The following is a 56339-nucleotide window of genomic DNA, read 5'->3' on the forward strand; positions in this document are numbered from 1 at the left end:
AAGCCGTTCGCCGTGGTGTCGACGCAGCTGGAAACCGGCGAGCGCACCGTGTTCGTGCGCGGCAACACCGGCCAGGCCGTGCGCGCGTCCAGCAGCATTCCCGGCGTGTTCGAACCGGTGACGATCGGGCAGAAGCATTACGTCGACGGCGGCGTGGTAAGCCCGGTGCCGGTGGACGCCGCGCGCCAGCTCGGCGCGGATTTCGTCATCGCAATCGACATCTCGACCAAGGCCAGCGGCAAGAACCCCGGCAGCCTGCTCGGCACGGTGAACCAGTCGATCACGATCATGGGCCAGAAGCTGGGCCAGCAGGAACTCGCGCGCGCCAACGTGGTGATCCGCCCGCTGGTCAACGACATCGGCCCGGCCGATTTCGAACAACGAAACAACGCGATCCTCGAAGGCGAGCGCGCGGCGCTGGCGGTGATGCCGCAGATCCGCGCGCAACTGGCGAAACTGCGCGCCGACCGCATGGCCGCGGCCAAGCCGCGTGAACCGGTGAAGGCGCCCGAGCCGTGCAAGCCGGGCCGCCTCGGTGGCCTGTTCGGGAAGAAGTGCGGGGACGCCGACAAGGATTGAGGCTTGCCGCGCGTCGCGGTGTCTCAAGCTGCGAAATGGACGTAGCCGGTACTGGGCGGCGACCATTCGCTGCCGTCGACAAGCAGTGCGCGGGCATGATTTCCGGCTGTCACGCGGCCGATGCGCGTGATCGGGGTAGCGGTATCGGTGGCGATTTCCGCGATCGCCTCGCGCGCGGACGGCGGCGCGGCAAAGCACAGCTCGTAGTCGTCGCCGCCGCTCGCCTGCAGCGTCTGGCGCCGTTGCGGATCGAACGCCCCATGCAGGTCGGACGATGCGGGCAAGGCATCGAGTTCGATCTCGCCACCGACCCCGCTGGCCGCGCAGACGTGCTGGAAGTCGGCGAGCAGGCCATCGGAGACGTCGATGCAGGCGTGCGCGATGCCCGCGATGCGGGTGCCCACCGCCACGCGTGGCGTCGGCCGATCCAGGCGCTGGCGCAGCGCCGCGGTCACCGCCGCCCCGCTCCGCCACTGCGCGAGCGCACCCGCCGCCTCGCCCAGAGTGCCGGTCACCCAGACATCGTCGCCGACACGGGCGCCGCTTCGGCGCAAGGCACGATCCGGCGCAACAAAACCGTGCACGGTGATGCTGACGGACAACGGCCCACGGGTGGTGTCGCCGCCGATCAGGGCGACGCTATGCAGCGCGGCGAGATCAAGAAAGCCGTCGAGGAAGGCATCGACCCAGGCGGCATCGCCTGAAGGCAGCGACAGCGACAGCGTGCACCACGCCGGCTCCGCGCCCATCGACGCCAGATCGGACAGGTTGACCGCAAGCGCCTTCCAACCGATGTCGGCCGCCGCGGTGTTGTCGGGGAAATGCACGCCGCGATTGAGCGTGTCGGTCGCGATGACGAGCTGGCGTCCCACAGGCACCTGCACGATCGCCGCATCGTCGCCGATGCCCAGGATCACGTCGTCACGCGTCGCCGCGCGACTGCGGATCAGGTCGATCAGGTCGAACTCCGCGCTCACGAGGCCTCCGGCGCCAGCGCTGCGAGTGTCAGCGGGTACGGCCGGCCTGGAATTCCACCGCGCGCCACTGCGCCGCGGCATGGTCGAGCACGCCGTTGACGTAGGTGTGGCCGTGTTCGGAACCGAAGCGCTTGGCCGTCTCGATCGCCTCGTTGATCACCACGCGGTAGGGCACGTCGCGGCGTTCGCGCAATTCGTACGCGGCGATGCGCAGCACCGCGCGCTCGATCGGATCGACCTGCTCGATGTCGCGGTCGAGGAAGGGCGCCAGCGCGGTGTCCAGGTCCTCGCAGTGCTTGTCCACGCCGTGGACGAGGTCTTCGAAGTACTCCAGGTCGGCGACTTCGTGCGCCTGCTCGTGGGCGAACTGCGCGACCACCTCGCGTGCGCTCGCGCCCGACATCTGCCAGGCGTAGACGGCCTGCAGCGCGCGGCGGCGCGCACGCGAGCGTGCGACGGGATCGATGCCATCGGAACGGCGACGGTTCATGCGAGTTGCTCCAGCAGTTGCGCCATTTCCAGGACCACCAGTGCGGCCTCCTCGCCCTTGTTGCCATGGCTGCCGCCGGCGCGGGCCTGCGCGTCCTCGAAGCGGTCGACCGCGAGCACGCCGTTGGCGACCGGCACGCCATGGTCGAGCGACACGCGCATCAGGCCGTCGGAACAGCCGTCGGCGACCTGCTCGTAGTGGCGGGTATCGCCGCGCACCACGCAGCCCAGGGCGACGATCGCGGCGTGCGAGCGCTTGCTCGCCAGCGTGCGGGCGACGACCGGCAGCTCCCACGCACCCGGCACGCGGATCACGTCCACGGCATCCTCGGCGACGCCATGGTCGGCGAAGGTGCGGCGGGCGCCGGCGACCAGGGCATCGGTGATGCGCGGGTTCCAGCGGCTGGCGATGATCGCGAAGCGGGCGCCGGGGCTGGCGCGCATGTCGCCTTCGTAGTGGGGCATGGGCAGGGGTCTCGAAGGGGGGCGCAGTTTACCGCGTCGCCACGACCGGGGCCGCGACGAGGCCTGGCGGCATCAGTGCGCCCGGCTTCGGTGCGGCCGGCTTCAATGCGGCAATTCCACGTATTCGGCCACTTCCAGGCCGAAACCGGCGAGGCCGATTTGCTTGCGAGGGGTGCCCAATACGCGCAGGCGCCCCAGGCCGAGGTCGGCCAGGATCTGCGCGCCGGCGCCGTTGCGGCGCCATTCCGCGAGCGCATGGCCGCGGCTCGGCCGGGCTTCGTGCGCAGCCGGATCCGCATCGGCCTGCGCGCGGACCCGGGCCAGCAGCGCGTCGGCGTCGGCGTGGTCGCCCAGCAGCACGAGGGCGCCGCGTCCTTCCCGGGCGATCGCGGCGAGCACGTCGCCCACGGCGGGACCGAAGTCGGGCCGGCGCCAGTGCAACGCGTCGGCCAACGGGTTCTGCACGTGCACGCGCACCAGCGTGGGCGTGGCGGCGTCGACGTCGCCGCGCACCAGGGCGAAATGCAACGCGCGGCTGAGCCGGTCGCGGTAGCTCACCAGGCGGAAGTCGCCGTGCTCGGTCTCGATCTCGCGTTCGTCGACGCGCTCGATCGTGTGCTCGGTGGCAAGGCGGTAGCGGATCAGGTCCTCGATCGAGCCCATCTTCAGGCCGTGCTCGCGCGCGAACGCTTCCAGCTCGGGACGGCGCGCCATCGAGCCGTCCGGATTGAGGATCTCGACCAGCACGCCGGCCGGTTCCATGCCGGCCATCAGGGCGAGATCGCTCGCGGCCTCGGTATGGCCGGCACGGTTGAGCACGCCACCGGGCTGCGCCATCAGCGGGAAGATGTGGCCGGGCTGGCTCAGGTCGGCGGCGCCCGCGTCCGGACGCACGGCGGTGCGCACGGTGTGCGCGCGGTCGTAGGCCGAGATGCCGGTGGTGACGCCTTCGGCCGCTTCGATCGAGACGGTGAAGTTGGTGTGGTGTGGCGAGGTGTTGTCGCGCACCATCGGCGGCAGTCCGAGCTGGCGGCAGCGCTCGCGGGTCAGCGACAGGCACACCAGGCCGCGCGCGTGCGTGACCATGAAGTTGATGTCCTGCGGGCGCACCAGTTCGGCGGCCATGATCAGGTCGCCCTCGTTCTCGCGGTCCTCGTCGTCGACGATCACGACCATGCGGCCGGCGCGGATTTCCTCGAGCAGTTCGGGGATGGGACTGAAGCTCATGCGTTGGCTCCCAGCAGGCGCTCGACGTAGCGGGCGACGAGGTCGATTTCCAGGTTCACCGGGTCGCCGACCCGGGTGTGCGCGAAGGCGGTGTGCGACACCGTGTGCGGGATCAGTGCGACCTCGAAGCCTTCGCCGTCGACTGCGTTGACGGTGAGGCTGACGCCATCGACGCAGATCGAGCCCTTCTTCGCGATGTACTTCAGCAGGCTCGCGGGTGCGGCGAAACGCCAGCGCTGCGCGCGCGCGTCCTCGACAACCGCGAGCACGCGGCCGATTCCGTCGACGTGGCCGCTGACCAGGTGGCCGCCCAGGCGATCGGTGGGCCGCATCGCGCGCTCGAGGTTGACCTGTGCGCCGATGGCGAGCTTGCCCAGCGTGGTCAGCGCGAGCGTCTCGTTGGAGGCATCGGCCGCGAACGAGCCGGCGTCGAAGTCGATCACGGTCAGGCACACGCCGTTGACCGCGATGCTCTCGCCGAGCTGCACCGCATCGAACGGGAGGGTGCCGACGGCGACGCGCAGGCGGACATCGCCGCCACGAGGTTCAAGGGCTGCGATGCGGCCGACGCCTTCGATGATGCCGGTGAACATCAGCGCGCCTCCGGTGCGGAGACGGCAAGGGACTGAAACTCGAAGCTGTACATGTGAACGTTTCCCGCGGAGTCAGCTGGCGAACCAGCCTGCGAAAAGCGTCCCCAAGGCATGAGGCACACGCACGGCGACACAGGGCCATGCGGAAGCCGTCTTCTTTCATCCGGACTGTGACCGTCGGCTCCGGCATTCGACCGGATCTGCTGACCCTCCGCTGCACTGGAGGCGCTCGCGGGCTCGTGCGGCCGGCCCGTGGGACCTTTTGCACCTACCGCCGGTGGGGAATTGCACCCCGCCCTGAAGACGTTACGAGTTGTGGTGCCGGCGAGCCGGCGGCGCATTCTATCACCCGGGCTTTGGAGCCCAGGCTCGCGGCCAGTGGAACGCTACGTCGGGCCGGCGTCGGCCGGCGACCGTGAAACGGGCCCGCCATTGGGCCTACGCACGGCCACCGATGCGGCTTAGCGGCTCCGGGGGTGGGAGTCGATCGCGGGCCGCCTGCGCAGGTGCAGGAACAGCGGCCAGCGGATCGTGCGGACGTCCTCCGCTGCGCCCCAGGCAGCCGCGAGCGCCGGAGCGTGGCGCGCCACGGGATCCTCGCCGCGTTCGGCCCCGCAGCGCGCGGTTGCCGACATGCTCGCCAGGTAGCGCAGGAAGTGCGGCAGCGTCCATTCGGCTTCCAGCCACGGCAGCGGCGTCGGCAGCGCCGGGAACGGCCAGTCAAAACCGGCGTACTGCGCGTCGACCAGCTCGCGCTCCGGCGGCCAGTACGGGTCGATCAGCGCACGGAAGTCCGCGACTGCGTCGACCATGCCTTCGGGCGGGACAAAGTCGCCGTAGCCCCACGCGGCGAGCACGCCCCCGGGCGCCAGCACGCGCTCGCATTCGGTGAAGAATCCGCCGCGGTCGAACCAGTGCAGCGCCTGCGCGACCGCGACCAGTTGCACGCTGGCATCGGGCAGGACGGTACGTTCGCCCGGCTCGACCGCGAGGCTCACGTTCGCCGCCCCATGCCGCGCCCAGTGCTGCGCGATCTGCTGCACGCTCGGATCGGTCGCGTGCACGAGGGCGAAGCGTGCGGCCAGCCCGCGCGTGGCCTGGCCGCTGCCGCAACCGGGCTCCCACACGCGCGCGGTGGCCGCGACGTGCGCGGCAATCAGTTCGAACAGCGCATCCGGATATTCGGGGCGGGCGGCCGCGTACGCGCCGGCGACTGCGGAGAAGTGATCGTTGAACGTCGCCTGGGTCATGCACGGAACCTCGTCGTCAAACCCACCCGAGCACTGCGCGCAGCGACGCGCCTGGACTAGGCGCGGCTGCCCACTTCTGGAACACGGCTGCCGTGCAGCCCGTGACGCCGCGTCAGTCCGCTCGCGGCTGCAGCAGCAGGCGCACATCGTTGCCGATGCGCCGCGACTCGACGATTGTCAGGTTCAGGCGCTGGGTCATCGCATCGATGTGCAGGCCGTCGAACAGCGGCCGGGCGCGGTCGCCAAGCAGCACCGGGGCGACGTACAACAGGATTTCGTCGACCAGGTGCGAGGCCAGGAAAGCACCGGCCAGCGTGGCGCCCGCTTCGAGCTGGACCTCGTTGATCTCGCGCGCCGCCAGCAGCTTCAGCACCGCGCCCAGGTCGAACCGGCCCTCATGCACCGGCGCGGCGGCGGTCTGCGCATCAATGCCGCGTGGCGGCTTGGCGTCGGGCGCGTGGATGTAGAGCGTCGGCGCCTCGCCTTCGCGCACGCGGCCGCGCGCGATCGTCGCCAGCCCCGGATCCAGCACCACCCGCAGCGGCGGCACGAAGGCGGTGCCGTCGTCGAAGCGCACGGTGAGGCTCGGGTCGTCCATCAGCACCGTGCCCGCACCGGTCAGGATGGCGCCGGCGCGTGCGCGCCAGCGATGCACGTCCAGGCGCGAGGCCTCGCCGCTGATCCACTTGGATTCGCCGCTGGCGAGCGCGCTGCGGCCATCGAGACTGGTCGCCAGCTTCACCCGCAACCACGGCCGGCCGCGCTCGATGCGCGAGAGCCAGCCGCGGTTGAGCGCACGCGCCTGTGCTTCCATCAATCCTGATTCGACAACGATGCCGGCGGCCTGCAGCTTCTCGAAACCGGCGCCGTCGACCTGCGGGAACGGATCGCGCATCGCCGCCACCACGCGCGCGACTCCGGCGGCGACCAGGGCGTCGGCGCAAGGCCCGGTCTTGCCGACGTGTGCGCACGGTTCGAGCGTGACGTAGGCAGTCGCGCCCCGCGCACGATCGCCCGCGGCCTGCAGCGCGACGACCTCCGCGTGCGGACCGCCGGCCTGGGCGTGGAAGCCCTCGCCCACGACCTCCTCGCCCTGCGCCATGACGCATCCGACCATCGGGTTGGGGCGCGTCGTGTACGCGCCGCGCTCCGCCAACCGCAAGGCGCGGGCCATCATCAGGTGATCGGTGCTGCTGAACATGTCGACCTCGATTCGTGCGATTCGATCAATGCACTTTGCTCATTGCAATTGGACTGGCGTGTTCCGATCCATTGCGTCAATGCAGGACGTAGCTGCCGCGCTCGGCGCCCTCATCCCACGGCCAGGCGGGCACCAGGTCCTTGCCATCGATGCGCAACCGCATGCGCTCGAACTGCATCTGCGGGTACTGCGGTGGAAACCGGAAGTCGTCCGGCAGCAACACGACGTGGCCGTCTTCGCGTTGCCATCGCCCTTGCGCCGCCAGGTCGAGCGCGCCATAGGTGAAGTACCACTGGAAGCGGCCATCTTCTGCGAGCAGCAGTTCCGAGCCGGTTTCCATGATGCCTTCCAGGTAGTAGTGCCCGGTCAGTACGGCTTGATCGCGCGCTGCGGCCGGGACGTGCTGCTCCGGTGCCGCGCCCCAGGCCACCGGCATCGCCAGTACGCAGGCCAGCAGGCAGGTGCGGAGCGCGGTCTTCACCGCTTGCGGCTCTTGGTCGGCGGCGGCTCGTCCTCGATCAGCGGCAGCTGGCCTTCGGTGATGCTGTCGTGCTCGAGCCGGTCGAGCACCTCGCGGAAATCGGCCACGTCCTCGAACGCGCGGTAGACCGACGCAAAGCGCACGTAGGCGACGTGGTCGAGCTTGCGCAGCTCCGCCATCACGTATTCGCCGACGCGGCGCGAATCCAGCTCGCGCTCGGCGGTCATGCGCAGGTGGTGCACGACGGCGCGCACCGCCGTCTCGATCTGCTCTTCCGACACCGGCCGCTTCTGCAGCGCGCGGTCGAAGCCGGAACGCAGCTTGCGCGCGTCGAACGCCTCGCGCCGGCCGTCGCTCTTGATGATCAGCGGCAGCTTCAGCTCGATCGTTTCCAGCGTGCTGAAGCGCTCGCCGCAGGCCTCGCAGACCCGGCGACGGCGGATGGTGGCGCCGTCGTCGGAAACGCGCGAGTCGATCACGCGGGTGTCGATGTGCTGGCAGAACGGACAGTGCATGGGATATCTCGGCCCGCCTAAGGGAGTGAAGTCAGATGTCGTAGTCGAGCGGGAGGAAGAACGCCACGCGGGTTGGCTGTCCGGCGCAGGTCATCGGCGCGTAACGGATCCGGCTGGTCGTCTCCTCGGCGGCCGTGCCGAAGGCGGCATCGCTGGCGCACACCGCGTGCACCGATTCGATGCGGCCATCGGCTTCCAGGCGCACGAGCACATGGGCCGAGCCGGACTTGCGTTCGCGGATTGCCTGGCTCGGGTAATGGCCATAACCCGGGAGCGCCTGCTTCTTCGGCCCCTCGCAGTCGTCCCGGAGCGTGTCCCAATCTTTCACCAGCGCGCCGACCGCGTCGCGCGTCAGCAACTGCAGCGCACCGCGGCTGCACGTTCCCGAGTCGGACTGGTAGCGGACCGCCGAGAGCGCCAGGCCGTTCCGGATGTTGGCCCGGCCCAAGGTCGGACCCGCCGGCCGGCTGCCGCTCGCGCAGCCCGCAAGCAGGATCGCCGCAGCCGCGAAGCCAATTCCGCACAACCGAACCATTCGTTCAGCCATAGACCGGGAACTGCTTGCACTGCTTGGTCACGTTCTCGCGCACGCCGGCGATGACCTTCTCGTCGCTGGGGTGGTCGAGCACGTCGCAGATCCACTCGGCCAGTGCGACGCAGTCGGCTTCCTTGTAGCCGCGGGTGGTCACGGCCGGGGTGCCGATGCGCAGGCCGGAGGTGACGAAGGGCTTCTGCGGATCGTTCGGCACGGCGTTCTTGTTCACCGTGATATGCGCCTTGCCCAGCGCTTCCTCGGCGGCCTTGCCGGTGATGCCCTTGCCGATCATGTCGACCAGCATCAGGTGGTTTTCGGTGCCGCCGGACACGATCTTGTAGCCGCGCGCGATGATCGTCTTCGCCATCGCCTGCGCGTTCTTCACCACCTGCTGCTGGTACGTGGTGAAGTCCGGCTCCAGCGCTTCCTTGAACGCGACGGCCTTGGCCGCGATCACGTGCATCAGCGGGCCGCCCTGGATGCCGGGGAACACGATCGACTGCAGCTTCTTCTCGATCTCCTCGGCCTTGTCGCCCATGCCGGCGCGGCTGGCGACGATGATGCCGCCTCGCGGGCCGCGCAGGGTCTTGTGCGTGGTCGAGGTGACCGCATGTGCGTGCGGCACCGGGTTCGGGTAGACGCCGGCGGCGACCAGCCCGGCGACGTGGGCCATGTCCACGAACAGGTACGCACCGACCTTGTCGGCGATGGCGCGGAAGCGCGCCCAGTCGATCACCTGCGAATAGGCCGAGAAGCCGGCGACGACCATCTTCGGCTTGTGCTCGACGGCGAGGCGCTCGACTTCGTCGTAGTCGATCAGGCCCTGGTCGTTGACGCCGTACTGGATCGCGTTGAGCAGCTTGCCGGAGATGTTGACCTTGGCGCCGTGGGTCAGGTGGCCGCCATGGGCCAGCGACATGCCGAGGATGGTGTCGCCCGGATTCAGCAGCGCGAAATACACCGCCTGGTTGGCCTGCGAGCCCGAATGCGGCTGCACGTTCGCGTAGTCCGCCCCGAACAGCTGCTTGCAGCGGTCGATCGCGAGCTGCTCGGCGATGTCGACGTATTCGCAGCCGCCGTAGTAGCGCTTGCCCGGATAGCCTTCCGCGTACTTGTTGGTGAGCTGGCTGCCCTGCGCCTCCATCACGCGCGGGCTGGCGTAGTTCTCCGACGCGATCAGCTCGACATGGTCTTCCTGGCGGCGGTTCTCGTTGGCGATGGCCTGGGCGAGTTCGGGGTCAAAACCTTCGATACGGGCGTCACGCGGGAACATCGGAACTCCGGCAGCTGTGGGGTGGGTCGAAGCGGCAAGTTTACCGGGCAATTCGGCCGGGCCTTCATTCCAAAGGGGAAGCTGGCGGATCCGGGGCCCAGCAGCCCGTCCTCTTCCCTCGCAACGCGGCGGAAGCCGGCTCGAAGGGATGGATCGGAGCGCGCGGGCGCAGGCCGCGCATCGACCCGGCGGGAATGCCGCACGCGCTGCCCCGATCCAACGCTGCGCGCCAAGTGCTCGTGCGAGGTCGGCGGCACGCCCCGGCAAGGGGCGAAGGAGCAAAGCCCGCTATAATTCCCGGCTATCCCGATTCCCTCCGGCCCTGCCCCGCGCAGGACGCCGCCGTCTGTCTGCGGAGCCCCCGATGCAATACATCTACACCATGAACGGCGTCAGCAAGACCGTGCCGCCGAAGCGCCAGATCATCAAGGACATCTCGCTGTCCTTCTTCCCCGGCGCGAAGATCGGTCTGCTCGGCCTCAACGGCGCCGGCAAGTCGACCGTTCTGAAGATCATGGCCGGCGTCGACCAGGACTTCGTCGGCGAAGCGCGCCCGCAGCCGGGCATCAAGGTCGGCTACCTGGCGCAGGAACCGCAGCTGGATCCGACCCACACCGTCCGCCAGGCCGTGGAAGTGGGCCTGGGCGAGATCATCAACGCGCAGGCCGCGCTCGACGCCGTCTACGCCGCCTATGCCGAGGAAGGCGCGGACTTCGACAAGCTCGCCGCCGAACAGCAGCGCCTGGAATCGATCCTCGCCGCCGGCGACGCGCACACCCTGGAAAACCAGCTGGAAGTCGCCGCCGACGCGCTGCGCCTGCCGCCGTGGGACGCGGTGATCGGCAACTTGTCGGGCGGCGAGAAGCGCCGCGTCGCGCTGTGCCAGCTGCTGCTGCAGAAGCCGGACATGCTGCTGCTCGACGAACCGACCAACCACCTCGACGCCGAATCGGTCGAATGGCTGGAACAGTTCCTCGCCCGCTACACCGGCACCGTGGTCGCGGTGACCCACGACCGCTACTTCCTCGACAACGCGGCCGAGTGGATCCTCGAGCTCGACCGCGGCCGCGGCATTCCGTGGAAGGGCAACTACACCGAGTGGCTGGTGCAGAAGGACGAGCGCCTGAAGCAGGAAGAGAACCAGGAAAAGTCGCGCCAGAAGGCCATCCAGAAGGAACTCGAGTGGGCCCGCCAGAACGCCAAGGGCGGCCGCTCCAAGGGCAAGGCGCGCCTGGCGCGCATCGAGGAACTGCAGTCGGTCGACTACCAGAAGCGCCAGGAGACGAATGAAATCTTCATTCCGCCGGGCGAACGCCTGGGCAACAAGGTCATCGAGTTCAAGAACGTCAGCAAGAAGTTCGGCGACCGCCTGCTGATCGACGACCTGTCGTTCTCGGTGCCGCCGGGTGCGATCGTCGGCATCATCGGTCCCAACGGCGCGGGCAAGTCGACGCTGTTCAAGATGATCATCGGCAAGGAGAAGCCGGACTCCGGCACGATCGAAACCGGCCCGACCGTGAAGCTGGCCTACGTCGACCAGAGTCGCGACGCGCTGACCGGCAACCACAACGTGTTCCAGGAGGTCTCCGGCGGCCTCGACATCCTCAACATCAACGGCATCGAGATCCAGTCGCGCGCCTACATCGGCCGCTTCAACTTCAAGGGCCAGGACCAGCAGAAGATGGTGGGCACGCTGTCCGGCGGTGAACGCGGCCGCCTGCACATGGCCAAAACCCTGCTGCAGGGCGGCAACGTGCTGCTGCTCGACGAACCGTCCAACGACCTGGACATCGAAACCCTGCGCGCGCTCGAAGACGCTCTGCTTGAGTTCCCGGGCAACACCTTCGTGATCTCGCACGACCGCTGGTTCCTGGACCGCATCGCCACCCACATCCTCGCCTTCGAGGGCGACTCGCACGTGGAGTTCTTCCAGGGCAACTACCGCGAGTACGAGGAAGACAAGAAGCGCCGCATGGGCGCCGAAGGCGCCGCACCGCACCGCCTGCGCTTCAAGGCGCTCAAGTAAGGCGATGACGGACGCGCACGCGAAACCGGTCGCGATCGCAGCCGAGGCGGTGCCCGCCCGCACCACCTCGCTGTATCCCGAACCGTTCGCGTCGATGGTCGCCGGGCGCGCCAAGCGCGCCCTTGGCGACGTGTTCGGGCTGAAGAACTTCGGCGTCAACCTGACCCGGCTCGCGCCGGGTTCGCGCTCGGCGCTGCGCCACGCGCATACCCACCAGGACGAATTCGTGTTCGTGCTCGAGGGCTGCGCCACGCTGCTCACCGATGCGGGCGAAACCGAGTTGCGGGCTGGCATGTGCGCCGGGTTCGCCGCGGGCAGTGGCGACGCTCACCAACTGCTCAACCGCGGCGCCAGTGACGTCGTGTATCTGGAAGTTGGCGATCGCAGCCCGGGCGACCAGGTCACCTACCCCGACGACGACCTGGCCGCGTGCCTGGTCGAAGGCCGCTGGCAGTTCCTGCACAAGGACGGCCGGCCGTACTGATTTTTCCGCGCGGCGACGCTGCGGTTCGCAACGACGAGGATCGACGATGAGTTTCATGCAGGCACTGCGCAACCGCTGGCAACAGGCCGATTCGCTGGTCTGCGTCGGCCTCGATCCGGAGCCCGCGAACTTCCCGTCCCGCTTCGCCGGCGATCCAGACGCGGTGTTCAACTTCTGCCGTGCGATCGTCGACGCCACCGCGCAGTACGCGTGCAGCTTCAAGCCGCAGATCGCGCATTTCGCCGCGCTCGGCGCCGAGGAGGCGCTGCAGCGACTGGTCGCGCACATCCACGCCGCCCATCCCGGCATTCCGGTGATCCTGGACAGCAAGCGCGGCGACATCGGCAGCACCGCGCAGCACTACGCCAGCGAAGCGTTCGACCGTTACGCCGCCGACGCGGTCACGGTGAACCCGTACCTCGGCCGCGACTCGGTGCAGCCGTTCCTCGACCGCGCCGATCGCGGCGTGGTGATCTTGTGCCGCACCTCGAACGCGGGCGCGGGCGACCTGCAGGACCTGCTGGTGCACGCTGCCAACGGCGTGGGCCAGCCGCTGTACCAGCACGTGGCGGCCAAGGTCGCGCACGAGTGGAACGCGCACGGCAATTGCGCGCTGGTCGTGGGCGCCACCTGGCCGGAGCAGCTGCGTGAAGTCCGGGCGATCGTCGGCGACGTGCCCTTCCTGGTGCCGGGCGTGGGCGCACAGGGCGGTGATGTGGAAGCCGTCGTGACGAACGCAAAGACCGCCGACGGCGCCGGCCTCATCGTCAGCTCGTCGCGCGCGATCCTGTATGCCGGCAATGGCCACGACTTCGCCATAGCGGCGGCGGATGCCGCTCGCACGCTGCGCGACGAGATCAATCGCTATCGGTGAGCCGCGGAGCGGCGTCAGGTCCTGCTCAGGAGCAGCACCGCGATCATCAGGGCCACCGTGAGCAGCGAATTGGCCAGCATGAAGAGCGCGTAGCCCCAGGCGGCGCGCAGGGCGATCTTCCAGCGCGACTGCCCCTTGAAGAACTGCACCAGCGAAACGACGCCATAGGCCGTCGCCGGCAGCATGACCAGTGACGAGATGCCCGGATACCAGCGCTGCAACGGAAGCGCCAGCACCCAGAGCACCATCGCCTGGGCAGTGAGGAAGGTGGTGATCACCAGCCACTCGGGGTAGTTGAGTTCCCGGTAGCGGCGGAATGCCAGCTTGAAGGCGAAGGCCTCGAACGGCAGCAGGAGCAGCGTCAGCGCGGCGATGTGCAGGTTCATCCAGTCCCGCACGCCCTCGAACACCCGCGCCAGGCGCATCGCATCCGCACCGGCGCCGCCGCCACCCGCGGGCGCCTCGTCGATGGCCGCCTGCAGCGGCGTCCCCACGAGATCGCCGTTCCCCAGCAGCTTGGCCAGGAACACCACCGCGGCCGCCGTGATCATGATCAGCAGGAACGGTTTGATGTGGTTTGCCCGCCGTCCCTCGAGATAGTCGCGGATCAGCTGTCCGGGCCGCAGCATCAGGCTCTTGAGCGTGTAGAGCACGCCGCGGTCCATGTGCAGGACGCTGTGCTCGATCTCGTGACCGAGGAAGTGCCAATCGATGCGGTGCGCCGGGGTCGGCTGGCCGCAGCCCGGGCAGTAATGCTGCGCGGGCGCGTCGGCGCCGCGCCCGCAGTTGGCGCAATGGTTCGCGTGGAGCATTCCGTTCCCCTGATCCGAGCGCCGATTGTAGCCGGGCCGCGGGCGACCACGGCGCCGCGCGCGGCGGGCTCAACGCGCCGCGAGCAGCTTGCGCGCCAGCGCGAACGGGAAGCGTATCCAGATCATGGCGAACACCGCCACGCGCGTGGACATGCGCTGCCGCGAGGCATCGAACTTGCGGTAATAGCGCCACAGGCCGCGGTGCTTGTGCCATTCCACGAACAGCGGCCGCGAGCGCGACGACACGCCGCGGATATGCACGACGCGCACATCGTTGGCGACGGCGACCAGCGCTCCGGCCCCACGCGCGCGCCGGCACAGGTCCAGGTCTTCGGCGTGCAGGCGATAGCCGGTGTCGAAACCTCGCAGCGTTGCGAACAGTCGGCGCCGCAACAGCATCAGCGCACCCGACACCGCCTCGACCGGTTGCAGGGCGCGGCTGTCGTCCACGGCGATGCCAAGCTGCGTGGCGTGGCCCGCGTGAGGCCTGCGCCACAGGGACTGGAGCATCGCGCCGAAGTCCGGATCGCGGCGACGCGCGGCGACGTCGCGCACGCCGGCTTCGTCCACCAGGTCGGCGCCGAGCAGCACGTCGCCACCGTTGGCCAGCGCGTGCGCGCGCAGGCGGGCGAGCGTATCGGTGTCGACCAGGCAGTCGGGATTCACGAAGGCCAGCCACTGCACGGCGCCGGCGTCGGCAAGATCCGTTGCGCCCTGGTTGCAGGCGACGGCAAATCCCGGATTGTCGGGATTGGCGATGAAACGCAGGCGCGGGTCGCGCGTGGCGTGCCGCTGCACGATTTCCATGGTGCCGTCGTCGGACCCGTTGTCGATCACGCGGATCGCAGCAACGTCCTGCGCCGCACGCAGGCGCAGCAGGCAATCATCGATGGTCTCGGCGCTCTGGTAGCTGACGACGATGGCGGCGATGTCGGGCTCGGTCATGCGGGATGCTTCATGCAAACAGATCGCCCTGCGCATCGGGCGGGCCGATGGTGGCTAGCAGGGTTTCCAGCTGCTCGCGCGTGGCGCGCAGCGGATCGTCCATCAGGAAATGGGCGACGCGCGCATGCCACGCCGGCCAGCGCGCCGCGATGGCATCGAGGTCGCCATCGGCCGGAGCCCCTTCGTGCCGGCGCGCGACCAGGGCGGTGTCGCACAGCACGTTGCGCCAGCCCAGCCCGGAGAATCGCAGCGAGAGGTCGATCAGCGCCGCATACCACGACCCGTAACTCGCGGCATCCAGCCCACCGGCACGCAGGCGTGCACTGCCGCGCAGCAGCACCGCGTGGCTCAGCGCCGTCGGCAGCTCCGGCGCGGTGCCCGGCATGGCGGCGGCCGCGCGCGCCATCCGCCCGGGATCCGCCGGTGCCTCGTTGATCTCGCCGATGCGCGGAAACGATGCGGTTTCGCCCGCGTTGCTCCAAGGGGTGGCCGAGGCGATCGCGCCATCGGCCCGCAGGCAGGCGGACATCCGCGTCAGCCAGCCGGGCAGTGGCGTGGCATCACTGGCGAGCACGACGACATCGGCATCGCCGCAGGCGGCCAGCACTTCATCCAGATGCGCCACTTCGCCCACGCTGCGCTGCCGGCGCGTGTAGTGCGCCTGCAGCGCGGTGCGCGCGATCCAGCGCTCGATGATGGCGTGGCCGCGCGGACCCGCCTGCGCGTCGTCGGCGAGCCACACCCGCGTCGCCGGCGGCGTGTGGGCCTCCAGCGCCGCGAGGCAGGCGTCAAGCGAGTCGTCGTCAACCCCTACCGGCACGACGACAACGGGGAGTGCGTTCGCGATGGACTGCACGTGGAGGTTTTCGGGCATGCCCCAGGGTTACTTGCGGGGATCGCGTGGCCTGCGGTGCAGCGGCTCCAGGGCGCGGAAGCGCGAACCGTATTCGTCGGTCAGGTTGCGCGCTTCCTGGGGATTGCGGATGACGGTCGGGGTGAGCAGCACGATCGTCTCGCTGCGGGCCGTGCGCGAAGTCTGCCGGCCGAACAGGCCGCCGATGATCGGAATCCGGCTCAGGCCCGGCAGGCCGTTGCTGCCGCGGGTCACGCCATCGTCGATCAGGCCTGCCAGCAACACGGTGTCGCCGTTCTGGATGGCGGCCTCGGTCTTGAGCTTGCGCGTATCGATGCGCACGTTGCCGTTGGCGTCGGGCTGGCCGGTGGGCGAGCTGACTTCCTGCACGATGTCGAGGAATACCATGCCGTCCTTGCTGATGCGCGGGCGCACCTTGAGGATGATGCCGGTATCGAGGTATTGGACCTGGCTGATGGTGTTGTTGGTGCCCGCCGTCGGATTGACTGTCACCGACGAGATCGGAATGCGGCTGCCGACGTTGAAGGTCGCCTCGGCGTTGTTGCGCACGACCACCGACGGCGACTGCAGGATCTGCACGTCGCTGACCTGGTCTAGCGCGGTGATCACCGCGGCCGCATCGTTGTTGACCAGGGTCCAGACGGCCCCGCTGGTGTTGGTGAGCTTGCCGGCGATCGTCGACCACTTGGGAATCCCGGTGCTGTCCGGCGGCAGGCCGATTTCCTGCTTGGCCGCCTCGAGGTACCAGTTGACGCCGTAGCTCAGCTCGCCCGAGAGCTGCACCGTCGCCACCTGCGCCTCGATGTGCACCTGCATCGGCATCACGTCGAGCCGGGCGATGACGTCCTTGATCGACTTCCACGCCGACGGCGTACTGCGCACCAGCAGCGCGTTGGTTTCTTCCACCGCCGACACGCCCACACGGTCACCGTTGACGTCGAGCGTGACCGAGGCGTTGCCGCTCTGGCGCGCACCCAGCGACATCTCGCCGCCGGACGTGCCGCCGGTCGTGCCCGTGCCCGTATCGCCGGTGCCCTTGATGTCGGCGGTGCTGCCGCCGTTGGCGCTGTCCTGCAGCTGCACCGATTCCAGGCCCGGCATCAGCGAAGGCGCGGTGGTCGAGCCCCCGCCGCCACTGCCGCGGCCGCTGCCGAACACCTCGGACAGGCGGTCTGCCAGGTCCTTCGCCTTGATGTACTTGAGTTCGTAGGAATACAGCTGGATGTCGCCGCCGGCGCTGTCGATGCGCTCCAGCCATTCCTGGATGTCGTCCAGGTAGCTGGCTTGCGGCGTGATCACCAGCACCGCGTTGGCGCCATCCAGGGGCATGAAGCGGAACATGCCCGCCACCGGCGACTTGCTCTGCTCGCCGAACACCTTCTCCAGGTCGGCCACGACCTTGTTGGCCTTGCCCGAGGTCAAGGGGAACACGCCCACCGACATGCCCGAAAGCCAGTCGACGTCGAAGATCTCGATCGTGCGCAGGTAGTTCTCGAGTTCGGCGCGGGTGCCGGCGATGCTGATGACGTTGCGCGAATTGTCGACGTTGACCACGGCGTTCGGGCGCGCGTAGGGCTTGAGCACCTTTTCCATCTCGCTTGCGGAGATGTAGCGCAGCGGCACGGTGCGCACCTCGTAACCGCGCGCGAGCGAGGGCGCACCGGTGCGCGGCGCGACGGCGCCGCTCGAGAGGGCCTGGTCGGCCGGCACGATGTTGTAGCGGCCGCCGCTGTAGATCAGGCGGGCGTTGTTCCAGCCCAGCACCATCTCCAGCAGGTTCAGCGCCTCGGCCGGGCTCACCGGCTTGGGCGTACCCAGGGTGACGGTGCCCTGCACGCCCGGCGCGATCACGTAGTTCTGGCCGAGCATGTCGCCAAGGATCGCCTTGACCACGGCATGCAGCGATTCGCCTTCGAAGTTGAAGGTGGCGCCGCCACCGGTCGCCGGCAGCACCGGCGGCGGAGCCGACGCGGCTTCGCGGTTGATCACCTGGCCGGTGCCACGGCGGATGCGCGGGCGCGGGCCCTGCTCATCCGCCGGCAACGGTTGCGCACCGCCGCCGATCACGGTTTCGCTGCCGGTCGCTGCGCCCGCCGTGGTTGCCGAGGAGGTACCGGCCTGCGCGTGCAGCGTGCGTGGATCGGCATCGCGGCGGATGCTGGCGACGGGTACCGCGGAACAGGCGGCCAGCGCGATCGCGACCGCGGAGGCAATGCCCGCGTTCACCACGGACGTTTGGCCGGACCAGAGCGGGGAATTCGAAGGACGATTCATGCGGGCGACTCTACTTGACCGGCGGTTTTTGTTGCTGTTGCTTCAGGGCTTCCTGCCTCAGCTGCGCGCGACGGGCTTCGATGCGCTTGCGGATGGCTTCCATCTGCGCCTGTTCCGTCATCGGCTGGCTCGGCTCCGCGCGGGTGGGCGTCGCGGCCGCGGCGGGAGGCGAAACAACGGGCGGGCCTTGCGGCCCCGGCGCTTCGGCGGCGGCCGTCTGCGTGGGCAGCGCCTGCGCAGGCGGAGGCGTGACCGGCTGCCCCTGCGGCCGCGGCGCGTCCGTCTTGGTGACGGCGGTCGGCGCTTCCCCGCCCACGCCGTTGTACACGCGCAACTCGAGCCGGCGCTCACCTTCCGGACCGACGAACACGGCGCTGCGCGGATCCAGCGACTGCAGCCGCCAGTTCGGCAGCGCGGCGTCGGTCTCGCCGAGCTTCACCCGCAGCGGCGGCGAGCTGCCTTCGGGGGACTGGATGATCGCCATCTTGAAGGTCGGCGTGATCATCACGCTGGTGAGCACGTAGTCGAAGGTCTTGGCCTGGTCTTCGCCCTGTGGCTGCAGCGAGAACGGATGCGGGCGGCGATCGTCCGCAAACAACGGGCGGTTGGCGATTTCGGCGTATTGGGTGAGTGCCTTCAGGCGCTCGGGCGTGGCCTTGGGCAGCACCGGCAGCGGACGCACCAGCGCGGCATCCTCGGGCAACGGAGCGATGCGGCCGCCCATGCCGAACAAGGCCAGGATCAGCGCTAGCAGGGCCCATGCGGCAAGCGTCGCGAGCAACCACGTGCGCGGGCTGGTGCTCTCAAAGCGCATCGTCGGTTCCTCGCGGCGCATTGGCGCGCGCCGGCTTCGCCGTCGTCGCCGGCGAGGCGCTGGGCGGCAGGTAGCCGAACAGGTCGAAGCTGATGTCGAGTCCGCCCTGCGCGCCGCTTTGCCCCGGATTGAAGAAGATGCGCTGGCCGAGGATGTTGAGGTTGCCGACGAACAGCCGCGGCGAACCGCCCTCGAGCAGGTACAGGACGCTCGCCAGTTCCGGAGTGCCGCAGCGCAGCCGCACCTGGACGGTGACGCGCGCGTATTTTTCGCGCGAGGGTTCCTGCAGCGGCGAGCGGTTGGTGATTTCGCAGGCGCGACGCCCGGGGCTGGCCTGCGCCACCACCGCTTCCAGCCGTTGCACGAGCGCCGCGGTCGCGAGCTCCGGGCTGCGCTCGGGCAGGAACCCCGGCGTACCGGCGAGCGAAGCGCGCGCCTGCTGCAGGCGCTGCTGCACCGCGGGAGCCTGTTTGATTTCGGTGCGCAGGCGCAGTTCACGCTCGCGCGCGCCCTCGATGCGCGCGCCGACTTCGCGCATCGGCACGGTGAACCAGGGATGCACCAGGACCGCGTAGGCAAGCGCCAGCACGCCCGCGAGCAGGCCCAGCGCAAGCCAGCGATCGCGGTTACTGACCGCTACTTGCACCGGGGTTCTCCTTGGTGGCGTTGGCCGGACCGATTTCCGCGGTCAGCGTGAAGCGGTCCTTGCGCGAGGTGGGATCGGTCTGCAGCGCGCCGGCCAGGGCCGGCGAACGCCACAGCTTGGAGTCCTGCAGGCGGCCGATCAGCGCCGGCGCCTCGTTGCTCAGGCCGATCAGGGTGAGGCGGTTGTCCTCGATGGCGAGCTTTTCCAGGTAGGTCCCGTCCGGCAGGCGCCGGCTGAGTTCATCGATCACTTCCACCGCGGTCGGATAGGCCGCACGCGTGCGCTGCAGGAAGGCCTGGCCTTCGATCAGGTCGACCAGTTCGCGCCGTTGCGCGGCCGCGCGTCGCGCGGGACCGGATTCGCGCGCGATCCGCGCATCGAAGGCGTCCGCGGCCGCGCGCCGGTTTTCCAGCACCTGCCACAGGGTCAGGCCGATAGCGAGCACCGCCACCGCGGCGAAGGCGAGGTTCCAGGTCCGCCACGGGTCGCGCGTGCGCTGTCGTTGCGACGGCGGTAGCAGGTTGATCTGCAGCGGCACCCCATCGGGGCCGGCCACGTCGATGCCGGCGAGCAGCGGCGCGAGCGGCCCGATCGCGGCGAGTTGCGGATCCAGCGCTGCGCGCGGAACCGCGATCAGCTCGGCGTCGATCGGACCGTCGGCTTCGCGACGGGCGACCACGCGCGCATCGTAGGCGACGGCGTCGGCGGCAAAAGGCGTCTGGCGCTCGATCTCGAAACCAACGACATCGCGCAGGCGGTCGAGCGCTGCCGCCGGCAGCGACAGGCGACGACGCAGCGAACTGCCGGCCGGCAGCAACAGCCAACGCGGCAGGTCGGACAAGCGCGTACCAAGCACGCGCGCGAGCGGGTCGCCGCCGGGTTCGAGATCGCCCAGCGCGGGCAGGCTGTCCAGGTCCTGGATGTCGCCGCCGCGCTGCAGCCGCAACCGCAGCGCATCGCCTTCGACCAGCAGCAACAGGCGGCCGCGATCCATGCCGAGCAGTTGCCGTACGCGCGGCGGCAGCCAGGACGCGAGCGCGGTCGCCCACCACGAGAGAAAGCCGCCGGTACCGGACCTGAGCGTCGAACCGCTCACCCGGACACCGAAACGGCTCAGACGGTCCTGCAAACGCCCTGCAGGTGTGCTCATCGTGGCGACGCTCCTTCCTCCACTGGCTGATGTATGCAGCAGGCCATTCAATCCCCGACCTGCCAACGCAACGGCGTATAGGCCATGCCGGGCATGGGCCCACCCCCACGCACCACGGCCCGCAACACCGCTTCGCGACGATCCGCCAGACGTGCGCGGCTCTCAATACTATACGTGCCGCTGCTTCCCCCCACGAGCGCACCTCCATCGGGCAAGGTCGGCGGAGGCAATCCGGACGCGGGGTTCCAGCGCTGCCGCAGTGCGACCACCTCGGCGCCATCCATGCCCATCGCATCGAGTACCTCGGCCGAGGCAAACGCCGGATCCGGTCGCGCGCGGCCACTGAACACCGTCAGGTGCGGGGCCATCCGGGCGTACAACGCGGGGGTGAAGCCGAGCACCTGCTCGAGTTCGGCCACGCTTTCGAACTCGGCATCCTTGGCGCCGTAGGGCAAGCCGGCGCTGGCGTAGTCGTTGTCCTCGCCGCCACCGGCGGGCTGCGAGAGGCTGTCGGGATCGCGCCAGTCGATGATCGCGGCGGCCAGTTGCGCCGCGCGCTGCTGGTCGACGTCGAAGCGACGGATGAATTCGGTCAGCAGGGTCGCGTCGGCCTGGTTGAGGTCGATCTTGCCGTTCTCGTCGACGATCTTCAGTTCGACCTCGGCGTTGCCGTAGCGCCAGCGGTGCGGGCGGCCGTCGGGCAGCCACTGCAGGCGTGGATCGCTGGCGGCTACGCGGGTCAGCGAATATTCGAGCCCGGCCCGCGCGGCGTTCTCCGCGACCAGGCCCCGCACCAGCACGCGGCCCTGCAGGTGCTCGGTCCGCGCGATCAGGGCGAACGCGCCAACCAGCGCGGCGAGCAGCATGACCAGCCACATCACCAGCAGCAGGGCCACGCCGCGCTGGCGCTCCATCGGCGTCATCGGGCCACCGGCAGCACGCTGCTGGTCGTGGTGATCGCGGCCGCCGGCAGTGCCACCACCACCGGTGGCCACGCGTCGTCATTGCCATCGACGATGCGGACTTCCACCAGCAGCGGCAGTTGCTCGCCGTTTTCCCATTCGTCCTGCCACTCGCCCAGCCCGCCTTCGGGCGCGTAGCTGCGATAGCGGAAGGTGGCCGACTTCAATCCCTCCACCAGCACTTCGGGCGGACGCTGGTCGTCCTCTTCGACGGTCTGGCCTGCCAGCACCATGGCGAGCGCCAGCGTGATGCGCTCGCCGCCGTCCTCGATGGCGAACTCGTGGAGGTACGGACCGCCGCGCCCAAGATAATCGGGCAGGTCGGCGACGAAACGCATGCGCTCGCTATCGCCGATGAAGCGCTGGGCGGCGCCGGTGGATGCATCGAAACTGAAAGGCACCGGGCGCACCGCTTCCAGGCGGCGGCGCAGGAAGCTTTCCACCGCGCGGATGCGTTCGCTGTGCGCCGCCATCGCCTCGCCACGCTGCGCGGTCTTGGTCGACGCGCCGAGCGTGGCGAATGCAAGCGTGAGTCCGGCCGCCAGCAGCACGGTCGCGATCAGCACTTCGATCAGGGTGAAGCCGGTCGCTCGCGCGGGAGTGCCGCCGCGCTGGCTGCATGCCCCGCGCCCGTGCGGGATCGGACCGGAATCGCGCGTGCGCCGCATGGTCATAGCCCCGTCTGCACGGAGGCTGGCACCAGGCGCAGCGAACGCAGGAGCAGTCGCCGCGATGGGCCGCCGTCGCCCCATTCGATGCCCAGGCGCACTTCTAGCAGGGCCGGTGCGGCCGGATCGGCGGCGGCATTGCCCGGGCGCGCCGGATCGGTCCAGCGCTGGATGTCCAGGGCCCAACGGTAGCGGCCGTCCTCGAATTCGCCGTTCTTCGACCCAGGCTGGAGCGGCTCGCCGACCCCGACTTCCGCCATCAACGACTGTGCGTACAACGCGGCCCGGCCTGCGTCGGCGGAGCCACGCACCTGCCGCGCCGCGCCCGACAGCGTACCCAGCAGCAAGGTCAGCGCGCCCGCGAGCAACGCGAAGGCGACGATCACCTCGATCAGCGTGTAGCCGCGTTGGCGGCCGCGGGCCGGGCCTGCCTTCATCGCTCCACCTCGCCGCGCTTCAGGCGCACCTCGCCGGTCAGCCAGGTCACGTCGATGTTCATCGCCGCGCGCTTCGCGCTCAACTGGACGCGACCGCCGGTCGATGCGCCATCGGGAAAGAACACGATCGCACCCTCGCCGCGCCGTGGCTGCACCTCGCGTGCGCCGACGAAGCGTATGCCCAGCTTTTCCGGGATCTCGCCATGGCGGTTGTTGGGCGCCGTCCACGTGCGCTGCTCCGGATCGATGGTGAAGCGCTGCGGCTGTCCGGTCGCGATCGCCTGCGTGCGCGTGTAGCGCAGTTGTGCACCCAGCTGCCGGGCCTCGCTGCGCAACTGCATGCCGGCAAAACCGCCGGTCAGCACGCCGGCGGCGACCACGCTGATGGCGGCCAGCAGGGCGATCACCAGCAGCATCTCCAGCAAGGAGACTCCGTGTGCGTTGCGCCGCATCTGCCGCCTCATGCGTTGGATCCCGGAGCGATCCGCCTTACTCGAACTTGAAGTCGGCGTCCGTGCTGGTGCCGCCCGGCTTGCCGTCCTTGCCGAGGAACACCAGGTCGAAATCGCCGTTCTCGCCCGGCACGTGGTACTCGTACGGATGGCCGAACGGATCCTTCAGCTCGGTCGCCTTCGCGTACGGGCCGAGCCAGCCGCTGGCATCGCCCGGCGCGGTCACCAGTTCGTCCAGCGAGTTCGGCAGGCGCCCGGTGTCCATGCGGAAGGACTCGATCTTGCCGGCCAGCGTCTGCACCGCGGACTTGCCGAGGTTGTAGTCGCCGCGATCCTTGCCGCCGATCACGCGGCTGCCGACGAAGGTCAATACCGCGCCGATCAGCACGATAACGATGATGATCTCGATGAGGCTCATGCCGCGTTGCTTGGCGGCACTGGCAAAACGGGGATTCGAACGCAGCTTGCTCATGGTGAATTCCACTTTAGGAAGTTTCGGGAGCCGGGCCCGCGGCTGTTGGTTCAATGGTAGGACGAAGCGTATTGCGTTGTTTCACTGCGCGCCGCGGTGGCGGAATCGGCCTCCGCCCGGTCACTGCAGGCCGCGCGGCAGTGCCGCGAATCGCCCGCTTCACCCGATCGCATTGGTGAGGTCGTACAGCGGCAGCAGCACCGACATCACCACGATGCCGATGACGCCCGCCAGCACCACGGTCACCACCGGCACCAGGGCGGCGAGCATGCGGTCCAGGCTCAGCGCGGTTTCCTGCTCGAACGTCTCGGCGGTCTTCACCAGCATCGCATCGAGCGCGCCGGATTCCTCACCGACCGAGATCATCTGCAGCGCCAGCCGCGGGAAGCGCTTGCCGCGCGCCAGCGCCGTGGACAGCGCGACACCGTTCTTCACTTCTTCCGCAGCGGTTTCGACATCCGCGGCCAGCACCCGGTTCCCGAGCACGTTGCGCCCGATGCCCAGCGCGGTCAGCAATGGCACGCCGTTGCGCACCAGCGTGCCCAGCGTGCGCGCCAGGCGCGCGGTTTCGACCTTGGCGACCAGCGCACCGGCGAAGCGGCGCTGCAGCAGCCATGCGTCGAACTTCTCCCTGAACGCGGCTTCCCGGCGCTTGCGGTCGAGCCACCACAGCGCGGCCGCGGGAACGATCAGCAGCAGCACCCACCAGTCGCGCACGAACAGGCCAATGCCCAGCACGATCTTGGTGAACATCGGCAATTCGGCATCCAGGCTTTCGTACATCACCGCGAACTGCGGCACCACATAGCCGAGCAGGAACAGCAGGCTGAGCCCAACCATCACCAACAGGATCGCCGGATAGATGAGGGCGTTGATCAGGCGTCCCTGCAAGGCGCGCGCGCGCTCGAGGTAGTCGGCCAGCCGCGACAGCGTCTCGTGCAGGCTGCCGCCGGCTTCGCCCGCGCGGACCATGTTGATGTAGAGGCGCGAGAAGGTGCCGTGCTGGCGATCCAGCGCCGTCGACAGCGAGCTGCCGCCGCGCACCGCATCGCGGATGTCGGCGACGGTACGCTTGGCGGCCTCGTCCTCGGGCAGTTCGAGAAGGATGCCCAGGGCGCGGTCGAGCGGTTGCCCGGCGCCGAGCAGCGTCGCCAGTTGCTGGGTGAACTGCACCAGGCGCGCGCCGGCGAAGGGCTTGGCCTTGAACAAACCCTTCCAGATCGCAGCCCCGCGGGCCTCGCTGGCGAGCTTGGCTTCGACCGGCAGATGTCCCTGTTCCTGCAGGCGCGCGACCACTTCGGCGCTGCTGGCGGCTTCCATCTGGCCGTCGAGCAGTTCGCCGCGCGCATTCAACGCCTGGTAGTGGTAGAGCGCCATGCGGTCAGGCGTCCTCGGTCACGCGCAGGACTTCCTCGATCGTGGTCTCGCCGGCGAGCGCCTTGACGATGCCGTCCTCGTACATCGTGCGCATCCCGTGCTGGCGCGCGATCTGTTCGATCTCGCCCATGCCGGCGTGGCGCATCACCGCGCGGCGGAGCTCGTCGTTCATGACCAGGAATTCCATGATCGTGGTCCGTCCGAGGTAGCCGGTCGGCGCCAGCGCCGAGGCACGCGGGTGGTACAGGTAGATCTCGCCCTGCGGCTGGTACTTGCGCAGGCCGAACTTCTCGATTTCCTCGGGCGAGGCGGGATAACGCTCGGCATGCGTCGGCTCCAGCCGGCGCACCAGGCGCTGGGCGAGGATGCCGTTGATCGTCGAGGTCAGCAGGTAATCCTCGACGCCCATGTCGAGCAGGCGGGTGATGCCGCCGGCGGCATTGTTGGTGTGCAGGGTCGACAGCACCAGGTGGCCGGTGAGCGCGGACTGGATCGCGATTCGCGCGGTCTCGAGGTCGCGCATTTCGCCGATCATGATGATGTCCGGGTCCTGGCGCACGATCGACCGCAATGCGTGGGCGAAATCCAGCCCGATCTGCGGCTTGGCCTGGATCTGGTTGATGCCCTCGATCTGGTATTCGACCGGGTCCTCGACGGTGATGATCTTGACGTCGGGGGTGTTGAGCTTGCTCAGCGCCGTGTACAGCGTGGTGGTCTTGCCCGAGCCGGTCGGGCCGGTAACGAGCAGGATGCCGTGCGGTTGCTCCAGCACGTGCTGGAACTGCGGCAGGAAGTTGTCGGTGAAACCGAGCTTCTTGAAGTCGAAGACCACGGTCTCGCGATCGAGCAGGCGCATCACCACCGACTCGCCGTGCGAGGTCGGCATGGTGCTCACGCGCAGGTCGAGCTCCTTGCCCTGCACGCGCAGCATGATGCGGCCATCCTGCGGCAGGCGGCGCTCGGCGATGTTGAGCTTGGCCATGATCTTGACGCGCGAGATCACCGCGGCGGTGAGGTTGGCGGGCGGCGATTCGCCTTCCTCGAGCACGCCGTCGATGCGGTAGCGCACCTTGAGGCGGTTCTCGAACGGTTCGATGTGGATGTCGGACGCGCGCAGTTCGACCGCGCGCTGGATGATCAGGTTGACCAGGCGGATGACCGGCGCTTCCGACGCCAGGTCGCGCAGGTGCTCGACGTCCTCGAGGTCGCCCGCGCCTTCGCCTTCGGCGGTCTCGACGATCGCGCCCATCGCGCTGCGGCCCTGGCCGTGCCAGCGCTCGACCAGGTCGTCGATCTCCGAACGCAGCGCCACCAACGGCCGCACCTCGCGTCCGGTGGCCAGGCGCACGGCATCGAGCAGGTAGGCGTCCTGCGGGTCGGCCATCAGCACGTCCACGCTGCGTTCGCTTTCGGCGACCGGGCAGACATGGAACTGCTTCATGAACTTGCTGGTGAGGGCCACGCCTTCCGGCGGCAACTCGGGCGCGTCCTTGGCGCTGACCAGCGGCAGGTCGAGCACGCTGGCGACGGTCTCGGCGTGGTCGCGCTCGGAGACCAGGCCCAGCCGAGTCAGCAGCGACAGCAGGCTGCCGCCGGCTTCTTCCTGCAGGCGCCGCGCGCGGGCGAGATCCGCGTCCTTGAGGCGACCCTTTTCCAGCAGCGCCGCGACGATGCGCTCGTCGATGCCGGGATCCGAGGTGGTGTCGTTGGCGACTGCCGCGTTCACGTTCGTCCGGGCCGTTCCTGTTCGGGGAGCCGACTTTAACAGGCGCAGCGGATAAGTCCGGTGCACTCGCGCCGCACGGTCGCACCGGCCCGAAGCCCGCGCTATCGTGGGGCGCAATCCTTGGGGGAGGATCGAGATGGACGATCAGGTTGCGGGCCGGGCGGTGGAACGCCGGTTACGCCGGGAACAACATCCCGACCAGCTGCGCTGGATCGCACGCGCACGCGCGCTGGCGGCGACGCTCGACCTGCTGCTGCAACCCATCGTGCTGCTCCTGCCGGGCGAGCCGCTGCAGGTGTGGCATGCGAATGCGGCGGCACGCCATCGGCTCAGCATCCATCCGGAACTGCGCATACGCGATGGGCTGCTGAGCACCGCTCCGGCGCGCGCCCAGGCCATGGCTCAGGCGATCGCCAGAGCCTGTGCGCTCGGACCCGGGCATCCGCAGGAGGTGGCACTGCCCTCGCCCACCGATCCCGCCAGTGCATGCGTGCAGTTGCTCGAATTCGGCGCCAGCCATGACCTGCCGGTTTCGAAGGTGCTGATGCTCGAGTTGCGCGAATCCGCTTCAGCGGCGCGCGGCATGCAGCAGCTGTGCACGGAGTTCCGGCTCACCCGCAAGGAGGCCGAAGCCGCGCTGGGGCTATGCGCGATGGGTTCCGTCGAGAACCTCGCCCGCTCCGCCGGCAAATCCGTGCATACCATCCGCACGCAGCTGAAGGCGGCGATGCAGAAAACGGGGACCCACACCCAGGCCGGCCTGGTGGCCCTGGTGGCGCACCGGTCGGGCGCCTGATTCGACCGCCCGGCCGCGCCTACCCCACGTGGGTGATGACGGTGCCTGCCGCGACTGCCTAGCGTGCGATACCGGGCGCGCGGGGGCGTGCCCAAGGGGGACTCTCATGAAATCTCGATGGACGCCCGCGTCGCGGGTGTGGCCTTGCTGTCTCGCCGTTGCTGCCATGTTCGCGTTGCCGATGGCGGCGCACGCGGCGCCGCCCGCGCCTACTTGCGAGACGCCCGAGGCCAGGATCAATCCCAACTCGCTGACGATGCCGGACTTCCTTCCGCTCACCGGTGGCGGCTGGGGGATCAACACGGTCACGATCAACGGCCAGCCGTCCAAGCCGAAGGCGAACCAAGGCGGGTTGTTCCAGTGGACGTTCGTAGGCACGCCTGCGGGCAGCCTGACGAACGCCAACAACGAGCAGGTGCAGTTCACCCCGCCCGACGTCACCACCAGCGTCCAGGTGACGCTGCGCCTGACCGTGACCCAGGCCGGCTGCCCCGGCAGCGATTCGGAAGACATTCCGATCACCATCACCAACGCGCACGACGTGGTCGTCAATACCGCTCCGCATGCCGTGCCGGCCGCCTCCCCCACGTCGGCCACCGAGGGCACGCTGGTAACGCTCGACGGCACCGGATCATGGGATCCCGAGCGCAGCAGTCTCAGCTACGCGTGGCTGCAGACCGCCGGACCGGCGGTGACCCTCGCGTCCACCGCCAACCCGGCGATCAAGACCTTCGTCGCGCCGGACCTCGCCGCCAGCACCGTGCTGACGTTCCGGCTCACCGTGTCGGACGGATCGCTGAGCAATTCCGACGTCGTCCACGTCAACGTGTCCTGGACCAACAACGGTCCCGCCGCCGCGCTGTATTGCCCGAACGGCGGCTTCGAATTGAACGAGGGCCAGTCGCACACCTTCGACGCCAGCGGTTCGAGCGACAGTGACGACGGCATCGCCAGCTATGCCTGGGAACAACTGGTGGGCTTCCCGGAAGTGCCGGGCGTCGCCACCTGGAACACGCCCGTGGTCAGCTTCAACGCACCCGCGCTGGGTTTCGGCCAGGACGGCTACATCCCGTTCAAGCTGACCGTGACCGATCATTCCGGCGCGAAGTCGACCGCGGAATGCGCGATCTTCGTGCATGACATCACCAGGCCGGCGATCAGCGTGCCCGCTGGCGGCCTCATCACGGCCGAAGCGAGCTCGAAGGACGGTGCCACCGTCGGTGCCAACGAGGGCTATGTGGTTTCCGCCTTCGACAACGTCGACGGCAACCTGCCGATCGTCAACCTGAGCGAGTATTTCCTGTGCGAACCGCCGCCGGGCGCCCTGTTCGCGCTCGATGCGGTGACACCGGTGCTGTGCCGCGCCTGGGATTCGGCCGGCAATGAAGGCAGCGCGGGCTTCTCCGTCAGTGTCGTCGACACCACGGCGCCCACCATCCAGGTGCCGGAGTCGGTCGCGGTCGAGGCGACCGGCCCCGATGGCGCGCCGGCGGACTTCGCGGTGACCTCCGAGGACGCCGTGGACGGCGAACAGGGAGCCGATTGCGCTCCGGCTTCCGGTTCGGTGTTCCCGATCAACAGCCCGGGTCCCACCACCACCGTCGCCTGCAACGCCACCGACCGGCACGGCAACATTGCCGCGGAACGCACCTTCACCGTGGCCGTGCATGACACCACGCCGCCGGCATTCGACAAGGACAGCGTCAGCCCGGACCTCACTGCGGAAGCCACCTCGTCCGCCGGTGCCGCGGTGACGTTCGCCCTGCCTTCGGCCAGCGACCTCGTCGACCTGGCCCACGTGACGGTAGCCTGCACGCCGGCCTCGGCGCAGGTGTTCCCGCTTGGCGACACCACCGTGCAGTGCGATGCCACCGACTCGCGCGGCAACAGCACCAAGGACAAGGCGCTGGGCGTCGCGTTCAAGGTCACCGTGCAGGACACGACGCCGCCGGCGTTGAGCGGCGTGCCCGGCGACCAGACCCTGGAGGCCGTGTCGGCCGCCGGTGCCCCCTTCGCCTACGCGACCCCGACCGCCAGCGACCTGGTCGATGGCAACCGTCCGGTCGTTTGCACGCCGGCGCCGGCGCTGGCCACGCCCGGGACTTATCCGCTGGGTGCCACGGCGGTGACCTGCACGGCCAGCGATACGCGCGGCAACGGCGCATCGTCCGGGTTCACGGTGACGGTCGTCGACACCACGGCGCCGACGCTGACGCTGCCGGCGAACATCACCGCCGAAGCCACGGGCCCCGGCGGCGCGGCGGTGGCCTTCACCGTCTCGGCGAGCGACGCGGTCGATGCCAGCGTGATCCCGAGCTGCTCCGCGCAGTCCGGCGACACCTTCGTCCTGGGCACCACCACGGTGAATTGCAGCGCGACCGATGACGCGGGCAACAGCGCCAGCGGCAGCTTCATGATCACGGTGCGCGACACCACGCCGCCGGCGATCAGCCCGCACGCCACCGTCAACGCAATTGCGAGCGGCAACTCCAGCGCGACGGTCAGCTACGCCTCGCCCACCGCGACCGACCTGGTCGACGGGAACGTGCCGGTGAACTGCACGCCCGCGTCCGGCAGCGTGTTTGGCGTCGGCAGCACCACGGTCACCTGCAGCGCGCAGGACAGCCGCGGCAACGGCGCCTCGAGCACGTTCGCGGTCGTGGTGAGCTACAACTTCAACGGCTTCTTCCAGCCGATCGACGCCTCACCCACCCTCAATGCGGTCAAGGCGGGCAGCGCCATCCCGGTGAAGTTCAGCCTGGGCGGCAACCAGGGCATGGCGATCTTCCAGTCGAGCCCTGCTTCGGGCCTGATCGCGTGCGGCGCAACCGAAGGCGACGCGATCGAGGAAACCGTCACCGCCGGCAGCAGCAGCCTGCAGTTCGACCCCGGCACCGGCCAGTACATCTACGTCTGGAAGACGGAGAAGAGCTGGGTCGGCCAGTGCCGCATCCTGCAGGTCAAGCTGAAGGACGGCAGCAGCAAGACGGCACTGTTCAAGTTCAAGTGAGCCCCCCCGGGCCGTCCCCGCCCGGGAAAAGGAGAAGCCTGGCCGAAAGGCCAGGCTTCTTTCTTTTTGCGCACGCCCGATTGATCGCGCTGCGGGCTGGTGAGCGACCCCAGTGCTGGGAAGCTAGCCCACCCACACCCGCGCATTGCGGAACATGCGCTGCCACGGCGACTCGGCCGCCGAGCCGCGCTGCCAGTCGCGCGGCGCCCAGCTGAAGTTGGCGTTGCGCAGCGTGCGCTCCGGATGCGGCATCAGGATGGTGACGCGGCCGTCGTCGTTGCACAGGCCGGCGATGGCATTCGCCGAGCCGTTGGGATTGGCCGGGTAGGTGGTGGCAAGGCCGCCGTCGCCATTGACGTAGTTCAGCGCCACGGCGACGCGGGCGGCGTCACCGGTGGCGTCGAACGAGGCGCGGCCTTCGCCGTGCGCGACCGCGACCGGAATGCGCGAGCCCTGCATGCCGGCGAGGAACAGCGACGGCGAGTCGGCCACTTCCAGCAGCGCGACGCGGCCTTCGTACTGCTCGCTGGCGTTGCGCAGGAACTGCGGGAAATGCTCCGCGCCGGGGATCAGGTCCTTGAGCTGCGACAGCATCTGGCAGCCGTTGCACACGCCCAGCGCGAAGCTGCCCGTGCGGGCGAAGAACGCGGCGAACGCCTCGCGCAACGCGGAACGTTCCAGCACCGACGTCGCCCAGCCGCGGCCGGCACCCAGGACGTCGCCGTAGCTGAAGCCGCCGCAGGCCACGAGCCCGGCGAAGTCGTCGAGCTTGAAGCGGCCGTTGATCAGGTCGCTCATGTGCACGTCGAAGGCTTCGAAACCGGCCCGGTCGAACGCATAGGCCGTCTCGACCTGGCTGTTGACGCCCTGCTCGCGCAGGATCGCGACCTTCGGCCGTGCGCCACCGATGTTGAACAACTTGTCGACGACCGGCGCGGCGATGTCCTCGCCCGGATCGAACGACAGGCGCGGCTTCAGGCCGGGCGCGGCGAAGTCGCGCGCGGCCGCGCGTTCCTCGTCGGCGGCGGCCGGGTTGTCGCGCAGCTTCTGCATTGCGTGCGTGACCGACCACCAGGCGTCGAACAGCTCTTCCCAGCGCCATTCCGCCAGGACCTCGCCGTCCTGGCGCACGCGGACCACCGGCGCGGTGGTCGGCCGGGCGATGCGCTGCGCGCAGTCGATGAGGCCGTGGCGCGCGACCAGGTCGGCGAATTCCGCGCGGTCCTCGGTGGCGATCTGCACGATGGCGCCGAGTTCCTCGTTGAAGAGCGTGCGCAGTGCATCGCTGCCGCGGTCGTCGCCCCAGCCGTCGAGGTCGATGTCGAGGCCGACGTGCGAGGCGAACGCCATTTCGCACAGCGTCGCGAAGGCGCCGCCGTCGCTGCGGTCGTGGTAAGCGCGCAGCAGGCCGTGGCTGCGGCCATCGCGGATCAGCTCGAAGAAGGCGCGCAGGCGCTGCGGATCGTCGAGGTCGGGTACTGCCGGATCGTCGCGGTCGGAGGAGCGGCCCGCGAAGGCCGGGAGTTCGCCGGCGCCCGCTTCCGGGAAGCACTGCGCCAGGATCGAGCCGCCCATGCGCTGCCTGCCCGCGCCCAAGCCGATCAACCACAGCTCGGAGTCTTCCTCGCGCGACAGCAGCGGCGTCAATTGCTCGCGTACGTCGGTCACCGGCGCGAAGGCGCTGACGATCAGCGACACCGGCGACACCGACTTGTGCGCCTCGCCGTCGTGATGCCATTGCGCCTGCATCGACAGCGAGTCCTTGCCCACCGGGATGCTGAGGTCGAGCGCGGGGCACAGCTCCATGCCCACGGCCTTCACGGCGTCGAACAGCAGCGCGTCCTCGCCCGGGTGGCCGGCGGCGGCCATCCAGTTCGCGGACAGCTTGATGCGGTCGAGCGATTCCACCGGCGCGGCGACGAGATTGGTGATCGCCTCGCCTACGGCCATGCGCGCCGCGGCGGCGGCATCCAGCAATGCCAGCGGCGCGCGTTCGCCGATCGCCATTGCCTCGCCGACGTGGGAGTCGAAGCCGGCCAGGGTGATCGCGCAGTCGGCCACCGGCATCTGCCACGGCCCGACCAGCTGGTCGCGCGCGGTGAGGCCGCCGACGGTGCGGTCACCGATCGTGACGAGGAACTGCTTGGCCGCGACGGTCGGATGCGCAAGTACGCGCAGCGCGGCATCGCGCAGGCCGATCCCGCTCCAGTCCAGCGCGGGCCACGGTGCCGCGTTGGGATGCCTGGTGTCGCGGTGCATCTTCGGCGGCTTGCCGAACAGCACGTCCATGGGCAGGTCGATCGGCCAGTCGCGGCCGGCCTCGCCCGCATTGGCGACGGTGGCGCCGTAACCGACGACCAGGTGCTCCTCGGCGGTGGCATGGCCGACCACCGCGAACGGGCAGCGCTCGCGCTCGCACAGGGCGGCGAATTCGGCGATGCGCTCGGCCGGCAGGCCGAGCACGTAGCGTTCCTGCGACTCGTTGCACCACAGCTGCATCGGCGACAGCGAGGGGTCGTCCGCGGGCACCTGGCCCAGGTCGATCACGCCGCCGACGCTGGAGTCGTGCAGCAGTTCGGGAATCGCATTGGACAAGCCGCCGGCGCCGACGTCGTGCGCGCTGACGATCGGGTTGTCCTCGCCCATGGCGACGCAGCGGTCGAGCACTTCCTGGCAGCGGCGTTCCATTTCCGGGTTGTCGCGCTGCACGCTGGCGAAATCGAGTTCCTCCGCGCTCTCGCCCGAGGCGACCGAACTGGCAGCGCCACCGCCCAGGCCGATCAGCATCGCCGGTCCGCCGAGCACGACCACCGCGTCGCCCGGACGCAGCGAGTGTTTCTGCACCTGGATCCGGTCCATCGCGCCGAGGCCGCCGGCGAGCATGATCGGCTTGTCGTACGCGCGGGTGTGTGCGCCTTCGTCGAGTTCGAAGCTGCGGAAGTAACCGGTGAGGTTCGGGCGGCCGAATTCGTTGTTGAAGGCGGCGCCGCCGAGCGGGCCGTCGAGCATGATCTCGAGCGCCGGCGCCATGCGCGGGTTCAACGCGCGCTCGGTTTCCCATGGCTGCGGCAGGGTCGGGATGCGCAGGTGCGACACCGAGAACCCGCATAGGCCGGCCTTCGGACGACCACCGCGGCCGGTCGCGCCCTCGTCGCGGATCTCGCCGCCGTTGCCGGTGCTTGCTCCCGGAAAGGGTGCAATCGCGGTGGGGTGGTTATGGGTCTCGACCTTGATGCAGAACGCCGACGGCACTTCCGCTTCGCTCGCGTAGGCCTGGGTATCCGGGCGCGGGCGGAAGCGGCGCGCCGGATAGCCCTCGACGACGGCGGCGTTGTCGCTGTATGCCGACAGCGTGTACTGCGGCGTGGTCGCGTGCGTGTTCTTGATCATCTTGAACAACGACAGCGGCTGTTCGCGACCATCCAGCGTCCACGACGCGTTGAAGATCTTGTGGCGGCAATGCTCCGAGTTCGCCTGCGCGAACATCATCAGCTCGACGTCGGACGGGCCGCGCCCGAGCGCGGCATAGCGCTCGCGCAGGTAGGCGATCTCGTCGTCAGCCAGCGCCAGGCCGAGCCGGCCGTTCGCTTCTTCCAGCGCCGCCAGCGGGATGCGCTCCAGCTCACCGCGCGCGGGCACCGCGAACAACGCCTCGGCATCGTCGCGCGCCTCCAGCAGCGACTGGGTCATCGGATCGTGCAGCAGCTTGGCCACCGCGCCCTGCGTCGGCGCATCGCCGGGCCACCCGGCCAGGTCATAGCGCAGGCCGCGTTCGACGCGTGCGACCGGTTGGCCGGCGCCCTGCAGCAGTTCGGTCGCCTTGCTCGCCCACGGCGACAGCGTGCCCAGGCGCGGGGTGACGTAGCGGGAAACCGCGCCCGGGGCGCGGGCCGCCTCGTCGAAACCGCCCTGCAGGACGCGGGCGAGGATCGCGGGGTCGGGCTGGGCCGAGGCCTGGGGGAGGACCCAGTAGGTCCACCACGCGTCGAGCAGGCGCAGGTCGGGATGGACGGCTTGAAGGCGGGCTTGCAGGCGTTCGCGGCGGAACGAAGACAGGGCAGACGCGCCCTCGAGGACCATCATGTCCGGGGAACCGTGGGGTAACGGGCCGGCTATTGTAGCGGCAGCCGCGGGCGGGGGTCGAAGCGCCCCAATGAAAACGGGGGCCGCAGCCCCCGTTCCCATGTCCGATTGCAGGCCTGATCAGCCGCCGGTCGATGCCACCGGGTCGGTTGCACCGGCCGGGGCCACGCCCTTGCCCTGGGCCAGGCGGTCCAGCGCTTCGCGCAGGCGCTGCGGCGGCAGGTAGCCGCCGACGGTGGTGCCGTCCTCGGCGATGATCATCGGCGTGCCGGTCAGGCCGACGCGCTGGCCGATGTCGTACTGCATCGTGACCGTGTTCTTGCAGTCGCGCGGCGGCACCGGGCGATCGTTCTTCGCATCGGTGAGCGCACGCTTGCGGTCGGGGGCGCACCACACGGCGATCATCTTCTTGTGGTCGGGGCTGCCCAGGCCCATGCGCGGGAACGCGATGTACTGCACCGCGATGCCCTGGCGGTTGTACTCGGCGATCTCGCTGTGGAACTTGCGGCAGTAGGCGCACTCGACGTCGGTGAAGATCGAGACCGTGTACTTCGGATTCGGCGGCGCGAAGACGATGCGCTCGCTGACCGGGATCTTCTTGAGCAGGTCCTTGCGCACCGCCGCGAGCGACTGCTCGCTCAGGTCCTTCTTCGCCGTCACGTCGTACAGGGCACCCTGCGGACCCGGGAGGAACAGGTAGCGGCCGTCATCGCTGACGTAGACCACCTGGCCCTGGACGATCGCTTCGCGGAAACCCGCGATCGGCGCGGCCTTGACGCTGTCGATGGTCACGCGCGGATTGAGCGTGTGCACGGCCGCGATCGCGCGTGCGTCCGGCGTGCCCGCCGCGACCTTGGGCGCGTTGCCCGTGGCGCCGGGGGCCGCCTGGCCCGCGCTGGCAGCCTGGGCGCCCGGTGCCTTGCCGGCTTCGGTACCCGACTGGGGCCCCTGCGCGCAGGCCGACAGACTGATCGCGCCTATCAGGGCAAAAAGAACTCGCTTCATGGAAATCCTTGCGGTTGGTTGACCAAGGTTGGAACGCCTGCGGCGCAGGGAGTTTCGCGATTGTCGCACGGGCGCGACGGGCGGCGCCCCTGCTCGGGACCGGCGGTCGGTGGCGGAGCGCGCACCGGCATTTTCGGCTCGCGAGAGCCCGGGCTCACCCGCGCGGATGGTGCCTGGCGTGCAACTGCTTCAACTGCTCGCGCGCGACCAGCGTGTAGATCTGCGTGGTCGACAGCGAACTGTGCCCGAGCAGCATCTGCAGGGCACGCAGGTCGGCGCCATGGTTGAGCAGGTGGGTGGCGAAGCTGTGGCGCAAGCCGTGCGGGCTGACCTTGGCCGGATCGATGCCGGCGACCACGGCGTAGCGCTTCACCAGTTGCCAGAACTGCTGGCGGCTTGGCGCCTCGCCATTCGCATTCAGGAACAACGAGGCCAGCGCGCGCTTGCCCGCGAGTTGCGGCCGCGCCTGCGCAAGGTAGCGTTCGAGCCAATGCTGCGCCTCCTCGCCCAAGGGCACCAGGCGTTCCTTGCTGCCCTTGCCGGTGACGCGCAGCACGCCCTGGCGCAGGTTGACCGCGGTGGCGGGCAGGTTCACCAGTTCGCTCACGCGCAGGCCGCAGGCATACATCAGCTCCAGCATCGCGCGATCGCGCAGGCCCGATGGGGAAGCGACGTCGGGCGCCGCCAGCAGGCCTTCGACCTGGCTTTCGCCCAGTGCCTTGGGCAGCAGCCGGGGCAGCTTGGGCGGATCGAGCAGTGCGGTGGGATCCTCGCCGCGCGCGCCGCTGCGCACGCGGTGGGCGAAGAAAGCGCGCAACGCCGAGAGCAGGCGTGCGTTGCTGCGCGGCGAGTAGCCGTTGCGGCTGCGCCAGGCGAGATAGTCGAACAGCACCGCGCGATCGGCTGCGGGCAGGCCGCCGCCGCGACCGTCGCGCCAGCGCGCGATTCCTTCCAGGTCGCGGCGATAACTGTCGAGGGTCTGGCGCGACAGGCCGCTCTCGGCCCAGGCCGCGTCGAGGAAGGCCTGGATCGCGCGCGCATCGTCATCGGCCAGCGGCGGCAGCGCCATGGCCTGCGTGCGACGTTCGGCGGGAGTGTGCGGACTCATGCGGCAAGCTTATATGCTGGTGCGATGACTTCCTCCGCAGCTCCCGCACCCGACGCATCTTCCGCTCCCAGGCCCGCCGCGCTGATCGGCTGGCGCCTGCTCGCGCTGGTCTACGACTTCTGGCCCGTGCTTGCGATGTGGATGGTGATCTCCACCGCATTCACGCTCGGCTATACCTACCTCGGCCATCACGATCCGCACCAGAACATCCGCGCGTATTCGCCGTTGTGGTGGTTGTTGTGGCTCAGCTGCTGGCTGGTGGCGGGCCTGTACGCGACGCTGAGCTGGCGGCGCGGTGGACAGACGCTGGGCATGCGCCCGTGGCGTTTGCACGTGGCTGCGGCCGAGGGCGGCAAGCCGTCCTGGTCGGGACTATGGATCCGCTATGCCGTCGGCACGCTGTCACTGCTGGCGGGCGGACTGGGGTTCTGGTGGGCGTGGGTCGATAGCGGGCGGCTTGCCTGGCATGACCGTGCCAGCGGCACCCGGCTGATTCGTTTCCCCAAGTCGTAGTCGCTGGATTCGCGCGCGCTGCAACGCGTTCGGATGCATCGCGGCGTGTCGCCGATGGCGGCGCGGCATGACCGCGCCAGCGCCACCCGGCCGATTCGTTTCCCCAAGTCGTAGTCGCCGGATCCACGCGCGCTGCGTCGCGGTCGGATGCATCGCGGTGTCACGCCGGGGGCGGCGCGGCACGACCGCGCCGACAACACGCGAGCGGTGCGCATGCCCAAGCGGGCATGGCCCGTCGTGCACAGCGCCGGAGCGCGTCGCGACTCGGGAAGATGCACCGCAGAGCCGCAGGCGCCCGTTGACATCCAGTCGCGCATCCCGCGTTGCGCCTGGGGAAACGCGGCGCATGCCGTGAGCGAAGGGATCGTGCATGCGCGCCTTCCCGACCAGCTCTACGAGATCAATAGAGTCAACTTCGTCCGCGATCCCGGACACCAGCCCAGCTGGGAGGGCAACGGCAACCGCACGGGCACGTTATCGACGGCAACACGGCGGTCGAGGATGCCAAGCACACCGTGGTGGTGATCGACGCGGGCAACAACGGCTGCACGATCTACTGCGACCCGAACATCATCAACCGCTGAGCAGTCGATCCGGCCCGCGCCCAACCTGCGGCGTGGGCCGCTTCCGTTGCAATTGCCGCCGATAGGTGGCCTCGGCTTCGATCGATTCACGGTTGCCCTCCATGGCGTGACACCCCGGCTCCGAATCGTCCGGCCCGGCCATCCATGGCGGGGCGTTCGCGGCCGCAGCCGATGCCGATAGGGCATCGGCTAAGCGCGGCCGCTCACCCCGAGCGGCGGCGGAACAGGAACCAGGACACCGCCAGCATCACCACGGTCGGCATCACGTAGGCGACGCGGTAGTCGAAGTGGTAGACCTGCGCCAGGCGCACGCACTGCTGCTGCAGCAGCCAGAAGCCCAGCGAGAAGATGATGCCGATGAACAAGCGCTTGCCGAGGCCGCCGCTGCGCAGCGTGCCGAAGGCGAAGGGCACCGCGGCCAGGCACAGGGCGAGGATGTTCAGCGCATAGAACCAGCGCCCCCAGTAGATGACCTCGAATTCGGAGGCGTCCAGGCTGTTGCGCTGGCGATAGTCGATCGCCTTGCGCAGTTCCCCGGCGGGCAGGTACCGCGGCTTGTCGGTGCCCGCGGTCAACGCGACCGCATCCAGCTTCGACTGCCAGCGCTCCTCGGGCACCTTCTCCTGGGTCACCGATCGGGCCTTGAAATTCGTGCGGGTCACGTCGCGCAGCAACCACCCGCCGGGCCGGTGCTCGGCGATCTTCACCAGGGCCAGCGACTTCAGCCGGCCGTCCTCGGCGAACTCGTACAGGCGTACGTCGTGAAGTTCGAGCCAGCGATCCTTGCCGTTGTCGCGCTCCTCGCCGCCGTTGGCGTTGAGGATGACGTCGCCTTCGCGCGCCCACAGGCCGGAATACCGGGCGACGATCATGTCCTTGGATTTCGCCGACGTCTTCAGCGCGTTGGCGCGCCGGTCGCCCCACGGGCCCGTGGTCTCCCCGCTGATCACCATCAGCAGGGTCAGCACCGCAAGCGCGCCGGCCACGGCCACGCTCAGGCGCCGCCGCGACAGGCCCAGCGCACGCAGCGCGGTCAGCTCCGAGGACGCCGCCAGCTGGCCGAGCGCCATCAGCGCGCCGACCACGGCGGCGTACGGGAACAGCTCGTACAGGCGCCGCGGCAGCGTGTACGCCATGTAGGCGATCGCCGCGGTGATGCCGTAGTTGCCCTTGCCGATGTCACCGAACTCGCCGACGAAGCTCAGCATCAGGTCGAGTCCGACCAGCACGGCCCACACCAGCACCACGGTGCCGAAGACGATGCGGCCGACGTAGAAGTCGTGGATCTTGGGGAAAGGCTTCATGCGCGCAGGCCCCTCACGCCGCAGGCCGCTGGGCGCGGGTCATGCGGCCGTCGGTGAAGTACAGCCACAGCGCGGCCACCAGCAACGGCAGCACCAGCCACCACAGGCCCAGTTCCGCCGGCAGCTTGCCCTTCTCCAGCCACTTGGTGCCCATGAGCATCAGGTTCATGCCGATCATGTAGGCGAGGAAGCCGGTCATGAGCCGGCCGTAGCGCGCCTGGCGCGGCATGCTGCGTGCCAGCGGCACCGCCATCAGCGCGAACGCCAGGGTCAGCAACGGCGGCGCGATGCGCGAGTGCAACTGCGCATTGGCTTCCCTGCGCTTGTCGCCGAACAGCCGCGTGGTGGGCAGGTACTCGGGATCGTTGGGATCGAACTTGGACTCGCCGGCGGGCAACGCGACCTCGTTGCGCTTGTAGCTCAGCAGCCGGTAGTTCAGGCCGGCCTCGCGCGGCCCCTCGACCTCGAAGCCGTTGTTGAGGGTCAGGAAGCGCTCGCCGTTCTCGTCGGCGGTGACTTCGCCGTCGTTGGACGTGGTCACGTCGAGGCGGTCGCCCTTCTGCCGGTAGACGAAGATCCGGCTGAAGCGGCTGCCATCGGGGCTCATCGCACCGACGAAGATCACCCCGTTGCCGCCTGGCATTTCGGTGAAGGCGCCCGGCTCCAGTCCGGCGACGATCAGGTTGCGGTTGGCCTGGGACACCATCTGCCGCGATTCGCGCTCCGCCCACGGCCCCAGCCACAGCGAGCACGCGGCGACCGTGGCGACCATGGGCAGCACCAGCAACAGCAAGGGCTTGAGCAGCCGCCGCGGCCCCACGCCGATCGCCGCGATCACCGGCATTTCCGAGTCCCGGTACAGGCGGCCGATGCCCAGCATCAACCCGAGCATCAGCGCCAGGGGCAGGATCAGCGGCAGCCAATTGAGCATCACCAGGCCGAGTTGGGGCAGCAGCATCCCCACCGGGATGCGGCCGGTCGCCATGTCGCGCAGGACGTCCGTGAAGACCCCGCCGAAGGCCACGATCATCAGCACGACGCCGGCGGCGAAGGTGGACTGGACGAATTCGCCGAACAGGTAGCGATCGAGCTTGGGCATCAGGGGGCGTGCTTCATGCAGGCTGGTAGACTTGTGGTTTGGTCCGGCCAGGGTCGGCAGGCGGTTTCACCGCCTCATGCCAACCCGGCCGTCGCGACCGATCCGCGATTGTACCGGCGCGCCGTTAAGGTGAGTCCCTTGACGTCACGCCAGCGGGGTCGGGCACGGTTTCGCCGGACGCGACTGCAGACCGAACCCTTCTTACTTCCCCCGGAATCTGTTGGATGGCCCTCGAATTCGACCTGAACCTCGCCGCCGCCGCGACCGTTGCCACCGACTGCGTCGTGGTAGGCGCCTTTGCCGACCAGAGCCTGAGCCCGTCGGGCCAGGCCATCGACGAAGCCAGCGGCGGCCGCCTGCGCGCCCTGCTCGAGCGCGGCGACATCAGCGGCAAGACCGGCAAGACCGCACTCCTGCATGACCTGCCGGGCGTGAGCGCGCCGCGCGTGCTGGTGATCGGCCTGGGCGATGCCGCCAAGTTCGGGGTGCCGCAATACATCAAGGCGCTGGGCGATGCCGCCCGCGCGCTCAAGGCCGGCCCGGTCGCCAGCGCCCTGCTGACCCTGAGCGAGCTCGAGGTGAAGGGCCGCGACCAGGCCTGGAACCTGCGCCAGGCCGCGATCGTGTCCGACCACGCCTGCTACGCCTACACCGCCACCCTCGGCGCCAAGAACAAGCGCCGCGAGGAAACCGGACTCAAGCACCTGTCCGTGCGTGGCGACGACAAGGCTGCGCTCGCCCACGGCAAGGCCATCGCCGCGGGCGTCGCCTTCACCCGCGAACTGGGCAACCTGCCGCCGAACATCTGCAACCCGACCTACCTCGCCGAGCAGGCGCAGGAATTCACCGCCCGCTTCGACAAGGCCAGCTGCGAAGTGCTCGACCGCGCACAGATGCAGGAGCTGGGCATGGGCTCGCTGCTCGCCGTCGCGCGCGGCTCGGCCAATCCGCCCAAGCTGATCGTGATGAAGTGGAGCAACGGCGGCGACGCCAAGCCCTACGTGCTGGTCGGCAAGGGCATCACCTTCGACACCGGCGGCATCAACCTGAAGACCCAGGGCGGCATCGAGGAGATGAAGTACGACATGTGCGGCGCCGCCAGCGTGATGGGCGCGTTCGTGGCGGCGGTCGGCATGCACCTGCCGATCAATCTCGTCGTCATCGTGCCGGCGGTCGAGAACATGCCCGACGCCGATTCGTACCGTCCGTCCGACGTCATCACCTCGATGTCGGGCAAGACCATCGAAGTCGGGAACACCGACGCCGAGGGCCGCCTGATCCTGTGCGACGCGCTCACCTACGCGCAGCGCTTCGAACCGCAGGCGCTGGTGGACGTCGCCACGCTGACCGGCGCCTGCGTGATCGCGCTGGGCAAGTACGCCACCGGCCTGATGACGAAGGACGACGACCTCGCGGGCGAGCTGATCGCCGCCGGCGAGAACGTGTTCGACCGCAGCTGGCGCCTGCCGCTGTGGGACGAATACCAGTCGCTGCTCGATTCCACCTTCGCCGACGTCTACAACATCGGCGGCCGCTGGGCGGGCGCGATCACCGCGGGTTGCTTCCTCGCGCGCTTCACCGAGAGCCAGCGCTGGGCGCACCTGGACATCGCCGGCGTGGCCAACGACGAAGGCAAGCGCGGCATGGCGACCGGCCGCCCGGTCGGCCTGCTGAGCCAGTGGCTGCTCGACCGCGCCGCCGCCTGATCGCGACGACGACGTGCCGCGCGCCGATTTCTACCTGATCGCGAAGGAGCGCTTCCGCGCCGAACCGCTGCGCCTGGTGTGCGAACTCGCGCGCAAGGCGCACGACGCGGGGCTGTGGACGCTGGTGCTCGCGCGCGACGCGGCGCAGGCGGAGCAACTCGACGACCTGCTGTGGGACATGGGCGAGGATGTCTACATCCCGCACCAGATCGCCGGCGCCGACAGCGACGAGGACGAAGCCGCGGTGCTCATCGCCGCGCCCGATACCGACGCGCCGCTGCGGCCGCTGGTGATCAACCTGCGCGATGCCGCGGTCGACGGCGCGTTCGACCGGGTGCTCGAAGTCGTGCCTGCCGACGAGTCCGCGCGCGGCCCGCTGCGCGAGCGCTGGAAGCAGTACCAGTCCCGCGGCCTGGAAGTGAAGAAGTACGACATGTAATCGCTTCCGCGATCGCGCGGAAGCCCGCATGCAAACCCCTTCTCCCGCCTGGCGGAAGAAGTTGCCCGAAGGGCGGACGAGTGCACCCTCGCCCTGCCCGTCCGGAAGAAGATTTCCAAGAAGCCGCCATGACCCAGACGCTCTCCTCCAGCTACGACCCCACCCAGTTCGAAACCCGCCTGTACCAGCAGTGGGAGAGCAGCGGCGTATTCAAGCCGACCGGCCAGGGCGAGCCCTACACCATCCTGCTGCCGCCGCCGAACGTCACCGGCACGCTGCACATGGGCCACGCGTTCCAGCACACGCTGCAGGACGCGCTGATCCGCTACCACCGCATGCGCGGCTTCGACACGCTGTGGCAGATGGGCACCGACCACGCGGGCATCGCCACCGAGATGGTGGTCTCGCGCAACCTCGCCGCCGAGGGCAAGGGCGAGACGCGCGACTCGCTCGGCCGCGAAGCCTTCATCGGCAAGGTCTGGGAATGGAAGCAGCAGTCCGGCGACACCATCGAGCGGCAGATGCGCCGCTTGGGCACGTCCGGCGACTGGACCCGCAGCACCTTCACCATGGACCCGATGGCGGCCGAGGCCGTGGTCGAGGCCTTCGTGAAACTGCACGAGCAGGGCCTAATCTACCGCGGCCAGCGCCTGGTCAACTGGGATCCGGTGCTGAAGACGGCGATCTCCGATCTCGAGGTCGTCAACGAAGAGGAAGACGGGCACCTGTGGTCGATCAGCTATCCGCTGACCGACGGCAGCGGCACGCTCGTGGTGGCCACCACGCGCCCGGAAACCATGCTCGGCGACACCGCGGTGATGGTGCATCCGGAGGACGAGCGCTACGCGCACCTGATCGGCAGGACGGTGACGCTGCCGCTCACCGGCCGCGAGATCCCGGTAATCGCCGATGCCTACGTCGACCGCGAGTTCGGCACCGGCGTGGTCAAGGTCACGCCCGCGCACGACTTCAACGACTACGCCGTCGGGCAGCGCCACAAGCTGCCGATGATCAACATCTTCACGCCTGAGGCGGTGACTAACGACAACGTGCCGGAGAAGTATCGCGGCCTGGATCGCTACGTCGCGCGCAAGGCGGTGCTCGCCGACCTGGAGGCCGCGGAGCTGCTGGTGGAAACCAAGCCGCACAAGCTGCAGGTGCCGCGCGGCGACCGCACCAACCAGGTGATCGAGCCCTACCTGACCGACCAGTGGTTCGTGTCGATGGACGGATTCGCCACGCGCGGCCTCGACCTGGTCGAGGAAGGCCACATCGAATTCGTGCCGGCGAACTGGATCAGCACCTACCGCCACTGGATGGAGAACATCCAGGACTGGTGCATCAGCCGCCAGCTGTGGTGGGGCCATCGCATTCCGGCGTGGTACGACGAAGCGGGCAATTTCTACGTGGGCCGCAACGAAGCGGAGGTGCGCGCCAAGCACGCGCTCGCCGTTGACGTCGCGCTGACCCAGGACAACGACGTGCTGGAGACCTGGTTCTCCTCGGCGCTGTGGCCGTTCAGCACCATGGGCTGGCCGAACCAGGCGCTGATGGACGCACGCGGCTTCGACCGCTATGTGCCGTCGTCGGTGCTGGTTACCGGCTTCGACATCATCTTCTTCTGGGTGGCGCGCATGATATTCATGACCGACCACTTCACCGGCCGCGTGCCCTTCAAGGACGTGTACATCACCGGCCTGGTGCGCGATTCGCACGGGCAGAAGATGTCGAAGTCCAAGGGCAACATCCTCGACCCGATCGACATCATCGACGGCATCAGCGCCGACGCCCTGGTCGCCAAGCGCACCACCGGCCTGATGCAGCCGAAGATGGCCGAGAAGATCGAGAAGGCCACGCGCAAGGAATTTCCGGACGGGATCCCCGCCTTCGGCGCCGACGCGCTGCGCTTCACCATCGCCGCGCTCGCCGGCCACGGCCGCGACATCAAGTTCGACCTCGGCCGTGCCGAAGGCTACAAGAACTTCTGCAACAAGCTGTGGAACGCCACGCGCTTCGTGCTGATGAATACCGAAGGCGCGCAGTTCACCGGCACGCCGCAGCCGAAGACCGATGCCGAACGCTGGATCCTCGCGCAGCTGGCGAAGGCCGCCGCCGAGGCCGAACAGCACTTCGCGACCTACCGCTTCGACCTGCTGGCGCAGGCGCTGTACGAATTTGCCTGGAACGATTTCTGCGACTGGTTCGTCGAGTTCGCGAAGCCGGCGCTTAACGGGGAGGACGCGACCGCCGCCCACAGCACGCGCCACACCCTGCTGTACGTGCTGGAACGCCTGCTGTCGCTGCTGCACCCGCTGATCCCGTTCGTCACCGAGGAACTGTGGCAGGCCGTGGCGCCCAAGCTCGGGATCGCCGAGCAATCGATCATGCTGCGTCCGTATCCGCAGGCGGCCGACTTCACCGGCGCGGACCATGCCGCGGCCGAAGCCGACATCGAATGGCTCAAGGCGATGGTGTCGGCACTGCGCCGCGTCCGCAGCGAACTCAATGTCGCGCCGTCCAAGCTGGTGAACCTGCTGCTGGCCGAAGGCACCCACGCCGACCACGATCGCGCGCGCCGCTTCGACTCGCAGCTGCGCTTCCTGACCAAGGTCGAGCGGATCGACTTCATCGCCGACGCGAAGAAGGCGCCGGCCTCGGCCGCCGCGGTCGTCGGCGAATTGAAGCTGCTCGTGCCGCTGGAGGGCCTGGTCGACCTGTCCGCCGAGCGCGTGCGCCTGGACAAGGAAATCGCCCGCGTCGCCAGCGAGAAGGACAAGAGCGAGGCCAAGCTCGGCAAGTTCACCGACAAGGTGCCCGCCGCGGTGGTCGAGCAGGAGCGCCAGCGCCTGGCCGACTGGAGCACCCAACTGTCGGCGTTGCAGGCGCAGCGCGCCAAGCTGGGCTGACTCGGCGCCGCAGGTGCCGGCCTTGCCCGCCGGAGCTTCGGTCGCCCGGCCACGCCGCGACTACTGTTGCGGTGAAGGAGAACACGGCCCCCGTTATCGACCGCCCGTGCGAGACATCCCGTGGCCTGCAGTCAGTCGAGGGCGGGCAACAGCTCCATCGCCATCACCAGCGCGTCCTCCCGCCCGTCCTTCGCCGGGTAGTAGCGCGGACGCCGGCCGATCTCGTTGAAACCCTCGTCGTGGTACAGCGCGATCGCATTGGCGTTCGACGGGCGCACCTCCAGGAACACGCGCGCGACACCGCGCCCGCGCGCGACCTGCAACAACGCGTGCAGCAGGCGGCGGCCGTGGCCGCGCCCCTGGAGTTCGGGCGCAATGCAGATGTTGAGCACGTGCGCTTCGCCCGCGGCCACCGACATCAGGAAATAGCCGGCGATGCGCTCCTCGTGGTGCAGCACCCACGCCGGATAGTCGGCGCGCAGGCAGTCGCGGAAGATCCCCACCGTCCACGGGAATTCGTAGGCCCGCGCCTCGATCAGCTGCACGGCGGCCAGGTCATCCTCGCGCATCGGGCGCAGCGGCAGCTGCAGCGGCGGATCCTTGACGCGTGCGTTCATCGCGCGGTCCGCCGGCGCAGGCTGCGCAACCGCGGCCACAACGCGCGACGCGCGGCGGGATTGCCGCGCAGCATGGCCAGGTCGGGAAGCACCTGGAGGAACTCGGCATCATCCTCGCCGCGGCCCGCGGCGCGCGCGAGCGCCCGCAGCAGCGGCGTGGGCGCGCCGGCGGCGGGGGCCGCGCGGCCCCGGGATTCGACGGCGGATGCGTGCGGCGCGATCGGCTCCGGCGCGAAGGCCTGCCCGTCGGCCGGCGCCGGCATCAGCACGTCATGCCCGAGCGCGCGCAGCCATTCGCGCTGCTCTTCGCTCCATGGCATCCCGTGCGTGGCCATCAGGCCGATGCCTCCGGCGGCAGCCGGCGCAGCCGTCGCCACAGCGCATACACCGGGCCGGACAGCGCGTACAGCACGCCGATCGCGAGCAGCACCGAAGGCGGGTCGATCGCGATCGCGACCAGCACCGCCAGCACCACGATCACGACCAGGAAGGGCATGCGATCGCTGCGCGGACCGCCGCCCTTGAAGCTGAAGTAGCGCAGCCGGCTCACCATCAGCAGCGCCGCGGTCACGGTGACCCCCAGCGCGAACCAGCGCAGTTGCTCGCCGGTGAATCCGTTGTCGTCGCAGGTCCACACGAAACTCGCCACCAGGCCCGCCGACGCCGGACTGGCCAGTCCGATGAACCAGCGCTTGTCCACCTGCCCGACCTGGGAATTGAAGCGCGCCAGCCGGATCGCGGCGCACGCGGCATACAGGAACGCGGCGATCCAGCCGATCTTGCCCGGCACCACGCCGTCCAGGCGCGTGGACGCCAGCGCCCAGTGGTACATCACCAGCGCCGGCGCCAGGCCGAAACTGATCAGGTCGGCCAGCGAGTCGTACTGCATGCCGAACTCGCTCTGGGTGTTGGTCAGGCGCGCGACGCGCCCGTCGAGCCCGTCCAGGACCGCGGCGATGAAGATCGCGATGCAGGCGTCCTCGTAGTGCCCCTGGGTCGCGGCGATGATCGCGTAGAAGCCGGCGAACATGCCGCCGGTCGTGAACAGGTTGGGAAGCAGGTAAATGCCGCGGCCGCGAGGCCGTGGGGGATGCGATTGGTCCATTCCGTGAGTTTAACCCTTGCCTGCGCAGGGGCACGGTGCTGCAATCCCGCTACCGCCGCCGATCCGAGCTCCGCCATGACCAGCCGCACGATCCGCACGTTCCTGGCGCTCGCAACCCTGCTGGCCGCCCTGCCCGCCCTTGCCGCCAGCGTCTACCAGTGGAAGGACGCCAAGGGCGTCACCCATTACTCCGATGCACCGCCGCCCGACCGCAAGGGCGTGCAGAACCGGCAACTCAAGGACGGCCCGGGCGCGCCCGCGGAGCAGGCCGGCGAGCCCGCCGAAGACCCGAACTGCGTCATCGCGCGCAAGAATCTGTTGCAGCTCAAGGACGCCCGGCCCGTGGGCCAGGATGCGAATGGCGACGGCAAGCCGGACAGCTACATGACCGCGGAAGAACGCGCGCAACAGGTCAAGAAGACCGAGCAGATGCTCAAGGAATTCTGCGACAAGCCGGCGCAGGCCTGACGTGCGCCTGGCCTGGGCCCTGCTGGGCGGCGTCGCGATTGGCGCCGGCCTATGGTGGTGGACGACGCGCGACGAGCGCGAACACGCCCGCATCGAACGCGAACGCAAGGCCACCGCCGCGGCCGAGGCGGCGAGCCCGAAGCTCTACCGCTGGCGCGACGCCGAGGGCGTGCTGCAGATCACCGAGCGGCCACCCGCGGGCAGGAATGCCGGCCGCAAGTACCAGCGGATCGAGCGCGAGCCGTACGGTGGCATCGAAGTCCACGGCAACCGCGGCGCCGACCTGCCCGAAGCGCCGGAACAGTAGCCGCGACACTGCGCGGGCGCGCGCAGCGTCCAAACCCGTCAACCCGCGCAACGCATGGCAAAATGCCGGCTTCCCTTTGCGTGAAGCCCCACGATGCGCCTGTCGCAGTTCCACCTCCATACCAGCAAGGAAACCCCCGCCGAGGCAGAGATTGTCAGCCACAAGCTGATGCTCAAGGCCGGGATGATGCGCAAGCTCGCCGCGGGTCTCTACACCTGGAGCCCGCTGGGCCTGCGCGTGCTGCGCAAGGTCGAGCGCGCGGTGCGCGAGGAGATGGACCGCGCCGGCGCGCTGGAACTGCTGATGCCGACGATCCAGCCCAAGGAGCTGTGGGAGGAAACCGGGCGCTGGCAGAAGTTCGGCGGACAGCTGCTGAAGATCAAGGACCGCAAGGAGGCCGAGTACTGCTACGGCCCCACCGCCGAGGAGGTCATCACCGACTACGCGCGCAGCGAACTGTCGAGCTACAAGCAGCTGCCGGTGAACTTCTACAACATCCAGTGGAAGTTCCGCGACGAGATCCGCCCGCGCTTCGGCGTGATGCGCGCACGCGAATTTCTGATGAAGGACGCGTACTCGTTCCATGTCGACGACGAGTCGCTCGGCGCCGAATACCGGAACATGTACGACACCTACGGCCGCATCTTCACCCGCCTGGGCCTGAAGTTCCGCGCCGTGTTCGCCGACACCGGCGCCATCGGCGGCAGCGCCTCGCACGAGTTCCACGTCCTGGCCGATTCGGGCGAGGACGCGATCGCATTCTCGGATGCGTCCGATTACGCCGCCAACGTCGAACTCGCCGAAGCCATCGCGCCGGGCGCGCGTCCCGCCGCTGGCGAAGCCATGCGCAAGGTCGACACGCCGGCGCAGAAGACCTGCGAGGACGTCGCCGCGCTGCTGGGCCTGCCGCTGCAGCGCACGGTGAAGTCGGTGGCGCTGATGGGCGCCGACGCCGACGGCAACCCGCAGTTCGCGCTCGCGCTGGTCCGCGGCGACCACGTCGTCAACGAAATAAAGCTGGCCAAGCTCGCCGGCCTGGCCGACTACCGCCTGGCCAGCGAAGGCGAGATCGATGCGCACCTGGGCAGTGAGCCGGGCTTCCTCGGCCCGGTCGGACCGAAGCAGGCCATCCGCGTCATCGCCGACCGCAGCGTCGCGGCGATGGCCGACTTCGTCGTCGGCGCCAACGAGAAGGGCTTCCACCTCGCCGGCGTCAACTGGGGCCGCGACCTGCCCGAACCTTCCGAAGTCGCCGACATCCGCAATGTCGCCGCCGGCGATCCCTCGCCCGACGGCAAGGGCACGCTCGGCATCGCCCGCGGCATCGAGGTCGGCCATGTGTTCGCGCTCGGCCGCAAGTACTCCGAGGCGATGCAGTGCACCGTGCTCGACGCCAACGGCAAGGCGATCGAGCCGGCAATGGGCTGCTACGGCATCGGCGTCTCGCGCATCGTCGCCGCGGCGATCGAACAGAACCACGACGACAACGGCATCATCTGGCCCGACGCGATGGCGCCGTGGCAGGTCGCCGTGTGCATGATCAACCCGAAGAACGACGCGAACGTCAGCGCCGCGGCCGAAGCCCTGTACCGCGAACTCAACGACGCCGGCATCGACGCGGTGCTCGACGACCGCGGCCTGCGCCCCGGCGCGATGTTCGCGGATATCGAGCTGATCGGCATCCCGCATCGCGTGGTGGTGTCCGAACGCGGCCTGGCGGCCGGCTCGTTCGAGTACCGTCATCGCCGCGCGAGCGAAGCGGAGAGCCTGGACCGCGCGGCATTGCTCGCGCGACTGGGCGCGGCATAATCGGGACCAGACTGGCGCGGCCAGGATTTCCACCGCAATTCCGGAGGTTTCATGTCGATCGACATCACCGGCCTGTCCGCGAAGGAGCTGGACGCGCTGATCAACCAGGCGAAGAAGCGCAAGACCACGCTCAACAAGCGCAAGCCGATCGCCGCGGTGCGCCGGAAGCTCGCCGACCTGGCCAGGGCCGAGGGCTACACGATCGCCGAGCTGTTCGGCGGCGCCCCGGTAGCCAAGGCCACGGCCAGGCCGGCCACCGCAGGCACCAAGGCGCGCAAGACCACCAAGGGCTACAAGCTCGGCAAGGTCGCGCCCAAGTACCGCAACCCGGCCAATGCCGAGGAGACCTGGGCGGGACGCGGCAAGCCGCCGCGCTGGCTGGCGACCTACCTGGACGACGGGCGCAGGATCGAAGAGTTCCTCATTCGCTGAGTCGCGAAGCGAAAACGCCGGCGCAAGCCGGCGTTTTTCGTTGCAGCGTCAGAGATTGCGTCCCGGCGGCAACAACAGGTTGCCGAACAGCAGGCCGGCCAGCAGCGCCAGCAGGATGTTCACCACCGCCAGCAATGCATCCTGGGCGACCACCGCGTCCTGCTGCTGGATCATCGTCAGCAGCCCGCGCAGGCTGGTGCTGCCGGGGACCAGCATGATGATGCCAGGCACGCGGATGATCGCCCCCGGCCGCTTCCACCAGCGCGCGTACGCGTTGCCGATGGCGGTCATCACCAGCGCGGCGAGGAAGATGCCCGCCGGACTGCCGAAGGCCTCGCCGGCGTAGCGCGCGATCAGGTAGCCGCCCGCCGCCGCCAGCATCACCCGCAGGTAGTCGCGGCGATCGGCGCGGAACAGCACCGCGAACGCGAACGTCGCCAGCAGCAGCGACGCCCCCTCCACCCAACCCGGTTGCGGCCGCGACGCCTGCACCTGCGGCGCCAGCCCCAGCAGGCCGACCACGTACAGCGCGATGACCGTGCCGACGGTGAGCTTGAGCACCGTGGTCACCGCGTCGGCGAAGCGCGCGGTACCGGACACCAGGTGCTGGCTGGTGAGCTCGTTGACCGCATTGGTGAGCGCCATGCCGGGCAGCAGCACGATCAGCGAGGCGATGATGACGGTGTTCTGGTTCAGCGGGGCCACGAAGCTGGCCACCAGCGCCGTGGTGAACGCCGCCAGCATGGCCGCGATCGCGTCGCTGGCTTCCTTGAATCGCGGCCGCGTCGCCGAGTAGTCGACCAGTGCGCCAGCCATGAGGCCGTTCAATCCGGCGACGGAAATGTCCAGCCACGGCAGGCGCAGCAGGCCGGCAATGGCCGTGGCGGCGAGCCCGAATCCGAGCACCTGCATGACCCGTCCACGCCGGCTGGGCGGACGGTCGAGCGCGCTCATCAGTGCATGCGCCTCGCGCAGTCCGAGGCGGCCGGCCATCACGTCCTCGGCGATGCGATCGGTCTCCGCCAGCCGGTACAGGTCGGTGTCGCCCAGCGGCAGGCGCAGCACGCGCGTGACTTCGCTCTCGCCCTCGGGCCGTTGCGGATCGCTGAAGGTCAGGATCATGCCGGTCGGGTTGGACCATGGTTCGCAGCCCACCTGCAACCGTCGCGAAACCGCGCTGATCGCGCCTTCCAGGCGCTGCGCGGTGGTTCCGTACAGGTGCAGGCGCTCGGCCAGCTCGACGAGGAAGGCCACGCGATCGGCGAAGCTGATGGACGCGAAGGACACGGTGGATGCGGACAAGGGAGGCGGCGCCATTGCAATGGCGCGAAGCATCGCACGCCGCGCGGCCTCCGGCATCACGCTCGCGTGGACGGGCCACCCCACCCGCGTGCACGCATCCGTCACGCGCAGAAGTCCACATGACGCCGACGGCCCGCCGTGGGCCAATGCCCTTGCGGGCTGTATCCTGACCGCACGCCATGACCGCTCCGAACGTGTCCCGACCGCAGCTCGTCGCCGAAGGCAGTCCCTCGCACGTGCACCTCCGGGGGCCGTGGACGCTGGAGCATGCCGAAGGCATCAGCCAGGAATTGCACGCGGCGCCGCGCGAGATCGAAGCCGTCGATGCCACCGGGGTCGACCGCCTGGATTCACTGGGCGTCCTGCAACTGCTGCGCTTCTCGCGCCGGCGCGGCTTCGACTTCACCCGGATAGAGTTCAGCGACGAACACCGCAACCTGGTCGCCGCGATCGAGGACGTGGCCGACGACCGCCCGAAGAAGAAGCGCGAATACGGCATCGCCGCCGCGCTGGCGCGCCTGGGCTACGCCGTCAACGACAATGCCGGGGAGGTACGCGCGCTGGTCGGCTTCTTCGGCGAGACGCTGGTGAAGCTGGTACGCACCTTCAAGGAACCCAGCCGCTTCCGCCCCACCGCCACCGTGCACCACATGGAGCAGGTCGGCCTCGACGCGGTGCCGCTGGTGGCGCTGCTGTCCTACCTGGTCGGCTCGGTGATCGCCTTCCTCGGTTCCAACATCCTGCGCGACTTCGGCGCCACCATCTACGTCGTGGAACTGGTGAGCATCGCCTTCCTGCGCGAATTCGGGGTGCTGCTCACCGCGATCATCCTCGCCGGCCGCACCGCCAGCGCCTTCACCGCGCAGATCGGCGCCATGAAGAGCCGCGAGGAGATCGATGCCATCCGCACGCTCGGCATGGATCCGATCGACCTGCTGGTCATCCCGCGCGTGCTCGCCCTGCTGGTGATGCTGCCGCTGCTGACCTTCATCGCGATGGTGTTCGGCCTGCTCGGCGGCCTCACCGTCGGCGCCTACGGCCTCGACATCCCGCCGACGCAATACCTCGCGCGCATGCACGACACGATGGAACTGCGGCATTTCGTCGTGGGACTGGTGAAGGCGCCGGTCTTCGCGCTGGTCATCGCCCTGATCGGCTGCCTGGAAGGCATGCAGGTCGAAGGCACGGCGGAGTCGGTCGGCAAGCGCACCACGTCGAGCGTGGTGCAGGCCATCTCGGTGGTGATCGTGCTCGATGCGCTCGCGGCGATCTGGTTCATGGAGATGGGGTATTGAACGCCGTGCGCGCCGCCGACGAACCCGCACAACCGATCATCCGCGTGCGCGGGCTGGTCAACCGCTTCGGCGAACAGCTGGTCCACGACGGCCTCGACCTCGACGTGCGGCCAGGCGAGATCCTCGGCGTGGTGGGCGGCTCGGGCAGCGGCAAATCGGTACTGATGCGTTCCATCCTCGGCCTGCGCGAGCCCAACGCGGGCGAGATCGAGGTGCTCGGCATCGACGCGCGCAATCCGGCGGCCGACACCCATCGCCAGATCGAACGCAGCACCGGCGTGCTGTTCCAGGATGGCGCCCTGTTCTCCTCGCTCACAGTCGGCGAGAACGTGCAGGTCCCGCTGAAGGAATACCACCGCGACCTGCCCGACTCGCTGCGCTACGAGCTCGCGCTGCTGAAGGTGAAGCTCGCCGGCCTGCCCGCGGATGCGATCAACAAGCTGCCCTCGCAGTTGTCCGGCGGCATGCGCAAGCGCGCGGGCCTGGCGCGCGCACTGGCCCTGGATCCACCACTGCTGTTCCTGGACGAACCGACCGCCGGGCTGGACCCGATCGGCGCCGCCGCGTTCGACCGCCTGATCCTGACGCTGCAGCGCGCGCTGGGGCTCACCGTCTTCCTGATCACCCACGACCTCGACACCCTGTACGCCATCTGCGACCGCGTGGCGGTGCTCGCCGACCACAAGGTCGTCGTGTGCGCGCCGATCGAGGAAGTGGAGCGGTACGATCATCCCTGGGTGCAGGAATACTTCCACGGTCCGCGCGCCCGCGCCGCACAGGCGGCGCGCACGCGGGACGGCAAGGACAACTGACATGGAAACCAAGGCCAACTACGTCCTGATCGGCGCCTTCACCATCGTGGTGACGCTGTTCCTGCTGCTGTTCGCCCTGTGGGCGGCCAAATACTCGTCCGAGAAGGACTGGATGGAGTATGCGGTGGTATTCGAAGAACCCGTGACGGGCCTGACCGAGGGCAGTCCCGTGCTCTACAACGGCATTTCCGTGGGCACGATCGACTCGCTGCGCCTGGCGCCGCAGGATCCGCGCCGGGTGCTCGCCACCATCCGCATCCAGGCACGCACGCCGGTCAAGACGGACACGCGCGCGAAGATCTCCACGCCGAGCCTGACCGCGCCGCCGGTCATCCAGCTCACCGGCGGCAGCCCGCAGGCGCGCAGGCTGGTCGAAGTGGACCACCGCGAAATCCCGGTCATCCGGGCGGAAGCTTCCGCGCTGCAGAACATCGCCGACACCGCCAACAAACTGGTGGCGCGCATGGACGAACTGCTGAGCGAGGAGAACATCAAGCGCATCTCCAACTCGCTGGCCAGCATCGAAGCCATGACCGGCGCCGTCGGCGGCCAGCACGAGGACATCCGCGCCATGATCGTCAGCGCACGGCGCTCGAGCGAGCAGCTCGAGAAGACCCTGGCGACCACCGATGCCGCGGTCAGCGACATCGACCGCGAGCTGGTGCAGAAGCTCCCGGCCCTGATCACCAAGCTCGACGGCACCCTGTCCAAGCTCGATTCCGCGGCGACCGGGGTCAACGGCATCGTCAACGACAACCGCGCGGCGATCAGCAGCTTCGCCAATGACGGCCTCGGCCAGCTGGGGCCGACCCTGGTCGACCTGCGCGCGCTCCTGCGCGACCTGCGCCGCATCAGCGACCGCCTCGACAACGGTCCCACGCAGTACCTGCTGGGACGCGACGCACCCAAGGAGTTCGAACCCAAATGAAGACGGGATCGCCGCGCATGTCCATCGCCGCACTTCGAATCGCCGGCCTGTGCCTCCTCGTCCCGGCGTTGTCCGCCTGCAGCTCGCTGCTCGGCGGGAGCAAGCACGACACCTCGATCTATGCGCCCGATGTGGGCGCGATCGACGCGCAGGCGTGGCCGCAGGTGCGCTGGCAGCTGGCGATGGGCCGCACCACTGGCGCACGCAGCGCGGACAGCCAGCGCATCATGGTCCGGCCCGCGCCGAACGAGTTGCAGGTGTACAAGGACGCGCAGTGGGCGAAGCCGCCGGGCGACATGCTCGAGGACGGCGTCCTGCATGCGCTCGAGGATTCCGGCCGCATCGCCGTCGTCGCGCGCCAAGGCAGCGGTTTCAGCGCGGACTACCGCCTGATGCTCGACGTCCGCCGCTTCGAATCCGACTACAACGGCGGCGCCGTACCCGCGGCCACGATTGAAGTCACCGCCAAGCTGCTGCACGTGAAGGACCAGCAGCTCGCCGGTTCGCACACGTTCCTGCGGGCGCAGCCGGCGGCGACCACTGCGATACCCGACGTGGTCGCCGCGTTCGACCAGGCCTTGACCGCCGTCACCGGCGAACTCGCCGGCTGGACCCTGGCCACGGGCGAGCAGTACGAGCGCTCGCATCGCTGAGCGCAGCGCAACGCGAGGAGCCGGTCCGGTGCGGTTTGCCGCGCGGGTGCGCCGCGTGGCGCTTACGCGGGGGCGGAGAGGATCCGGCGGAAGGTCAGGTTGATCCGTACCCCCACCGGCCGGGCCGTGCGCGGCAGGGCGTGGCGGTAATGCCGCTGGGTCGCGCCTGCCATCACCAGCAGGCTGCCGTGCGGCAAGTCCAGTGCCAGCGTCCGTCCGGTCGCGCGATGCTTGAACGAGAACCGCCGGGTAGCGCCCAGGCTCAGCGAGGCGATCACCGGCGCGGGGCCGAGCTCCGGCTCGGCGTCGCTGTGCCAGCCCATGCAATCGCGGCCATCGCGGTACAGGTTGGCCAGCACGCTGTTGAAGCCGGCGCCCAGCTCCCCGTCCAGGCGCTCGCGTAGCGGCACGAGCGCTGACGGCCACGGCCGGGGCTCGAACACGCTGCCCGAATAGCGGTAGGCGGTACCGGGATCGCCGATCCAGCAGCTCAGGCGCGGCGAAGGATGCTCGCGCCCGAACAGGCGGATGCGGTGCACCTCCCACGGGACAGCCTCGCCCAGCGCCTGCAGCAGGCGGTCGGCCTCGGAGCGCGGCAGCCACGCCCGGTCTACCGCGATCTCGGCGTCTTCCAGCGGCAGCGGCTGCAGGCCCATGCCACGACGCTAGCATGGGCCGCCGTCCGTTCCCCGGTGGCCGATTTGCCCGGCCCGCCCCAAGCCGCGAAAATTGCCGGATTCACAGCCATGCTGCACCTGCGGAGCCCCCGATGACCGACGCCCCCCAATTCGACGTGCCCGAAACCGAACCGCACGTCGAGCGCGATGTCATGGAATACGACGTCGTGACCGTCGGTGCCGGCCCGGCCGGCCTTGCCTTCGCGATCCGCCTGAAGCAGCTCAATCCGGAGATCTCGGTCTGCGTGATCGAGAAGGCCTCCACCATCGGCGCGCACATCCTGTCCGGCGCGGTGATCGAAACCGGACCGCTCGACGCGCTGCTGCCGAACTGGCGCGACAATCCGCCGCCGATCTGCGTACCGGCAACCGAAGACGAGTTCTGGCTGCTGAGCAAGACCGGCGGCCGCAAGCTGCCGGTGCCGCCGGGCATGAACAACCACGGCAACGTGATCGTTAGCCTCGGCGCGATGTGCGCGTGGCTGGCGCCGCAGGCCGAAGCGCTGGGCGTGGAGATCTACCCCGGCTTCGCCGCCGCGGAAACCCTGCACGACGCCGACGGCAAGGTCGCCGGCGTGCGCATCGGCGACATGGGCATCGCCAAGGACGGTTCGCACAAGCCGGGCTACACCGCGGGCATCGACATCCGCGCCAAGGTCACCGTGCTGGCCGAAGGCGCGCGCGGACACCTCACCAAGCGCCTGGTCAAGAAGTTTGGACTCGACGCCGGCAGCGATCCGCAGGGCTATTCGATCGGCATCAAGGAACTGTGGCACGTGCCGGAAGAGCGCGTGCAACCGGGC

53 protein-coding genes, 1 pseudogene and 1 riboswitch (2 of these 55 running past the window's edge) are annotated in these 56339 nt (G+C 69.2%); of the genes and pseudogenes, 19 read left to right on the forward strand and 35 right to left on the reverse strand.

Annotation, left to right across the window (positions count from 1 at the left end; translation table 11 throughout):
- Window positions 1-579: the 3' portion of a patatin-like phospholipase family protein gene (locus BP05_RS07400; protein WP_496361993.1), read on the forward strand. 444 nt of this gene lie to the left of the window's left edge; 579 of the gene's 1023 nt are visible here — the last part of the coding sequence; the start codon falls outside the window, past its left edge; it ends in the stop codon at window positions 577-579.
- A gap of 23 nt (window positions 580-602) precedes the next feature.
- On the opposite strand, the gene thiL is transcribed toward BP05_RS07400, so the two are convergent.
- The 11 genes from thiL to glyA form a co-directional block, all read right to left on the reverse strand.
- Window positions 603-1556, reverse strand: a complete 954-nt coding sequence (thiL, locus tag BP05_RS07405; RefSeq protein ID WP_496361994.1) for a thiamine-phosphate kinase — start codon at window positions 1554-1556, stop codon at window positions 603-605.
- A 28-nt stretch (window positions 1557-1584) separates the two neighbouring features.
- Window positions 1585-2046, reverse strand: a complete 462-nt coding sequence (nusB, locus tag BP05_RS07410) for a transcription antitermination factor NusB (protein ID WP_496361996.1) — start codon at window positions 2044-2046, stop codon at window positions 1585-1587.
- Window positions 2043-2510 carry a 6,7-dimethyl-8-ribityllumazine synthase gene (ribH, locus tag BP05_RS07415; RefSeq protein WP_496361998.1) on the reverse strand — a complete coding sequence of 156 codons (468 nt, stop codon included), beginning with the start codon at window positions 2508-2510 and terminating at the stop codon, window positions 2043-2045. Before ribH ends, nusB begins: the two co-directional genes overlap by 4 nt.
- Before the next feature lie 102 nt (window positions 2511-2612).
- A complete protein-coding gene (ribB, locus tag BP05_RS07420; RefSeq protein WP_496362000.1) occupies window positions 2613-3737 on the reverse strand; it encodes a 3,4-dihydroxy-2-butanone-4-phosphate synthase in 1125 nt (374 codons plus the stop codon).
- Window positions 3734-4330, reverse strand: a complete 597-nt coding sequence (locus BP05_RS07425; protein WP_496362002.1) for a riboflavin synthase — start codon at window positions 4328-4330, stop codon at window positions 3734-3736. Before BP05_RS07425 ends, ribB begins: the two co-directional genes overlap by 4 nt.
- Window positions 4331-4477: 147 nt before the next feature.
- Window positions 4478-4639: riboswitch (FMN riboswitch) on the reverse strand.
- Window positions 4640-4791: 152 nt separating this feature from the next.
- Window positions 4792-5580, reverse strand: coding sequence for a class I SAM-dependent methyltransferase (locus BP05_RS07430; RefSeq protein WP_496362004.1), 789 nt, complete (start codon window positions 5578-5580; stop codon window positions 4792-4794).
- Between the two features lie 112 nt (window positions 5581-5692).
- Window positions 5693-6781 (reverse strand): bifunctional diaminohydroxyphosphoribosylaminopyrimidine deaminase/5-amino-6-(5-phosphoribosylamino)uracil reductase RibD, encoded by a 1089-nt coding sequence (gene ribD / locus BP05_RS07435; protein WP_496362006.1) that lies wholly within the window; start codon window positions 6779-6781, stop codon window positions 5693-5695.
- 76 nt (window positions 6782-6857) lie between these two features.
- On the reverse strand, window positions 6858-7262 hold the full coding sequence (locus BP05_RS07440; RefSeq protein WP_496362008.1) for a hypothetical protein: 405 nt from the start codon (window positions 7260-7262) through the stop codon (window positions 6858-6860).
- Entirely contained in the window at window positions 7259-7777 is a 519-nt protein-coding gene (nrdR, locus tag BP05_RS07445; protein WP_496362010.1) for a transcriptional regulator NrdR, read from the reverse strand. Before nrdR ends, BP05_RS07440 begins: the two co-directional genes overlap by 4 nt.
- Before the next feature lie 31 nt (window positions 7778-7808).
- A complete protein-coding gene (locus tag BP05_RS07450; protein WP_496362011.1) occupies window positions 7809-8312 on the reverse strand; it encodes a TonB family protein in 504 nt (167 codons plus the stop codon).
- 4 nt (window positions 8313-8316) lie between these two features.
- Entirely contained in the window at window positions 8317-9585 is a 1269-nt protein-coding gene (glyA, locus tag BP05_RS07455) for a serine hydroxymethyltransferase (protein WP_496362012.1), read from the reverse strand.
- 364 nt (window positions 9586-9949) lie between these two features.
- Between glyA and ettA the strand changes: the two genes are divergently transcribed.
- From ettA to pyrF, 3 genes are read left to right on the forward strand one after another with little or no spacing between them, the layout of a single operon-like run.
- Entirely contained in the window at window positions 9950-11611 is a 1662-nt protein-coding gene (gene ettA / locus BP05_RS07460; RefSeq protein WP_496362014.1) for an energy-dependent translational throttle protein EttA, read from the forward strand.
- A gap of 4 nt (window positions 11612-11615) precedes the next feature.
- A complete protein-coding gene (locus tag BP05_RS07465) occupies window positions 11616-12095 on the forward strand; it encodes a cupin domain-containing protein (RefSeq protein WP_496362016.1) in 480 nt (159 codons plus the stop codon).
- A gap of 46 nt (window positions 12096-12141) precedes the next feature.
- Window positions 12142-12969, forward strand: a complete 828-nt coding sequence (gene pyrF / locus BP05_RS07470) for an orotidine-5'-phosphate decarboxylase (RefSeq protein ID WP_496362018.1) — start codon at window positions 12142-12144, stop codon at window positions 12967-12969.
- A 14-nt stretch (window positions 12970-12983) separates the two neighbouring features.
- Here the strand turns inward: pyrF and BP05_RS07475 are convergent, their stop codons facing one another.
- The 14 genes from BP05_RS07475 to gspE form a co-directional block, all read right to left on the reverse strand.
- Window positions 12984-13781 carry a DUF3667 domain-containing protein gene (locus tag BP05_RS07475; protein ID WP_496362020.1) on the reverse strand — a complete coding sequence of 266 codons (798 nt, stop codon included), beginning with the start codon at window positions 13779-13781 and terminating at the stop codon, window positions 12984-12986.
- A gap of 69 nt (window positions 13782-13850) precedes the next feature.
- Window positions 13851-14726, reverse strand: coding sequence for a glycosyltransferase family 2 protein (locus BP05_RS07480; protein ID WP_496362022.1), 876 nt, complete (start codon window positions 14724-14726; stop codon window positions 13851-13853).
- Between the two features lie 10 nt (window positions 14727-14736).
- Entirely contained in the window at window positions 14737-15573 is an 837-nt protein-coding gene (locus BP05_RS07485; RefSeq protein ID WP_496362326.1) for a glycosyltransferase family 2 protein, read from the reverse strand.
- A gap of 36 nt (window positions 15574-15609) precedes the next feature.
- Window positions 15610-17874 carry a type II secretion system secretin GspD gene (gspD, locus tag BP05_RS07490; RefSeq protein WP_496362024.1) on the reverse strand — a complete coding sequence of 755 codons (2265 nt, stop codon included), beginning with the start codon at window positions 17872-17874 and terminating at the stop codon, window positions 15610-15612.
- A gap of 10 nt (window positions 17875-17884) precedes the next feature.
- Window positions 17885-18688, reverse strand: coding sequence for a type II secretion system protein, XpsN-like (locus tag BP05_RS07495; RefSeq protein WP_496362026.1), 804 nt, complete (start codon window positions 18686-18688; stop codon window positions 17885-17887).
- The gene (gene gspM, locus BP05_RS07500) at window positions 18678-19334 is read right to left on the reverse strand and encodes a type II secretion system protein GspM (RefSeq protein WP_496362028.1); all 657 of its coding nucleotides are present in this window, start codon (window positions 19332-19334) and stop codon (window positions 18678-18680) included. Before gspM ends, BP05_RS07495 begins: the two co-directional genes overlap by 11 nt.
- Window positions 19315-20484 carry a PilN domain-containing protein gene (locus BP05_RS07505; RefSeq protein WP_496362030.1) on the reverse strand — a complete coding sequence of 390 codons (1170 nt, stop codon included), beginning with the start codon at window positions 20482-20484 and terminating at the stop codon, window positions 19315-19317. The genes gspM and BP05_RS07505 overlap by 20 nt, the downstream gene beginning before the upstream one ends.
- 47 nt (window positions 20485-20531) lie before the next feature.
- Window positions 20532-21398: a type II secretion system minor pseudopilin gene (locus tag BP05_RS07510; protein WP_496362328.1), complete on the reverse strand. Its 867-nt coding sequence runs from the start codon at window positions 21396-21398 to the stop codon at window positions 20532-20534.
- A gap of 5 nt (window positions 21399-21403) precedes the next feature.
- On the reverse strand, window positions 21404-22114 hold the full coding sequence (locus BP05_RS07515) for a type II secretion system protein GspJ (RefSeq protein WP_496362032.1): 711 nt from the start codon (window positions 22112-22114) through the stop codon (window positions 21404-21406).
- Window positions 22115-22116: 2 nt separating this feature from the next.
- Window positions 22117-22551, reverse strand: coding sequence for a type II secretion system protein XpsI (gene xpsI, locus BP05_RS07520; protein WP_496362034.1), 435 nt, complete (start codon window positions 22549-22551; stop codon window positions 22117-22119).
- Window positions 22548-23015, reverse strand: coding sequence for a type II secretion system protein XpsH (xpsH, locus tag BP05_RS07525; RefSeq protein ID WP_496362036.1), 468 nt, complete (start codon window positions 23013-23015; stop codon window positions 22548-22550). The genes xpsI and xpsH overlap by 4 nt, the downstream gene beginning before the upstream one ends.
- Window positions 23016-23040: 25 nt before the next feature.
- Window positions 23041-23475: a type II secretion system protein GspG gene (locus tag BP05_RS07530; RefSeq protein WP_496362038.1), complete on the reverse strand. Its 435-nt coding sequence runs from the start codon at window positions 23473-23475 to the stop codon at window positions 23041-23043.
- Window positions 23476-23634: 159 nt separating this feature from the next.
- Window positions 23635-24852 (reverse strand): type II secretion system protein XpsF, encoded by a 1218-nt coding sequence (xpsF, locus tag BP05_RS07535; RefSeq protein ID WP_496362040.1) that lies wholly within the window; start codon window positions 24850-24852, stop codon window positions 23635-23637.
- Between the two features lie 4 nt (window positions 24853-24856).
- The gene (gspE, locus tag BP05_RS07540; protein WP_496362042.1) at window positions 24857-26578 is read right to left on the reverse strand and encodes a type II secretion system ATPase GspE; all 1722 of its coding nucleotides are present in this window, start codon (window positions 26576-26578) and stop codon (window positions 24857-24859) included.
- A 136-nt stretch (window positions 26579-26714) separates the two neighbouring features.
- Here gspE and BP05_RS07545 point away from each other — a divergent pair, with 136 nt between their 5' ends.
- The gene (locus BP05_RS07545) at window positions 26715-27374 is read left to right on the forward strand and encodes a helix-turn-helix transcriptional regulator (RefSeq protein WP_496362044.1); all 660 of its coding nucleotides are present in this window, start codon (window positions 26715-26717) and stop codon (window positions 27372-27374) included.
- Between the two features lie 166 nt (window positions 27375-27540).
- The gene (locus BP05_RS07550; RefSeq protein WP_496362046.1) at window positions 27541-30384 is read left to right on the forward strand and encodes an HYR domain-containing protein; all 2844 of its coding nucleotides are present in this window, start codon (window positions 27541-27543) and stop codon (window positions 30382-30384) included.
- Between the two features lie 123 nt (window positions 30385-30507).
- Here the strand turns inward: BP05_RS07550 and purL are convergent, their stop codons facing one another.
- The 3 genes from purL to xerD form a co-directional block, all read right to left on the reverse strand.
- The gene (purL, locus tag BP05_RS07555; RefSeq protein WP_496362048.1) at window positions 30508-34467 is read right to left on the reverse strand and encodes a phosphoribosylformylglycinamidine synthase; all 3960 of its coding nucleotides are present in this window, start codon (window positions 34465-34467) and stop codon (window positions 30508-30510) included.
- Window positions 34468-34587: 120 nt separating this feature from the next.
- On the reverse strand, window positions 34588-35472 hold the full coding sequence (locus BP05_RS07560; protein ID WP_496362050.1) for a DsbC family protein: 885 nt from the start codon (window positions 35470-35472) through the stop codon (window positions 34588-34590).
- Between the two features lie 154 nt (window positions 35473-35626).
- Window positions 35627-36580: a site-specific tyrosine recombinase XerD gene (xerD, locus tag BP05_RS07565; protein ID WP_496362052.1), complete on the reverse strand. Its 954-nt coding sequence runs from the start codon at window positions 36578-36580 to the stop codon at window positions 35627-35629.
- A gap of 24 nt (window positions 36581-36604) precedes the next feature.
- Between xerD and BP05_RS07570 the strand changes: the two genes are divergently transcribed.
- Window positions 36605-37093 (forward strand): RDD family protein, encoded by a 489-nt coding sequence (locus BP05_RS07570; RefSeq protein WP_496362054.1) that lies wholly within the window; start codon window positions 36605-36607, stop codon window positions 37091-37093.
- Window positions 37094-37880: 787 nt separating this feature from the next.
- Here the strand turns inward: BP05_RS07570 and lptG are convergent.
- Together lptG and lptF are read right to left on the reverse strand one after the other, a co-directional pair.
- A complete protein-coding gene (lptG, locus tag BP05_RS07575; RefSeq protein WP_496362056.1) occupies window positions 37881-38981 on the reverse strand; it encodes an LPS export ABC transporter permease LptG in 1101 nt (366 codons plus the stop codon).
- Window positions 38982-38994: 13 nt separating this feature from the next.
- Window positions 38995-40080 carry an LPS export ABC transporter permease LptF gene (gene lptF, locus BP05_RS07580; protein ID WP_496362058.1) on the reverse strand — a complete coding sequence of 362 codons (1086 nt, stop codon included), beginning with the start codon at window positions 40078-40080 and terminating at the stop codon, window positions 38995-38997.
- Window positions 40081-40304: 224 nt separating this feature from the next.
- On the opposite strand from lptF, the gene BP05_RS07585 reads away from it, so the two are divergent.
- From BP05_RS07585 to BP05_RS07595, 3 genes are all read left to right on the forward strand, one after another.
- Window positions 40305-41786 carry a leucyl aminopeptidase gene (locus tag BP05_RS07585; RefSeq protein WP_496362060.1) on the forward strand — a complete coding sequence of 494 codons (1482 nt, stop codon included), beginning with the start codon at window positions 40305-40307 and terminating at the stop codon, window positions 41784-41786.
- A gap of 13 nt (window positions 41787-41799) precedes the next feature.
- Window positions 41800-42225: a DNA polymerase III subunit chi gene (locus BP05_RS07590; protein ID WP_496362062.1), complete on the forward strand. Its 426-nt coding sequence runs from the start codon at window positions 41800-41802 to the stop codon at window positions 42223-42225.
- Window positions 42226-42353: 128 nt separating this feature from the next.
- Window positions 42354-45131: a valine--tRNA ligase gene (locus tag BP05_RS07595; protein ID WP_496362064.1), complete on the forward strand. Its 2778-nt coding sequence runs from the start codon at window positions 42354-42356 to the stop codon at window positions 45129-45131.
- 131 nt (window positions 45132-45262) lie between these two features.
- On the opposite strand, the gene rimI is transcribed toward BP05_RS07595, so the two are convergent.
- Genes rimI through pssA form a run of 3 tightly spaced genes read right to left on the reverse strand, consistent with a single transcriptional unit; the run spans window position 45263 to window position 46853 of the window.
- Window positions 45263-45748 carry a ribosomal protein S18-alanine N-acetyltransferase gene (gene rimI / locus BP05_RS07600; protein ID WP_496362066.1) on the reverse strand — a complete coding sequence of 162 codons (486 nt, stop codon included), beginning with the start codon at window positions 45746-45748 and terminating at the stop codon, window positions 45263-45265.
- A complete protein-coding gene (locus tag BP05_RS07605; protein ID WP_496362068.1) occupies window positions 45745-46083 on the reverse strand; it encodes a hypothetical protein in 339 nt (112 codons plus the stop codon). The genes rimI and BP05_RS07605 overlap by 4 nt, the downstream gene beginning before the upstream one ends.
- Window positions 46083-46853 (reverse strand): CDP-diacylglycerol--serine O-phosphatidyltransferase, encoded by a 771-nt coding sequence (gene pssA, locus BP05_RS07610; protein ID WP_496362070.1) that lies wholly within the window; start codon window positions 46851-46853, stop codon window positions 46083-46085. The genes BP05_RS07605 and pssA overlap by 1 nt, the downstream gene beginning before the upstream one ends.
- 75 nt (window positions 46854-46928) lie before the next feature.
- Here pssA and BP05_RS07615 point away from each other — a divergent pair, with 75 nt between their 5' ends.
- From BP05_RS07615 to BP05_RS07630, 4 genes and pseudogenes are all read left to right on the forward strand, one after another.
- Window positions 46929-47321: a DUF4124 domain-containing protein gene (locus BP05_RS07615; protein WP_496362072.1), complete on the forward strand. Its 393-nt coding sequence runs from the start codon at window positions 46929-46931 to the stop codon at window positions 47319-47321.
- Between the two features lies 1 nt (window position 47322).
- Window positions 47323-47628, forward strand: a complete 306-nt coding sequence (locus tag BP05_RS07620) for a DUF4124 domain-containing protein (RefSeq protein ID WP_496362074.1) — start codon at window positions 47323-47325, stop codon at window positions 47626-47628.
- A gap of 93 nt (window positions 47629-47721) precedes the next feature.
- Window positions 47722-49437, forward strand: a complete 1716-nt coding sequence (locus BP05_RS07625) for a proline--tRNA ligase (RefSeq protein ID WP_496362076.1) — start codon at window positions 47722-47724, stop codon at window positions 49435-49437.
- Between the two features lie 51 nt (window positions 49438-49488).
- A pseudogene (locus BP05_RS07630) lies at window positions 49489-49863 on the forward strand (H-NS histone family protein); the annotation flags it as partial.
- Between the two features lie 54 nt (window positions 49864-49917).
- On the opposite strand, the gene BP05_RS07635 reads toward BP05_RS07630, so the two are convergent.
- Window positions 49918-51171: a threonine/serine exporter family protein gene (locus BP05_RS07635; RefSeq protein ID WP_496362077.1), complete on the reverse strand. Its 1254-nt coding sequence runs from the start codon at window positions 51169-51171 to the stop codon at window positions 49918-49920.
- Window positions 51172-51350: 179 nt separating this feature from the next.
- Here BP05_RS07635 and BP05_RS07640 point away from each other — a divergent pair, with 179 nt between their 5' ends.
- The 4 genes from BP05_RS07640 to BP05_RS07655 are packed head-to-tail and all read left to right on the forward strand — an operon-like array spanning window position 51351 to window position 54859.
- Window positions 51351-52466, forward strand: coding sequence for an ABC transporter permease (locus tag BP05_RS07640; protein ID WP_496362079.1), 1116 nt, complete (start codon window positions 51351-51353; stop codon window positions 52464-52466).
- On the forward strand, window positions 52463-53278 hold the full coding sequence (locus BP05_RS07645) for an ABC transporter ATP-binding protein (protein ID WP_496362081.1): 816 nt from the start codon (window positions 52463-52465) through the stop codon (window positions 53276-53278). The genes BP05_RS07640 and BP05_RS07645 overlap by 4 nt, the downstream gene beginning before the upstream one ends.
- Window position 53279: 1 nt before the next feature.
- The gene (locus tag BP05_RS07650; protein ID WP_496362083.1) at window positions 53280-54206 is read left to right on the forward strand and encodes an MlaD family protein; all 927 of its coding nucleotides are present in this window, start codon (window positions 53280-53282) and stop codon (window positions 54204-54206) included.
- Window positions 54203-54859: an ABC-type transport auxiliary lipoprotein family protein gene (locus tag BP05_RS07655; RefSeq protein ID WP_496362085.1), complete on the forward strand. Its 657-nt coding sequence runs from the start codon at window positions 54203-54205 to the stop codon at window positions 54857-54859. Before BP05_RS07650 ends, BP05_RS07655 begins: the two co-directional genes overlap by 4 nt.
- Window positions 54860-54921: 62 nt before the next feature.
- Here the strand turns inward: BP05_RS07655 and BP05_RS07660 are convergent, their stop codons facing one another.
- Entirely contained in the window at window positions 54922-55515 is a 594-nt protein-coding gene (locus BP05_RS07660; protein ID WP_496362087.1) for an alpha-ketoglutarate-dependent dioxygenase AlkB family protein, read from the reverse strand.
- A 113-nt stretch (window positions 55516-55628) separates the two neighbouring features.
- Between BP05_RS07660 and BP05_RS07665 the strand changes: the two genes are divergently transcribed.
- Window positions 55629-56339, forward strand: the 5' end (the start) of a protein-coding gene (locus BP05_RS07665; protein ID WP_496362089.1) for an electron transfer flavoprotein-ubiquinone oxidoreductase. It continues 948 nt past the right edge of the window; 711 of the gene's 1659 nt are visible here — the first part of the coding sequence; its start codon is at window positions 55629-55631; its stop codon lies beyond the right edge, outside the window.

Source organism: Lysobacter oryzae DSM 21044 (assembly GCF_059568595.1).

Bases quoted from the DNA above. Each gene is read 5' to 3' on its own strand.
- BP05_RS07495 (WP_496362026.1), bottom strand. From the start codon at position 18,688: ATGCGCTTTGAGAGCACCAGCCCGCGCACGTGGTTGCTCGCGACGCTT.
- lptG (WP_496362056.1), bottom strand. From the start codon at position 38,981: ATGAAGCCTTTCCCCAAGATCCACGACTTCTACGTCGGCCGCATCGTC.
- lptF (WP_496362058.1), bottom strand. From the start codon at position 40,080: ATGCCCAAGCTCGATCGCTACCTGTTCGGCGAATTCGTCCAGTCCACC.
- ribD (WP_496362006.1), bottom strand. From the start codon at position 6,781: ATGTTCAGCAGCACCGATCACCTGATGATGGCCCGCGCCTTGCGGTTG.
- BP05_RS07615 (WP_496362072.1), top strand. From the start codon at position 46,929: ATGACCAGCCGCACGATCCGCACGTTCCTGGCGCTCGCAACCCTGCTG.
- glyA (WP_496362012.1), bottom strand. From the start codon at position 9,585: ATGTTCCCGCGTGACGCCCGTATCGAAGGTTTTGACCCCGAACTCGCC.
- BP05_RS07450 (WP_496362011.1), bottom strand. From the start codon at position 8,312: ATGGTTCGGTTGTGCGGAATTGGCTTCGCGGCTGCGGCGATCCTGCTT.
- BP05_RS07475 (WP_496362020.1), bottom strand. From the start codon at position 13,781: ATGCTCCACGCGAACCATTGCGCCAACTGCGGGCGCGGCGCCGACGCG.
- nrdR (WP_496362010.1), bottom strand. From the start codon at position 7,777: ATGCACTGTCCGTTCTGCCAGCACATCGACACCCGCGTGATCGACTCG.
- gspD (WP_496362024.1), bottom strand. From the start codon at position 17,874: ATGAATCGTCCTTCGAATTCCCCGCTCTGGTCCGGCCAAACGTCCGTG.
- rimI (WP_496362066.1), bottom strand. From the start codon at position 45,748: ATGAACGCACGCGTCAAGGATCCGCCGCTGCAGCTGCCGCTGCGCCCG.
- BP05_RS07605 (WP_496362068.1), bottom strand. From the start codon at position 46,083: ATGGCCACGCACGGGATGCCATGGAGCGAAGAGCAGCGCGAATGGCTG.
- purL (WP_496362048.1), bottom strand. From the start codon at position 34,467: ATGATGGTCCTCGAGGGCGCGTCTGCCCTGTCTTCGTTCCGCCGCGAA.
- xpsI (WP_496362034.1), bottom strand. From the start codon at position 22,551: ATGAAGGCAGGCCCGGCCCGCGGCCGCCAACGCGGCTACACGCTGATC.
- xpsF (WP_496362040.1), bottom strand. From the start codon at position 24,852: ATGGCGCTCTACCACTACCAGGCGTTGAATGCGCGCGGCGAACTGCTC.
- BP05_RS07640 (WP_496362079.1), top strand. From the start codon at position 51,351: ATGACCGCTCCGAACGTGTCCCGACCGCAGCTCGTCGCCGAAGGCAGT.
- BP05_RS07660 (WP_496362087.1), bottom strand. From the start codon at position 55,515: ATGGGCCTGCAGCCGCTGCCGCTGGAAGACGCCGAGATCGCGGTAGAC.
- BP05_RS07515 (WP_496362032.1), bottom strand. From the start codon at position 22,114: ATGCGGCGCACGCGCGATTCCGGTCCGATCCCGCACGGGCGCGGGGCA.
- ribH (WP_496361998.1), bottom strand. From the start codon at position 2,510: ATGCCCCACTACGAAGGCGACATGCGCGCCAGCCCCGGCGCCCGCTTC.
- pssA (WP_496362070.1), bottom strand. From the start codon at position 46,853: ATGGACCAATCGCATCCCCCACGGCCTCGCGGCCGCGGCATTTACCTG.
- BP05_RS07480 (WP_496362022.1), bottom strand. From the start codon at position 14,726: ATGACCGAGCCCGACATCGCCGCCATCGTCGTCAGCTACCAGAGCGCC.
- nusB (WP_496361996.1), bottom strand. From the start codon at position 2,046: ATGAACCGTCGCCGTTCCGATGGCATCGATCCCGTCGCACGCTCGCGT.
- ettA (WP_496362014.1), top strand. From the start codon at position 9,950: ATGCAATACATCTACACCATGAACGGCGTCAGCAAGACCGTGCCGCCG.
- BP05_RS07505 (WP_496362030.1), bottom strand. From the start codon at position 20,484: ATGAGCACACCTGCAGGGCGTTTGCAGGACCGTCTGAGCCGTTTCGGT.
- BP05_RS07570 (WP_496362054.1), top strand. From the start codon at position 36,605: ATGACTTCCTCCGCAGCTCCCGCACCCGACGCATCTTCCGCTCCCAGG.
- pyrF (WP_496362018.1), top strand. From the start codon at position 12,142: ATGAGTTTCATGCAGGCACTGCGCAACCGCTGGCAACAGGCCGATTCG.
- BP05_RS07595 (WP_496362064.1), top strand. From the start codon at position 42,354: ATGACCCAGACGCTCTCCTCCAGCTACGACCCCACCCAGTTCGAAACC.
- BP05_RS07425 (WP_496362002.1), bottom strand. From the start codon at position 4,330: ATGTTCACCGGCATCATCGAAGGCGTCGGCCGCATCGCAGCCCTTGAA.
- BP05_RS07510 (WP_496362328.1), bottom strand. From the start codon at position 21,398: ATGGAGCGCCAGCGCGGCGTGGCCCTGCTGCTGGTGATGTGGCTGGTC.
- BP05_RS07430 (WP_496362004.1), bottom strand. From the start codon at position 5,580: ATGACCCAGGCGACGTTCAACGATCACTTCTCCGCAGTCGCCGGCGCG.
- ribB (WP_496362000.1), bottom strand. From the start codon at position 3,737: ATGAGCTTCAGTCCCATCCCCGAACTGCTCGAGGAAATCCGCGCCGGC.
- BP05_RS07560 (WP_496362050.1), bottom strand. From the start codon at position 35,472: ATGAAGCGAGTTCTTTTTGCCCTGATAGGCGCGATCAGTCTGTCGGCC.
- BP05_RS07585 (WP_496362060.1), top strand. From the start codon at position 40,305: ATGGCCCTCGAATTCGACCTGAACCTCGCCGCCGCCGCGACCGTTGCC.
- BP05_RS07545 (WP_496362044.1), top strand. From the start codon at position 26,715: ATGGACGATCAGGTTGCGGGCCGGGCGGTGGAACGCCGGTTACGCCGG.
- BP05_RS07530 (WP_496362038.1), bottom strand. From the start codon at position 23,475: ATGAGCAAGCTGCGTTCGAATCCCCGTTTTGCCAGTGCCGCCAAGCAA.
- BP05_RS07655 (WP_496362085.1), top strand. From the start codon at position 54,203: ATGAAGACGGGATCGCCGCGCATGTCCATCGCCGCACTTCGAATCGCC.
- xpsH (WP_496362036.1), bottom strand. From the start codon at position 23,015: ATGAGGCGGCAGATGCGGCGCAACGCACACGGAGTCTCCTTGCTGGAG.
- BP05_RS07465 (WP_496362016.1), top strand. From the start codon at position 11,616: ATGACGGACGCGCACGCGAAACCGGTCGCGATCGCAGCCGAGGCGGTG.
- BP05_RS07650 (WP_496362083.1), top strand. From the start codon at position 53,280: ATGGAAACCAAGGCCAACTACGTCCTGATCGGCGCCTTCACCATCGTG.
- BP05_RS07625 (WP_496362076.1), top strand. From the start codon at position 47,722: ATGCGCCTGTCGCAGTTCCACCTCCATACCAGCAAGGAAACCCCCGCC.
- BP05_RS07550 (WP_496362046.1), top strand. From the start codon at position 27,541: ATGTTCGCGTTGCCGATGGCGGCGCACGCGGCGCCGCCCGCGCCTACT.
- xerD (WP_496362052.1), bottom strand. From the start codon at position 36,580: ATGAGTCCGCACACTCCCGCCGAACGTCGCACGCAGGCCATGGCGCTG.